At 62.9% G+C, this 57671-nt stretch carries 51 protein-coding genes and 1 tRNA gene (2 of these 52 running past the window's edge); 25 read left to right on the plus strand and 27 right to left on the minus strand.

The window, feature by feature from the left end; all coding sequences use genetic code 11:
- From infB to H7F36_RS17980, 8 genes are all read right to left on the minus strand, one after another.
- Window positions 1-2622, minus strand: partial view of a translation initiation factor IF-2 gene (gene infB, locus H7F36_RS17945; RefSeq protein WP_187052081.1) — the 5' portion only. The gene continues 276 nt to the left of window position 1, outside the view; the window shows 2622 of its 2898 coding nt (coding positions 1-2622); the start codon lies at window positions 2620-2622; the stop codon falls past the left edge of the window.
- Window positions 2623-2646: 24 nt separating this feature from the next.
- On the minus strand, window positions 2647-4131 hold the full coding sequence (gene nusA / locus H7F36_RS17950; protein ID WP_187052082.1) for a transcription termination factor NusA: 1485 nt from the start codon (window positions 4129-4131) through the stop codon (window positions 2647-2649).
- Between the two features lie 15 nt (window positions 4132-4146).
- Window positions 4147-4800, minus strand: coding sequence for a ribosome maturation factor RimP (gene rimP / locus H7F36_RS17955; protein WP_187052083.1), 654 nt, complete (start codon window positions 4798-4800; stop codon window positions 4147-4149).
- Between the two features lie 141 nt (window positions 4801-4941).
- Window positions 4942-6147, minus strand: a complete 1206-nt coding sequence (locus H7F36_RS17960; protein WP_187052084.1) for a YbfB/YjiJ family MFS transporter — start codon at window positions 6145-6147, stop codon at window positions 4942-4944.
- 8 nt (window positions 6148-6155) lie between these two features.
- Window positions 6156-7778 (minus strand): ABC transporter ATP-binding protein, encoded by a 1623-nt coding sequence (locus tag H7F36_RS17965; protein ID WP_187052085.1) that lies wholly within the window; start codon window positions 7776-7778, stop codon window positions 6156-6158.
- On the minus strand, window positions 7775-8821 hold the full coding sequence (locus H7F36_RS17970) for an ABC transporter permease (protein ID WP_261802677.1): 1047 nt from the start codon (window positions 8819-8821) through the stop codon (window positions 7775-7777). Before H7F36_RS17970 ends, H7F36_RS17965 begins: the two co-directional genes overlap by 4 nt.
- Window positions 8822-8837: 16 nt before the next feature.
- Window positions 8838-9872 carry a microcin C ABC transporter permease YejB gene (locus H7F36_RS17975; RefSeq protein ID WP_187052087.1) on the minus strand — a complete coding sequence of 345 codons (1035 nt, stop codon included), beginning with the start codon at window positions 9870-9872 and terminating at the stop codon, window positions 8838-8840.
- 10 nt (window positions 9873-9882) lie between these two features.
- Window positions 9883-11679 (minus strand): extracellular solute-binding protein, encoded by a 1797-nt coding sequence (locus tag H7F36_RS17980; RefSeq protein ID WP_187052088.1) that lies wholly within the window; start codon window positions 11677-11679, stop codon window positions 9883-9885.
- A gap of 37 nt (window positions 11680-11716) precedes the next feature.
- Between H7F36_RS17980 and fabI the strand changes: the two genes are divergently transcribed.
- On the plus strand, window positions 11717-12508 hold the full coding sequence (gene fabI / locus H7F36_RS17985) for an enoyl-ACP reductase FabI (RefSeq protein ID WP_187052089.1): 792 nt from the start codon (window positions 11717-11719) through the stop codon (window positions 12506-12508).
- Between the two features lie 37 nt (window positions 12509-12545).
- On the plus strand, window positions 12546-13421 hold the full coding sequence (locus H7F36_RS17990) for a DNA ligase (RefSeq protein WP_187052090.1): 876 nt from the start codon (window positions 12546-12548) through the stop codon (window positions 13419-13421).
- Window positions 13422-13437: 16 nt separating this feature from the next.
- On the opposite strand, the gene phnX is transcribed toward H7F36_RS17990, so the two are convergent.
- From phnX to H7F36_RS18020, 6 genes are read right to left on the minus strand one after another with little or no spacing between them, the layout of a single operon-like run.
- Window positions 13438-14265 (minus strand): phosphonoacetaldehyde hydrolase, encoded by an 828-nt coding sequence (phnX, locus tag H7F36_RS17995; RefSeq protein ID WP_187052091.1) that lies wholly within the window; start codon window positions 14263-14265, stop codon window positions 13438-13440.
- Window positions 14266-14286: 21 nt separating this feature from the next.
- On the minus strand, window positions 14287-15414 hold the full coding sequence (locus H7F36_RS18000) for a TIGR03364 family FAD-dependent oxidoreductase (RefSeq protein WP_187052092.1): 1128 nt from the start codon (window positions 15412-15414) through the stop codon (window positions 14287-14289).
- Window positions 15411-16112, minus strand: coding sequence for an HAD family hydrolase (locus H7F36_RS18005; protein ID WP_187052093.1), 702 nt, complete (start codon window positions 16110-16112; stop codon window positions 15411-15413). The genes H7F36_RS18000 and H7F36_RS18005 overlap by 4 nt, the downstream gene beginning before the upstream one ends.
- A gap of 26 nt (window positions 16113-16138) precedes the next feature.
- Window positions 16139-17875, minus strand: coding sequence for a putative 2-aminoethylphosphonate ABC transporter permease subunit (locus H7F36_RS18010; RefSeq protein ID WP_187052094.1), 1737 nt, complete (start codon window positions 17873-17875; stop codon window positions 16139-16141).
- A 26-nt stretch (window positions 17876-17901) separates the two neighbouring features.
- Window positions 17902-19035: a putative 2-aminoethylphosphonate ABC transporter ATP-binding protein gene (locus H7F36_RS18015; protein ID WP_187052095.1), complete on the minus strand. Its 1134-nt coding sequence runs from the start codon at window positions 19033-19035 to the stop codon at window positions 17902-17904.
- A gap of 28 nt (window positions 19036-19063) precedes the next feature.
- Window positions 19064-20101, minus strand: a complete 1038-nt coding sequence (locus tag H7F36_RS18020; RefSeq protein WP_187052096.1) for a putative 2-aminoethylphosphonate ABC transporter substrate-binding protein — start codon at window positions 20099-20101, stop codon at window positions 19064-19066.
- 164 nt (window positions 20102-20265) lie between these two features.
- Here H7F36_RS18020 and H7F36_RS18025 point away from each other — a divergent pair, with 164 nt between their 5' ends.
- The 3 genes from H7F36_RS18025 to H7F36_RS18035 are packed head-to-tail and all read left to right on the plus strand — an operon-like array spanning window position 20266 to window position 22469.
- The gene (locus H7F36_RS18025) at window positions 20266-21018 is read left to right on the plus strand and encodes a phosphonate utilization associated transcriptional regulator (RefSeq protein WP_187052097.1); all 753 of its coding nucleotides are present in this window, start codon (window positions 20266-20268) and stop codon (window positions 21016-21018) included.
- A gap of 3 nt (window positions 21019-21021) precedes the next feature.
- A complete protein-coding gene (locus H7F36_RS18030; protein ID WP_187052098.1) occupies window positions 21022-21570 on the plus strand; it encodes a phosphonate degradation HD-domain oxygenase in 549 nt (182 codons plus the stop codon).
- Window positions 21567-22469 (plus strand): DMT family transporter, encoded by a 903-nt coding sequence (locus tag H7F36_RS18035; RefSeq protein WP_187052099.1) that lies wholly within the window; start codon window positions 21567-21569, stop codon window positions 22467-22469. The genes H7F36_RS18030 and H7F36_RS18035 overlap by 4 nt, the downstream gene beginning before the upstream one ends.
- Before the next feature lie 27 nt (window positions 22470-22496).
- On the opposite strand, the gene H7F36_RS18040 is transcribed toward H7F36_RS18035, so the two are convergent.
- Entirely contained in the window at window positions 22497-24815 is a 2319-nt protein-coding gene (locus tag H7F36_RS18040; RefSeq protein WP_187052100.1) for an arginine/lysine/ornithine decarboxylase, read from the minus strand.
- A gap of 106 nt (window positions 24816-24921) precedes the next feature.
- Here H7F36_RS18040 and H7F36_RS18045 point away from each other — a divergent pair, with 106 nt between their 5' ends.
- The 3 genes from H7F36_RS18045 (at window position 24922) to H7F36_RS18055 (ending at window position 26410) form a co-directional block, all read left to right on the plus strand.
- Window positions 24922-25347 carry an NfeD family protein gene (locus tag H7F36_RS18045; RefSeq protein ID WP_187052101.1) on the plus strand — a complete coding sequence of 142 codons (426 nt, stop codon included), beginning with the start codon at window positions 24922-24924 and terminating at the stop codon, window positions 25345-25347.
- 26 nt (window positions 25348-25373) lie between these two features.
- Window positions 25374-26306 carry an SPFH domain-containing protein gene (locus H7F36_RS18050; RefSeq protein ID WP_187052102.1) on the plus strand — a complete coding sequence of 311 codons (933 nt, stop codon included), beginning with the start codon at window positions 25374-25376 and terminating at the stop codon, window positions 26304-26306.
- Between the two features lie 14 nt (window positions 26307-26320).
- Window positions 26321-26410 (plus strand) — tRNA-Ser (locus H7F36_RS18055).
- 89 nt (window positions 26411-26499) lie between these two features.
- Here the strand turns inward: H7F36_RS18055 and H7F36_RS18060 are convergent.
- From H7F36_RS18060 to H7F36_RS18085, 6 genes are all read right to left on the minus strand, one after another.
- A complete protein-coding gene (locus H7F36_RS18060) occupies window positions 26500-27105 on the minus strand; it encodes a c-type cytochrome (protein WP_222620395.1) in 606 nt (201 codons plus the stop codon).
- 32 nt (window positions 27106-27137) lie between these two features.
- Complete coding sequence (locus tag H7F36_RS18065) at window positions 27138-28421, minus strand: PQQ-dependent sugar dehydrogenase (protein ID WP_222620396.1); 1284 nt, start codon at window positions 28419-28421, stop codon at window positions 27138-27140.
- A gap of 173 nt (window positions 28422-28594) precedes the next feature.
- The gene (locus H7F36_RS18070) at window positions 28595-29809 is read right to left on the minus strand and encodes a branched-chain amino acid ABC transporter substrate-binding protein (protein ID WP_187052103.1); all 1215 of its coding nucleotides are present in this window, start codon (window positions 29807-29809) and stop codon (window positions 28595-28597) included.
- Window positions 29810-29948: 139 nt separating this feature from the next.
- Complete coding sequence (locus H7F36_RS18075) at window positions 29949-30515, minus strand: hypothetical protein (protein WP_187055158.1); 567 nt, start codon at window positions 30513-30515, stop codon at window positions 29949-29951.
- Window positions 30515-30952, minus strand: a complete 438-nt coding sequence (locus H7F36_RS18080; protein ID WP_187052104.1) for a DNA polymerase III subunit chi — start codon at window positions 30950-30952, stop codon at window positions 30515-30517. Before H7F36_RS18080 ends, H7F36_RS18075 begins: the two co-directional genes overlap by 1 nt.
- A gap of 28 nt (window positions 30953-30980) precedes the next feature.
- The gene (locus H7F36_RS18085; protein ID WP_187052105.1) at window positions 30981-32486 is read right to left on the minus strand and encodes a leucyl aminopeptidase; all 1506 of its coding nucleotides are present in this window, start codon (window positions 32484-32486) and stop codon (window positions 30981-30983) included.
- 21 nt (window positions 32487-32507) lie between these two features.
- On the opposite strand from H7F36_RS18085, the gene lptF reads away from it, so the two are divergent.
- The 6 genes from lptF (at window position 32508) to H7F36_RS18115 (ending at window position 37547) form a co-directional block, all read left to right on the plus strand.
- Window positions 32508-33635: an LPS export ABC transporter permease LptF gene (gene lptF / locus H7F36_RS18090; protein WP_187052106.1), complete on the plus strand. Its 1128-nt coding sequence runs from the start codon at window positions 32508-32510 to the stop codon at window positions 33633-33635.
- On the plus strand, window positions 33632-34738 hold the full coding sequence (gene lptG / locus H7F36_RS18095; RefSeq protein ID WP_187052107.1) for an LPS export ABC transporter permease LptG: 1107 nt from the start codon (window positions 33632-33634) through the stop codon (window positions 34736-34738). Before lptF ends, lptG begins: the two co-directional genes overlap by 4 nt.
- Window positions 34739-34740: 2 nt before the next feature.
- Entirely contained in the window at window positions 34741-35115 is a 375-nt protein-coding gene (locus H7F36_RS18100) for a sirohydrochlorin chelatase (protein WP_187052108.1), read from the plus strand.
- A gap of 64 nt (window positions 35116-35179) precedes the next feature.
- The gene (locus tag H7F36_RS18105) at window positions 35180-36121 is read left to right on the plus strand and encodes a CysB family HTH-type transcriptional regulator (protein ID WP_187052109.1); all 942 of its coding nucleotides are present in this window, start codon (window positions 35180-35182) and stop codon (window positions 36119-36121) included.
- The gene (locus tag H7F36_RS18110; protein ID WP_187052110.1) at window positions 36118-37281 is read left to right on the plus strand and encodes a pyridoxal phosphate-dependent aminotransferase; all 1164 of its coding nucleotides are present in this window, start codon (window positions 36118-36120) and stop codon (window positions 37279-37281) included. The genes H7F36_RS18105 and H7F36_RS18110 overlap by 4 nt, the downstream gene beginning before the upstream one ends.
- Window positions 37282-37388: 107 nt before the next feature.
- A complete protein-coding gene (locus H7F36_RS18115) occupies window positions 37389-37547 on the plus strand; it encodes a DUF3309 family protein (protein WP_187052111.1) in 159 nt (52 codons plus the stop codon).
- 79 nt (window positions 37548-37626) lie between these two features.
- On the opposite strand, the gene hrpA is transcribed toward H7F36_RS18115, so the two are convergent.
- Window positions 37627-41682 carry an ATP-dependent RNA helicase HrpA gene (gene hrpA, locus H7F36_RS18120; protein WP_187052112.1) on the minus strand — a complete coding sequence of 1352 codons (4056 nt, stop codon included), beginning with the start codon at window positions 41680-41682 and terminating at the stop codon, window positions 37627-37629.
- 83 nt (window positions 41683-41765) lie between these two features.
- On the opposite strand from hrpA, the gene H7F36_RS18125 reads away from it, so the two are divergent.
- From H7F36_RS18125 to argA, 3 genes are read left to right on the plus strand one after another with little or no spacing between them, the layout of a single operon-like run.
- Entirely contained in the window at window positions 41766-42059 is a 294-nt protein-coding gene (locus H7F36_RS18125) for a hypothetical protein (protein ID WP_187052113.1), read from the plus strand.
- Entirely contained in the window at window positions 42059-42478 is a 420-nt protein-coding gene (locus H7F36_RS18130) for a PIN domain-containing protein (RefSeq protein ID WP_187052114.1), read from the plus strand. Before H7F36_RS18125 ends, H7F36_RS18130 begins: the two co-directional genes overlap by 1 nt.
- An 18-nt stretch (window positions 42479-42496) precedes the next feature.
- Window positions 42497-43843, plus strand: coding sequence for an amino-acid N-acetyltransferase (gene argA / locus H7F36_RS18135; RefSeq protein ID WP_187052115.1), 1347 nt, complete (start codon window positions 42497-42499; stop codon window positions 43841-43843).
- Here the strand turns inward: argA and H7F36_RS18140 are convergent.
- From H7F36_RS18140 to H7F36_RS18160, 5 genes are all read right to left on the minus strand, one after another.
- Window positions 43761-44909: a hypothetical protein gene (locus H7F36_RS18140; RefSeq protein ID WP_187052116.1), complete on the minus strand. Its 1149-nt coding sequence runs from the start codon at window positions 44907-44909 to the stop codon at window positions 43761-43763. The genes argA and H7F36_RS18140 overlap by 83 nt on opposite strands.
- 41 nt (window positions 44910-44950) lie before the next feature.
- Window positions 44951-45562: a hypothetical protein gene (locus tag H7F36_RS18145; protein WP_187052117.1), complete on the minus strand. Its 612-nt coding sequence runs from the start codon at window positions 45560-45562 to the stop codon at window positions 44951-44953.
- 6 nt (window positions 45563-45568) lie between these two features.
- On the minus strand, window positions 45569-47056 hold the full coding sequence (locus tag H7F36_RS22060; protein WP_222620397.1) for a hypothetical protein: 1488 nt from the start codon (window positions 47054-47056) through the stop codon (window positions 45569-45571).
- Window positions 47057-47119: 63 nt separating this feature from the next.
- Window positions 47120-48922, minus strand: coding sequence for an IS1634 family transposase (locus tag H7F36_RS18155; RefSeq protein ID WP_187051250.1), 1803 nt, complete (start codon window positions 48920-48922; stop codon window positions 47120-47122).
- A 63-nt stretch (window positions 48923-48985) separates the two neighbouring features.
- The gene (locus H7F36_RS18160) at window positions 48986-49957 is read right to left on the minus strand and encodes a LysM peptidoglycan-binding domain-containing protein (RefSeq protein ID WP_187052118.1); all 972 of its coding nucleotides are present in this window, start codon (window positions 49955-49957) and stop codon (window positions 48986-48988) included.
- Window positions 49958-49987: 30 nt separating this feature from the next.
- Here H7F36_RS18160 and H7F36_RS18165 point away from each other — a divergent pair, with 30 nt between their 5' ends.
- The 8 genes from H7F36_RS18165 to H7F36_RS18200 all read left to right on the plus strand — a co-directional run.
- Entirely contained in the window at window positions 49988-50197 is a 210-nt protein-coding gene (locus H7F36_RS18165; RefSeq protein WP_187052119.1) for a hypothetical protein, read from the plus strand.
- Window positions 50198-50236: 39 nt separating this feature from the next.
- Window positions 50237-51454, plus strand: a complete 1218-nt coding sequence (gene dapC, locus H7F36_RS18170) for a succinyldiaminopimelate transaminase (RefSeq protein ID WP_187052120.1) — start codon at window positions 50237-50239, stop codon at window positions 51452-51454.
- A gap of 31 nt (window positions 51455-51485) precedes the next feature.
- Window positions 51486-52310, plus strand: coding sequence for a 2,3,4,5-tetrahydropyridine-2,6-dicarboxylate N-succinyltransferase (gene dapD / locus H7F36_RS18175; protein ID WP_187052121.1), 825 nt, complete (start codon window positions 51486-51488; stop codon window positions 52308-52310).
- A 52-nt stretch (window positions 52311-52362) separates the two neighbouring features.
- Window positions 52363-53511: a PilT/PilU family type 4a pilus ATPase gene (locus H7F36_RS18180; protein ID WP_187055060.1), complete on the plus strand. Its 1149-nt coding sequence runs from the start codon at window positions 52363-52365 to the stop codon at window positions 53509-53511.
- A gap of 24 nt (window positions 53512-53535) precedes the next feature.
- Window positions 53536-54717: a succinyl-diaminopimelate desuccinylase gene (gene dapE, locus H7F36_RS18185; RefSeq protein ID WP_187052122.1), complete on the plus strand. Its 1182-nt coding sequence runs from the start codon at window positions 53536-53538 to the stop codon at window positions 54715-54717.
- Window positions 54717-55610: a 50S ribosomal protein L3 N(5)-glutamine methyltransferase gene (gene prmB / locus H7F36_RS18190; protein WP_261802369.1), complete on the plus strand. Its 894-nt coding sequence runs from the start codon at window positions 54717-54719 to the stop codon at window positions 55608-55610. Before dapE ends, prmB begins: the two co-directional genes overlap by 1 nt.
- A 63-nt stretch (window positions 55611-55673) precedes the next feature.
- Window positions 55674-57497: a M14 family zinc carboxypeptidase gene (locus H7F36_RS18195; protein WP_187052123.1), complete on the plus strand. Its 1824-nt coding sequence runs from the start codon at window positions 55674-55676 to the stop codon at window positions 57495-57497.
- Window positions 57494-57671 carry the beginning of an ABC-F family ATP-binding cassette domain-containing protein gene (locus H7F36_RS18200; RefSeq protein ID WP_187052124.1) on the plus strand. It continues 1757 nt past the right edge of the window, so 178 of the gene's 1935 nt are visible here — the first part of the coding sequence; its start codon is at window positions 57494-57496; its stop codon lies beyond the right edge, outside the window. Before H7F36_RS18195 ends, H7F36_RS18200 begins: the two co-directional genes overlap by 4 nt.

Genomic DNA, 57671 nt, shown 5'->3' on the forward strand with positions numbered 1-57671 from the left:
GGCCGAGCCGATGATCTCTTCGCGGCGTTCGGGCGCCAGCATGCCGGACATCGCAACCTTGATCTCGTCCACAGCGTCGTAAATGATGCTGTAGTAGTTCAGCTGCACGCCGTTGTTCTCGGCCAGCTTGCGCGCACCGGAGTCGGCCCGCACATTGAAGCCGATGACGACCGCCTTCGACGCGATGGCCAAGTTGATGTCGTTCTCGCTGATACCGCCGACACCGGCGTAAACGATCTGCACCTTGACTTCTTCGGTAGCCAGCTTGAGCAGCGATTGCGCCAAAGCTTCTTGCGAACCCTGAACGTCGGCCTTGATGATCAGGCGCAGCGTCTGCACCTCGCCTGCAGACAGGTCCGTGAACATGCTCTGCAGGTTCGATGCCTGCAAACGCGCCAGCTTGGTGTTGCGGAACTTGCCGGCACGGTAGGTGGCGATTTCGCGCGCACGGCGCTCGTCGGCCATCACCATGAACTCGTCGCCGGCTTGCGGCACCTCGGTCAGGCCTTGGATCTCGACCGGGATCGATGGACCCGCGGTCTTGATCGTCTTGCCGTCTTCGTCCAGCATGGCGCGCACGCGGCCAAAAGTAGAGCCAGCCAGCACCACATCGCCAGTCTTCAGCGTACCGGACTGGACCAGCACCGTAGCGACAGGGCCACGACCCTTGTCGAGGCGCGCTTCGATAACCAGACCCTTGGCAGCGGCATCGACCGGCGCGCGGAGTTCCAGCACTTCAGCCTGAAGCAGCACCTGCTCGAGCAGTTCGTCCACACCCTGGCCGGTCTTGGCCGAGACGGAGATGAAAGGCACTTCGCCGCCGTACTCTTCAGGCACGACTTCTTCAGCCACCAGTTCCTGCTTGACGCGGTCCAAGTTGGCATCGGACTTGTCGATCTTGTTGATCGCGACCACGATCGGCACACCGGCAGCTTTCGCGTGCTTGATGGCTTCCTTGGTCTGCGGCATCACACCGTCGTCGGCCGCCACCACGAGGATGACGATGTCGGTCGCCTGTGCTCCACGAGCCCGCATGGCGGTGAACGCCTCGTGACCCGGGGTGTCGAGGAACGACACCATGCCACGATCGGTTTGCACGTGGTAGGCACCGATGTGCTGCGTGATGCCGCCGGCTTCGCCCGCTGCGACCTTGGCACGGCGGATGTAATCGAGCAACGAAGTCTTGCCGTGGTCGACGTGACCCATGACCGTAACCACGGGGGCACGTGGCAATGACTCTGCGGTCTGTGCGGCCGCGTCGTCGTCAGTGAAGGCTTCCGGATCGTCCAGTGCCGCCACCATTGCGTTGTGACCCATGTCTTCCACGATCACCATCGCGGTGTCCTGGTCGAGTGACTGGTTCATGGTCGCCATGATCCCGGCCTTCATCAACTGCTTGATGACTTCCTGGGCCTTGACGGCCATCTTGTGCGCGAGCTCGGCCACCGTGATGGTTTCCGGCACGTGCACGTCGAGCACACGCGCTTCGACCGGAGCGGCTTGTTGCTGCTCTTCGTGGCCGCCACGATCGTTACTGCCACGACGGCCGCGCGGGCCTCCGCGCCAATTGCCGCGACCGACGCCACCACTGGCATCGCCGCGGGTCTTGATTTCCTTCTTCTTGGCCGGATCGCCAGCCCAGCTCGATGAGAGCTTGGCGGACTTGACATCCTTGCTGGCGCCGGGCGCGGTCGTACCAGGCGCTGCAGGTGCGCCGGGACGTGCCGCGGGCGTGGCAGGCTTGTGCAAAGTGCCCTTGACGGCCGGCTTGACTTCTGGTGCGGGCTTTTCGGGCACCTTGTGCGGCACAAGCACGCGAGCGGGCGCGTTCATCATCGCGCGGATGGCTTCCGCTTCGGCGAGTGCCTTGCGGCGGCGTTCGTCCAGATCCTTGGCACGCGCGGATTCTTCGTCGGCACGCGCCTTCGAATCGGCAGCGGCCTTGGCTTTGGCGTCTTCCTTGGCTTGCGCCACGGTGGCGTCGGCTGCCGCCTTGGTGGCAGCAGCGCTGGTCGCTTCTTCGGTTACTGCGGACTTGCTGGAAGCGCCTTCGGTCGCTACGGCCGGCACAGCAGCCGCCTTCTTTTCGGCGGCGCGTGCTTCCTGTTCGGCTTTTTCAGCACGCTCGGCGTGCTCGCGCTCTCGCGCTTCGCTTTCTTCGCGAATGCGGCGCTTTTCGACCAGTTCTTCTTCCTGGCGGCGAATCAGTTCGGCCTGACGGCGAGCTTCTTCTTCGCGCCGCGCCAATTCAGCTTCGTCTATACCACGGGCAGCAGGCGCCTCAGCTTCATGCACCGGCTCGGGCGCCACGGTCGGCCCTTCATCGCGCTGGATGAATGTGCGCTTCTTGCGCACTTCGACCTGGATCGTGCGGGCGCGCCCCATCGCGTCGGCCTGCTTGATCTCGCTGGTCGACTTCTTTGTGAGCGTGATTTTCTTGCGCTCGGGCTCGGCGGTGCCGTGGCTGGCCTTCAGGAAACCGAGCAAGCGCTGCTTGTCGGCCTCCGTGAGCGCATCGGTAGGCGCGGCTTTGGGCACGCCTGCGCTCTTGAGCTGGTCAAGCAAGGTTTCGGGAGTCTTCTTGAGCTCGTTCGCGAACTCGGCGACAGTGGTACTGGACATATTGGTTTCGTGCCTTCATGACCGTCACTCTTGGCCAGCGAACCAATGTTCGCGGGCTTTCAAGATGAGGGTTGTGGCGTCAGCGGCGCTGTGGCCGGTGATCTCGGTAAGTTCATCGACCGCAAGGTCGGCCAGGTCGTCACGGGTGTGTACACCCGCCTCGGCCAGTTTCGGAATCAACTCAGGGTCCAGGCCTTCGAGGTCGCGCAGATTTTGCGAGACGGTCTCGACGCCCTCTTCCTTGGCGATTTCCATTGTGAGCAGCGCATCTTTTGCACGCGTGCGCAGCTCGTTGATCGTGTCTTCGTCGAAGCTCTCGATTTCAAGCAATTCTGAGATTGGCACGTAAGCCACTTCTTCGAGGCTGTTGAAGCCCTCGGAAATCAGGATGTCGGCCATTTCCTCGTCGACATCGAGCTTTTCCATAAAGAGCTTGCGGCTGGCATCGGTTTCGACGGCCTGCTTTTGCGCAGACTCGTTGGCGTCCATGATGTTGATTTTCCAGCCGGTCAGGTCGGACGCAAGGCGCACGTTCTGCCCACCACGGCCGATGGCGATGGCGAGGTTTTCCTCGTCGACCACCACGTCCATGGCGTGCTTTTCTTCATCGACGACGATCGACGACACATTGGCGGGAGCCAAAGCACCGATTACGAACTGCGCTGGATCTTCGGACCACAGCACGATGTCGACGCGCTCACCGGCCAGCTCGTTGGTAACGGCATTGACACGCGTACCGCGCACGCCGACGCAGGTGCCGATTGGGTCGACACGTTTGTCGTGCGACAGCACGGCGATCTTGGCGCGCGAGCCCGGATCGCGGGCGCAGCTCTTGATTTCAAGCAGGCCTTGTTCGATCTCTGGCACTTCCTGGCGAAACAGCTCGATCATGAATTCCGGCGCCGAGCGCGACAGGATGATCGGCGCGCCGCGCAGCGTCAGGTCGACTTCCATGATCATGGCGCGGACGCGGTCGCCATTGCGCAGGTTTTCCTTGGCGATCATTTCGCTGCGGCGCAGGCGCCCTTCGACGCGACCGGCCTCGACGATGATGTCGCCCTTGTCCAGGCGCTTGACGGTGCCAACGAAAATCTTGTCGCCGCGCGACATGAAATCGTTGAGCAGCATCTCCCGTTCGGCGTCGCGGATCTTTTGCAGGATGACCTGTTTGGCCGCCATCGCGCCGATGCGGCCGATGGGTACCGAGTCCACCGTTTCTTCGATGTACTCGTCGACCTCGATGTCGGGCATCTCTTCCTTGGCTTCGAACAGGAGGATTTCCTGGTCGGGCAGCTGCAGGCCGGCTTCATCCGGAACGACATGCCAACGGCGAAAAGTCTCGTAGTCACCGCTATCGCGGTCCACGACCACGCGGATGTCCACGTCGCCCTGGTGGAGCTTCTTGGTGGCCTGGGCCAGCGCAGACTCGACCGCGCCGAAGACAACGTCACGTTCGACGTTCTTCTCGCGCGAGATCGCATCCACCAACATCAACATTTCGCGATTCATGCCACTGCTCCTCGATCAATCCGGTCCATTGCCTGTGGCGGCTTTGGCGGTTTTCGTCTTGCGACCCTTGAAATCCACAATCGGCGCGAGCCGCGCGTCACGCAGCTCGTCCAACCTGAAGCCGAGCGCCTGCAACGGGGCCGGCTCACGCTTCTTGCTCACTTTTTGTCCAGGCTTGGTCTTCGGCTCTTCGCTCCAGACGATCTGCCAGCCTCTGACGGAATCGCTTCCGTCGGCGCCAGCCGCACCTTCAACACGCTCCAGCGTGCCGCGAAACTTCTTGCGGGTGGGCGACACCTGGCCCGCCGCGGCCGCTCCCATGGGGGCCTTCAGCGTGAGGTCGATCACCTCGCCTGCGAAACGCTCGAAATCCTGCTCATTGCGCAGCGGCCGGTCGATACCCGGCGAGGAAACCTCGAGCCGCTTGTATTCAGCACCGTCCACTTCCAACGCGAACTGCAATTGCCGCGTGACCTTCTCACAATCTTCCACCGTGACGGCAGGATCGGGCAACCCGGCAGCCACTGCTTCCGAATTGGGGGCCATCCATGGCAAATCAATCGTCACGCGCAGCAGTCCCCCGGCCGATCTTTCGATCTCGACGAGGTCGTAGCCCAACCCTTTTACGGTCGCGACGACGGTTTGTTCCACTGTCTGCTGCAATGCCACGTGTTCGAAGGTGCCCTATCTGGAAAGCCGGAATGCCGGAAATGCACAGACCAAAAAAAACGGGCGGTTGGTACCCGCCCGTTTGGTCGTGAGCCTCGAATTATATGCCATCCAGGTGACAAATAAAGGCTTTCCCAGGCCTTAGACGGCTGCCATGCGGCCTGAGGCACGAGATTTCGACCATACCCACGCAAACATGACACTGCCGAGCCCCAAGGCAGCCGCCGCGACCAGCAAGGGCACGCCGAACGAACCGGTGCGCTGCGCCAGCGGCGCCGCAAAAAGCGGCCCCAGAATCTGGCCGACGCCATAAGACGCCGTCGCATAGCCGATCAGCCCTGCCGCTGAATTGCCGCGGAGCCGCCGCGCCTCGCGCACGGCAAACAGCGTGATGACCGTAAACGGCAAGCCGAGCAGCAAGCTGCCAAGCGCGAAGCCGACGATCGTGGGCCAAACCACCGACAGCACGACACCTGCCGCCTGCAGCGCATAAGCAATGGCCATAAGCAGCCGGTTGTCCCAATGCGTTGGCGCTCGGGCGCCGATCAGCGCGCCGACGATCACCGCCAGCCCGAACAAGGGCCAGAAAAGGTCTGGCCAGGGAGACCCAGGCAACGCCTGCCGCGCGATGACCGGCAAAAACGTCGCTGTGATGATGTACCCGAAGCCGGCGATACCGTACAGAGCGATCAACCAGCCAGCGTCGCCGCGCGCCGCCTGAGTCGCTGCAGCAGAACGAGGCGCCGCCGACATGCCCACCGACGCTGGCACTGCCTTTGCGCCATCGTCGAACACCCGCCAGATCACCGCGATCAGCGCCAGCGCCACGATGCCGAAACCGATCCACGCCGCATCGGAGCCCCAGCGCCCCACCACGCCGCCAAGCAGGCCGGTCGTCGCGATGCCAACGCCTGGCCCGGTAAAGATCACGCCGCCCAGCATCGGCGAATTGGTTTCTGCGAGCCGACGTGCGCCCCAGCCGGACGCAAAGACAAACACCCATGCGCTCATCACGCCAGCCGCCGTCCGCAGCACGCCCCAGATGCTGAAGCCGTGCAGCAATCCCATTCCGATCAGCAACGCCGCGGTCGCAATCAGGCCGCTGCGCACCATCGTTGTGGCCTTGACCCGGAGCGACGCGCAGGTCACCGCACCGACGAAGTAACCCAGGTAGTTGAGCGACGCCAGCAGACCACCCGCCTGCAGGTCGAGCTTGCCCTCATGCAACATGATCGGCAGCATCGGTGTGAAAGCGAAGCGCCCCAGCCCCATGGCGACCGCGAGCGTGACCATGCAAGCCAGCGCCGCACGCCAGGCTCCGCGGCGATCCGATTCAAAACTTGTCATGCTTCATTTCAGGTGGCCAATGCGGCCCGGACCAGTGTTTGCGTGTAGGGATGGTGTGGTGAGTCGAGCACTTCATCGACAGTGCCGCGCTCCAGGATGGCACCGTCCTTCATGACGATCACCTGATGCGCCATGGCCCGAATCACTTCGACGTCGTGCGTGATGAGCAGGTAACTCAGCCCCCGCTCGCGCTGCAGCTTTTGCAGGAGACCGAGCACCTGTTTTTGCACCGTGACGTCGAGCGCACTTGTAGGTTCGTCGAGCACCAGCAACTGCGGGTCGACGATCAGGGCACGCGCGATGGCCAGTCGCTGCCGCTGGCCGCCCGAAAATTCATGCGGATAACGGTCGAGCAGCGCCGGGAATTGAACCTCCGTCAAGCCGACATCGGCCAGCGCCGTCAGCACGCGATCCCGCCGCGCGGACGAGCCGAGCGCCGGCTCGTGCACAAGCAGCCCCTCGCCGACGATCTGCTCGACTGTCATCCGCGGTGAGAGCGACGAGAACGGATCCTGAAAAACGACCTGCATGACGCGGCGCAATGCCCGATCAGCGCCCTTGCCGGCGGCCCAGCGTTGCCCCGTCACTGCAAGCGTGCCACCGTGCGGCAGCAAGCCCAGCGCGGCCAGCGCCAACGTCGACTTGCCCGAGCCCGACTCGCCGACCACACCCAGCGTTTCGCCCGGCACGATGCGGAAATCCGCGCCTTCGACCGCTACGAACGATCCCTTGCTGAACCATCCGGCGATGCCGGGGCGCGGCACCGGGTAGACCACTCGCAGCGCTTCGGCCCGAAGCACAGGCGCCGCAACGTTCGTGCTCGGCACCGGGCTCACATTGCGCACCGGATGACTGTCGATCAGCTTGCGCGTGTAGGCATGGCACGGTGCGTCGAACACCGCCGAAACATCGCCCTGCTCCACGATGTCGCCGTTTTCCATCACGGCCACGCGATCTGCGAACCTGCGGACCAGATTCAGGTCGTGCGTGATCAACAGCACGGCCATGCCGTAGCGGCGCTGCAGGTCGGCCAGCAGTTCGAGAATCTGCGCCCGCACTGTGACATCGAGCGCAGTAGTCGGCTCGTCGGCCAGCAGCACCCGCGGCTTGCAGGCCAGGGCCATGGCGATCATGGCGCGCTGGCGCTGCCCGCCCGACAACTGGTGTGGTAACGCCTGCGCCCGCCGTGCCGGCTCGGCGATGCCGGTGTCGGCCAGTAGCTGGACCGCTGCAGCCTGGGCAGCACGCGCCGACAGGCCTTCGTGCAGTTCGAGCACCTCCGCGATCTGGTCGCCGACGCTGTAGAGCGCGTTGAGTGCTGTCATCGGCTCCTGGAAAATCATCGCGATCTCCTTGCCGCGGATGCCGCGCAGTCGCTGCTCAGGGAGCGACAGCAGATCGCGAAAACCCGAAACTTTGTCGCCACCCTGAAGCCTGGCGACGCCACTCACCGTGGCGTTCTGCACGAGGCGCAACAGCGACAACGCAGTCACCGTTTTGCCCGAACCCGACTCCCCGACGAGCGCAAGCTTTTCGCCTGCACCGATGCTGAAGTCGACACCGTGCACGACTTCCTTGTCGCCGAATGCGACCCGCAGATTCTTCACCTCGAGCAGCGGTTCGAACTTCATTTTTCGGCCTTGCGCGGGTCGAGCGCGTCGCGCAACGCATCGCCCATGAAAGTGAGCAGCATGAGCGTGACGACCAGCACGGCAAAGGTCGACAGCGAGATCCACCAGGCGTCGATGTTGGCCTTGCCCTGGCTCAGCAATTCGCCCAGCGATGGCGTGCCTGGCGGTACACCGAGCCCCAGAAAATCCAGCGAGGTCAGCGCCAGGATCGCGGCACTCATGCGAAACGGCAAGAACGTGACCACCGGCGTCATGCTGTTGGGCAGGATGTGGCGCCACATGATCTGCATGTTGCCGACCCCCAGTGCGCGTGCGGCGCGCACGTAGTCCATCTGGCGATTTCGCAGGAACTCGGCACGGACGTAATCGGACAAGCCCATCCAGCCGAACAGGCTCAGCAGAATCAAAAGCAATGCGATGCTGGGCGCGAAGATCGCACTGAAGATGATGAGCAGATAGAGCTCCGGCATCGAGCCCCAGATTTCGATGAAGCGTTGAAACGCAAGGTCGGTCTTGCCGCCGAAGAAGCCCTGAATGGCGCCGGTGATCACCCCCAGCAAAGTGCCGATGAACGTGAGCGCCAACGCGAACAACACGCTCACCCTGAAGCCGTAGATCAGTTGCGCCAGCAAGTCGCGCCCACGGTCGTCGGTGCCGAAAAGGTTGTCGCGCGACGGCTCCGCTGGGTTGGGAAATTTCGCGAAGTAGTTGAGCGTCTTCGGCCCGTAGGGGTTGGGCGCGTAAAGCGCCCAGTTCGGCCCTTGCGTAATGCGCTCGCGGATGAATGGGTCGAGGTAGTCGGCTGGTGTCTCGAAGTCGCCGCCGAAGGTCTTTTCGGCGTAGTCGCGCATCACCGGAAAGTACGTTTGGCCTTCGTATCGAACCACCAGCGGCTTGTCGGTCGACAGCAATTCGGCGAACAGGCTCAGTACGACGAGGATGCTGAAAAGCACGAGACTCCAAAACCCGAGCGGGTTGCGTCGAAAGCGCCGCCACGCGCGCCGCCTCGGTGACAGCGACGGGGCTGAGCGCACAGGCGCCACGATCGTGTTCACGGGCTCAGTCAAACTTCACTCTCGGATCGACCCACACGTAGCAAAGATCGCTGATGAGCTTGGTCACCAGGCCAATCAGGGTGAAGAGGTAAAGCGTGCCGAGGACCACCGGGTAATCACGACGGATCACGCTCTCATAGCTCAGCAAGCCCAGCCCGTCGAGAGAGAACAGCGTTTCGATAAGCAACGATCCGGTGAAGAACGCACCGATGAAAGCCGCCGGAAAGCCCGTGATGATCGGGATCAGCGCATTGCGAAACACATGCTTCCACAGCACCTGCCGCTCCGACAGACCTTTGGCGCGCGCGGTCAGCACGTATTGCTTACGGATCTCTTCGAGGAACGAGTTCTTGGTGAGCATGGCGGTCACCGCAAAACTGCCGAGCACCATCGCGGTGATGGGCAAGGTGATGTGCCACAGATAGTCGACGATGCGTGCGCCCCAGGTCATGCTGTCCCAGTTAGACGAGGTGAGCCCGCGCAGCGGAAACCACTGCAACTGCCCGCCGAAGATCACCAGCAGCGCCACCCCGAGCACGAAGCCGGGAATCGCATAACCGACAAGCACGACCAGCGTGGTCACGAAGTCGAAGCGAGAACCGGCGCGTACCGCTTTGGCAACGCCCAGCGGCACCGCGATAAGGTAGCTGATGAAGAAGGTCCACAACCCGAGGCTGATCGACACCGGCAGCTTTTCTTTCACCAGTTGCCAGACGTCCTTGCGCTGATAGAAGCTCTGCCCGAGATCGAAACGCGCGAAAGATTTCAGCATGCCCCAGAAGCGCTCAATCGGCGGCTTGTCGAAGCCATAAAGCTGCTTGATTTCTTCGATGCGCTTGGCATCGAGTCCCTGCCGCCCGCGATAACCTGCACCGCTCGAAGCGGCACGCTCACCGCCCGAGTCACGGCCTTGCAGCTGCGAGACCATTTGCTCTACCGGCCCGCCGGGCACGAACTGGGTCACCACGAACGTCAGGATGAGTACGCCGAGCAGCGTCGGCACCATCAGCAACAAGCGTTTGAGGATATAGCTGGCCATTGGCGTTGATCTACTTGTTGGAAGGCGACGCCCACCAGGTCGCCATCGCCCACGAATCGGGCTGATAGAACGGCGGCAGGGTCGGCGGCAGCACAAAGCCGGCCGGCCGATAGCCGACCAGGAACGCATCGCTGTACCACTGCGGGATGGAGTAGTAACCATGCGACAACACGCGGTCGAGCGAGCGCATCGCGGCGGTTAGCTCGGGGCGCGTCGTGGCCTGCACCACCTTCTGCAGCAGCGCATCGACCGCCGGATCGGCGATGCCCCAGATGTTCGATGAGCCGGTCGTGGCCGCCGCTTTGGAACCGAACAGCTCGAACATCTCGCCGCCCGGCGCATTGCTGCCAGGCAGTCGCACCGTGGTCATCTCGAACTCGAAGTTGTCCATGCGCTGCTGGTACAGCGAGCCATCGACGGTGCGCACCCGCAGGTCGATGCCCAGCTTGCTCAGCGACGTTTGCAGCGGGGTGATGAGCCGAATCAACGATGCCTGGTTGTTGAGCAGCTCGATGTCGAAGACCTCGTTCTTCGCATTGCGCAGCGCGCCGTCGCGATATGTCCAGCCGGCTTGTGCCAGCAGCAGTTGCGCTTGCCGCAAGTTGTCGCGCAAGCTCGCCGGCGGCAGGGTCGTCGGCGACACGACAGCGGGCCCGAACACATCGGGCCGCAACTCCTTGCGCAAGGGTTCGAGCAATCCCAGCTCGTCCGAGGTCGGCGACCCCGACGCATGAAATTCGCTGTTTGGGAAATAGCCGTCCACGCGTTTGTAGAGGCCGTAGAAAAGCTGCCGGTTGAGCCATTCGAAGTCCATCGCCAAGCCAATCGCTTGTCGCACCCGCACGTCCTGAAACTTCGGGTTGCGCAGGTTGAACACGTACCCCTGAAAGTCGCCAGGGTTGCGGTTCTCGAAGACCTGCTTTTTGACCTCGCCCGAATCGAACTGCTTGCCTCTGTATTGCCGCGCCCAATTGCGCGAAATGAACTCGCGCATGAAGTCGAACTCGCCGGCTTTGAGGCCTTCGAAGCGCGCCGTCTCGTCGAGGTAGAGCTTGAACGTCAGTCGGTCGAAGTTGAACTGCCCCTTGCGCACCGGCAACTGCGCGCCCCAGTAGCTCGGGTCACGTAAATAGGTGATATCGCGCCCTAGCCTCGCGCTGGCTGGCTTGTACGGTCCGGACGCAATCGGCACATCGCCGGTGATCTGATCGAACGGCTTGCCGCCGCCCCACGCACGGCTGAACACCGCCATGCCGCCTACCACCAGCGGCAACTCGCGATTGGGGTTGGCAAACTCGAACCGCACGGTGCGCTCGTCGACAGCCACCGCTCGCTTCACCTCCGCGTAGATCGTTCGAAACTGGGGAGCGGCCAGCTTGCCGGTCAGCGTCTCGAACGAATGCACCACGTCGGCGGCCAGCACTGGCGAACCATCGTTGAAGCGCGCCCTCGGCCGCAGTCTGAAAGTAGCGGACAGCATGTCGGGCGCCACAGTGACGTCTTCGGCGAGCAAGCCGTATGCGGTCGTGGCTTCTTCTGAATTGCCAGTGAGCAAGCTCTCGAACACCAACAGCCCCAGTCCTGCCGGCGCGGTGCCCTTGAGCGTGAACGGGTTGAACTTGTCGAAGTTGGTGACCGCGATCGGCGGCACCATGCGCAACTCCCCGCCTTTGGGTGCGTCGGGGTTGACGTAACCGAAATGCGTGAAGCCTTCGGGGTATTTGATATCGCCGAATTGTGCGTAGGCATGGGCTGCCCACGAGGGGGCTGCCACGAGCATCCACAGACAAAGCAGCCAACATCGCATGCGAGAATTCTGCACAAGATTTATGTGAGGCAAATTTATGGGCTTTCTTTCGGGCAAGAAACTGTTGATCACAGGCGTGCTGAGCAACCGCTCCATCGCCTACGGCATCGCCAGAGCGTGCCACCAGCAAGGCGCAGAACTGGCATTCAGCTACGTCGGCGATCGCTTCAAGGACCGTACCGCCGACTTCGCGAAAGAGTTCGGCTCCACGCTGATCTTCGATTGCGACGTGAGCGACGACGCGCAAATCGACAAGCTGTTCGCCGACCTGTCGCAAAGCTGGCCCAAGTTCGACGGCTTCGTGCACAGCATAGGCTTCGCGCCGCGCGAAGCGATCTCGGGCGACTTCCTGGAAGGCATCACGCGCGAAGGCTTTCGCATCGCACACGACATCAGCGCCTACAGTTTTCCGGGCATGGCCAAGGCGGCACTGCCCTATCTCAACGACAAGTCGGCGTTGCTGACACTGACCTACCTCGGCGCGATTCGCGCGCTGCCCAACTACAACACGATGGGTCTTGCCAAGGCGTCGCTCGAAGCCTCGGTGCGCTATCTCGCCGGCTCGCTCGGGCCCAAAGGCATGCGCGTCAACGGCATCAGTGCCGGACCAATCAAGACGCTGGCGGCCAGCGGTATCAAGGGCTTCGGCAAGATCCTGTCGGCCGTCGCCGAAGTGTCGCCGTTGCGGCGCAACGTGACCATCGAAGACGTCGGCAACGTCGCTGCGTTCTTGTTGAGCGATCTGGCAAGCGGCGTGACGGCCGAAATCACCTATGTCGACGGTGGCTTCAGCCAGGTCGTCGGCGGAATCGACGAACCGGCATCCTGACCGGTCCCGTCGCGGAGAGAGTGCCTGGGAGGGCCATATGAAACGGCGCATTTTTCTATCCGCGGCTTTCGCTGCTGCGGTCACTACAGCCACGAGTGTCACATCGCTGGCTCCTGCCGCCTACGCGCGCGAGCCGGCACCACCGCTGATGCTGGCCGAGGTGTACCGCCGCGGCATGTCGCTCGACGGCTTCTGGGTCAGCGAGAAGTACGACGGCGTTCGAGGCTACTGGGATGGCAAGCAGTTGTGGACGCGCGGCGGAGAGCGCGTGACAGCGCCCATCTGGTTCACTGCGCCACTGCCTCGCACGCCGCTCGACGGTGAGTTGTGGGCCGGACGTGGCCAGTTCGAGCGTGCGCTCTCGACCGTGCGCAGCCAAACGCCCAACGACGCTGCCTGGCGCGAGATGCGCTTCATGGTGTTCGACTTGCCAGCCCAACCCGGCACTTTCGACCTCCGGCTGGCCGCGCTGAAAAAGCTGCTGCCAATCACCAGCGCGCCCTGGGTGATGCCGGTGGCTCAAGAGCACACGACCACGCATGCCGACTTGCAGGCCCTGCTCGACAAGACCGTCAAGCTGGGCGGCGAGGGGCTGATGCTGCATCGCGGCGCGTCGCTCTATCGCGGCGAGCGCAATGGCGACTTGCTCAAGTTCAAACCCTATGACGATGCCGAGGCGCGCGTGGTCGAGCAACTGCCGGGAAAGGGCCGACACACCGGTCGACTCGGCGCCTTGCTGGTCGAGACACCCGGAGGGCGACGCTTCAAGCTCGGCGGCGGCTTCACCGATGCGCAGCGCGATAACCCGCCGGCAGTGGGCGCCTGGGTGACCTACCGCTTCAACGGTGCAAACGCCAGCAGACTGCCGCGCTTCGCACGATTTTTGCGGGTGCGGGAAGAAGGCCCGACCTGAAATCGGCGCCGCTCGATCAGGGCGCGATGCCTTGCCTGAGCTTCGCTTCGATATCGTCGATCACCGGCAGCAAATCGGCCACGCTGTCTATCACGTAGTGGGCGCCTGATGCCTTCAGCTTGGCGGTGGCGATCTGCCTGAGCGCATCCTGGCTGGCAGCGTCGAGTGCCTGCCATTCAGCCAGCGACAGGCCGACCGCGTTGCCGCTCACAGCCAGCCCCACTGTCCAGGTGCCGGCATGGATGCCCTCTTCGATCCCGACGCCCGTGTCGTCGACCTTGACCACGCTCGACGGTGGCCACACGCCGATGTCGGCAAAGGTGCGGTACATCATCAACGGCGAGGGCCGCCCGGCTGCCAGATCCCCGGCGCAAACCAGGTTGTCCGGCACGTAGCCGCCAGCGGCAGCGATGGGCGTCACGACTTCCATGATCGGCCGGTTGTATCCGGTGGTCGAACCGATCTTGAGCCCGCGCGCGCGCAGCGTGTTCACCATCTCGACCGCGCCCGGAATGAAGTCTGCGAAGTCGGCCACGACGGCAGCATTCATCGGCGTGAAGACTTCATACAGGTGGTCGACGTCGGCATCGGTGAGCGGCCGGCTGAAACGCTTTTGCCACTGCGCGGCGATGCGCGGCAATGTACCGAGCGCCTTGATGTGGTCCCACTTGGCCACGCCCATCGGCCCGCGCGCTTCGTCGACGGTGATCACGATGCCGAACTTTTCGAACAGACGCACGAAGGCGCCCATTGGCGCGCAGGAACCGAAGTCGAGGATGGTGCCGGCCCAGTCGAAAACGACGGCGCTGAGGTGGTGGGGCAATGCGGCGGAAGAAGTGGTCATGGAAGTTTGTCTCGGGAAAATCTACCAACCGGCGAAGACATCCTCGGCAATGCCAAAAGCGGTGCTGGCACCGGTGCCGCTGGTGACCAGCACCAGCCGCGTAGCGTCGTCAGGCTTGTCGATCAGGCAGTCGGTTCTGGCGGATGAAGGATAGGTTCCGACCCAGCGCTCGGTCACTTTGGCCTGCTGCAACTTCAGGGTCTTGTGCAGGTGACCGAGGATGAGATCGTCCACGCGCTGATCGGCAAAGGGTTCCGGCGCGGCGCCGTAATGATGCGAATCGCCGACGACCAGCGAGCCGTCGGCGCTCTGCACCACGATCAGGTGAACGCCGTTGTCGAGCGACTCGCCCTCCTCGCGGCGCATCTGTTCGAGCAGCAGTGCCGCGGCCGGCAGCTTGCTGTAGCCGTGATAGCGCACCAGGCTCAGATCGGACATCACAGAGCCGGGCAAACGGAAGCCGGGCTCGGGCTGAACGCGCAGCATGTGCAACTGGCACAGCGTGAGCTTGTGCAGCGCCAGTCGTTCCGCGAAGAGGCCGTGCAAGTCGGTGTTGGTGCAGACGACCACGCGCTCCGCATGCAGGGTGGCGAGCGAGGTGCGCACTCGCGGCGTGGCGACTTCGAGTACCGCTTCGCCGAAGCGAAACACCACGCCCAACGATGCGGCCAGCCACTTGGCAAGCAGACCGATGGCGGTGCGCGATTCGACCCGCATCTCGTGAGGGCTGTAGAGCACCGCTTGGGCGCCCTCGAGTTGCATGACCGGCGCGCGCCGCATGGCCTCGCTGATGTCGAGCAGCTCGCAACCGTCTCCCATTGGTGTGGCCATGAACTCCTCGAGCACCTTCAACGCCTGGGGGCGAAAAGCGCTCAGGTACAGGCCGTGATGCAACACGGCGATGCCCGCTTGCGGGGCGACCTCGCCCCACACTTCCCGCGCGCGGCGGGCACGGCGCCAGGTGTCGCCTTCGCCCTGGCCGGTGACTGTGATGAAGCCGAAGTTGCGGATCGATGCACCGACGCACGCGGCGTCGCGTTCGAGCACACAGACTTTCAACCCGCGCTTGGCCGCCGTGTACGCGTGAGCCAGGCCGACGATGCCGGCACCCACCACGATGAGATCGAATTTCGTTTCGGAAGAGGTCATGATGAGGAAGAAGGAAGCCCACGCGCCAACCGCAGCACCGGCCAGTGCCGCTGCTGCGCTTCGACCGCGAGGCGAGCATCGGGATCGACCACGACAGGCTGGCCGACCACCAGCAACAGCGGCAGGTCGTTGATCGAATCGCTGTAGAAAAAAGCACGCGCGAGTTGCGCGTCGAGGCCATCGGTCGTGTCGTCACGCGCTGCCAGCCAGTTGCGCAAGCGCATGACCTTGCCCTCGCGCATATTGAGCACATCGCGCGTGCGGCCAGCAAAACGGCCATTGGCAAGCACTTCGAGCTCGGTCGCGATCACATGCTCGAAGCCAAGTTCGCCCGCAGTCAGTTCGACAAGAAAGCGACTCGTCGCGCTGGTCAGCACCAGCAGATCGCCACGATCGCGATGTTGCTGGACGAGTTCGCGTGCCGCGTCCGGAATGCGCGGACTAATCACTTCGTTCATGAACGCAGCGCGCGTCGGCGACCACTCGGCCGGACTGCGGCCCTCGAAGGTGGAAGCGAAAAATTCACAGAACTCGCCCGGCGCTGCTTCGCCTGCGTGATAACGCCGGTCCATGTCGGCGTTGCGCTGAGCGAAGCAGTCGCCGAGCAGGCCGCGTCTCACCAAAAAGTCGGCCCACAGTACCTCGCTGTCGCCGGTCAGCAAGGTGTTGTCGAGATCGAACAGGGCCAGAGTTTGCATGGGCGTGGACATCGCAGTGGACCGCATCAACGGTTAGGCGCCCGCCAGGCTTGCGTGCGTCGGTCGATCCACTTGCCGAGCGCCATGTACAGCAAGGTGACGACCAGCGAGGTTACGGCGATGAGCACCGCCATCGCGGCGGCCGGGCCGGTGTCGCCGGCTTCGTCGAGGTTCAATATCGCGACGGCCGCCACCTTGGTGTCGGGTGAGTACAAAAACACCACGGCCGAGATCGTCGTCATCGCGTTGATGAAAAAGTAGCGCGACACATCCAGCAAGGTCGGCAGGCAGATCGGCAGCGTGACACGCCAGAAGGTCTTGTAGAACGGCACCTTGAGCGAAGCCGAGACCGACTCGAATTCCGGGTCGATCGACTTCAACGCGGTGACCATCGTCAGATGGCCCGTCGTGTAGAAATGGACGATCGTGCAGAGCACCAGAATGCCCAGCGACTGGTACATGAAGTTCAACGGATTGGCAGGTGCGTTGAAGAAGAAGATGTAGCCCAAGCCGAGCACCAGGCCCGGTACCGCCATCGGCAGCATTGCCATCAACCGGATCACGGGCCGCGCCCAGCCGAGCCCGCGCGTCTTCTCCAGCAGGTAGGCGCCGATAAAGACGACGATGGTGCCGATCACCGCCGTGCATGCCGCCAGCTTGAGGCTGTTGAGCATCGCGTCGCCCAGTTCGGCATCGACCAAACCTGACACGTAGTGCGAGAAGCTGGGTGTCAGGTTGTACGGCCAGAGCGTCGCGAACGATGCGAACACCGCCATGAAGAACATGGCAAGCATGAGCGCGACGATCACGCTGCAGTAGATCGTCATCGCCAGGTCGAAGCGGCGCGATGGCCGCGGCACCAGCGCCACCGCGCGCGCCGACAAGACCGACACTTGCTTTCGCTGCACGAAGTAATCGATGGCGAAAGTGAGCGCAGCCGGCGTCAGCAAGAACAGCGCGACGACCGCGCCACGCTGAAAGTCCTGCTGACCGATGACAAGCTTGAAGACGTCGGTCGCCAGCACATTGAAATTGCCGCCGACTACCTTCGGGATGCCGAAGTCGGTCATCACCAGGGTGAAGCTCACCAACCCCGAGGAGATCAGCCCGTACTTGGCACCCGGCAGCGTGATGGTGAAGAACTTCCGCACCGTGCTCGTGCCCAGCGCATCGGCCGCTTCGTACAGCCGCGCATCGGCCAGCGTGAGCGCCGTGACCAGGATCATCAACACGTGCGGGAAAACGGAGAAGCACTCCGCCAGCACGATGCCCGACGGTCCGTAGATGCCGGTGAATCCGAGCGCGAGCCAGAAGTCCTTGGCAACACCTTGATTGCCGAACCAGTAGATCAGCGAGATGGCCGACAGCAGCGACGGCGCCAGCAGGGGAAGCAGCGTGATGGTGCGAAAGAGCGACTTCAACGGCATGCAGCTTCGCGTGAGCGCATAGGCGAAGGTGAATGCCAGCGGCACCACGATGATCATCACCAGCACCGACACCCAGGTGCTGTGCCAGAGGCTCTGCATCAGCGCAGGCGACGCGATGTAGCCACCGAACGCGCTCACGCCCGAAGCAGCGCCATCGGGTGTCTCCAGCGCCTTAGAAAGAATAAACAGCAGCGGCGCCACAAGTCCGATGGTGAGCAAGGCGACTGTGAACAGCAGCGCCAAATGCGACATTCGATCGACCCAATAGACGCGTTGCTTCAGCGGGGGCGCGACCCGTACGATCGACGCGGCTGACAGTGCGGGGAATGCTGACATCGAGTTCTCGCACTATCGCGGTCGCGTCAGGCAGCAGCTGCCATGGCAGACACGGGAGCCACGGAATGCATGGGGGAAAGAGGAAACACCCGCAGCCGATCGGCCCGCAGCGCGAAGCGCACGCTGGCACCTTCGCGCACGCCGAACTCGTCCATCTGGTTGAGCGAATACTGCAGAAGCAACGGCTGCCCGGGGATGCCGAGCACGTCGACTTCGGCCAGGCAATTGCCGCCCAGGAATTCAATGTGCCGCACAGTGCCCTCGCATCGCATCGGATCGTCGTCGAGCACGTTGCCGACCACCCGGTCTTCCGGACGAAGGTAGAGCGCGACGTCGCGGCCGGGCCTGAAGTCCGCGCCATGACCGGCCGCCGTCTTCAGACGCATGTCGCCACAGCGAAACCAGTGATCGCCCTCCGCCACTGCGGTCAGCCGATTCACCTTGCCGACGAAATCAGCAACGAAGGGAGATGCCGGTTCGCGGTACACCTCTAGCGGCGTGCCGATCTGCTCGATCACACCGTGGTTCATCACCACGATGCGGTCGGCCACCGACAGCGCTTCTTCCTGGTCGTGCGTGACCATCACGGTCGTCACGCCCAACTCGCGTTGAAGCGACCGGATTTCGTTGCGCAGATGCACCCGTACGATGGCGTCGAGCGCAGAGAGCGGCTCGTCGAGTAGCAGCAGGCCTGGCGACGTCGCGAGCGCACGTGCCAGCGCGATGCGCTGCTGCTGCCCTCCCGACATCTGTGCCGGGTACTTGCCGCCGCTGCCCGGCAAGCCGACCAGCTTGAGCAGCTCTTCGACCCGCTGCGCGATCTGCGACCTGCTCTGCTTGCGGTTGACCAGCCCGTAGCCGACGTTCTGAGCCACCGTCAGGTTGGGAAAGAGCGCATACGACTGGAACATGATTCCGTAGTCGCGCCCGGCTGGCGGCAGCACAGAAACGTCACGGCCGGCCTGCAGGATGGTGCCAGCCGATTGCGTCTCGAGCCCCGCGATGATGCGCAGCAACGTGGTCTTTCCGCAGCCCGACGGCCCGAGGAAACAGACGAACTCGCCCTGTCGAATCGACAGATCGATGCCGTCCAACGCATTGAACGCGCCGAAGCTTTTGCGGATGCCCTTCAGCTGAAGGTAGTCGTTGACTGCAACCATTGCGATGACCTTCGCTGGCTTGCTTGGCTTACTTGGCCTTGGGCTCGCTCTTGGCGTCGTAGCGTTTAGACCATTCGGCCAGCGTCGCAGCGCGGCCCGCAGCGGCCTTGTCGAAGTCGAGCTTGATCAAACGTGACTCGTAGTCGGCCGGGATGTTTGCCAGCTTGGGCGCCACGCCCGGCTGCGCTGTGATCGCGAAGTTCTTGCCGTAGAGGATCATCGCGTCCTTCGACGAAGCCCAGTCGGCGAGCTTCTTCGAAGCTTCAAGCTTTTTGGTGCCCTTGTAGATCGCGAAGCCTTCGAGGTCCCAACCGAGGCCTTCCTTCGGGAACACCAGGTCGATCGGTGCGCCCTTGGTCTTGTTCATGTGTGCGCGGTATTCGAACGAAATGCCCGCCACGTATTCACCGGCCGACGCCATGGTGCACGGCTTGGACCCCGAGTGCGTGTATTGGCCGATGTTCTCGTGCAGCGCGTCCATGAACTTCCAGCCACCGCCCTTGCCGCCGTCGTCGCCCCACATCTGCAACCACGACACGACGTCGAGGTAACCAGTCCCTGAAGAGGCGGGATTGGGCATCACGACCTGGCCCTTGTAGATTGGGTTGGTCAGGTCTTTCCAGGTCGTCGGGATCGGCAGGTTCTTCTTCTTGGCCTCGACGGTGTTGAAGCAGACCACTGCACCGAACACGTCCATGCCCCACCAAGCCGGTGGCGATGCCTTGTCCCGGTACTGCGACATGATCGCGTCGAGGTTCAACGGCGCATAGGGCTCGAGCATGCCGTCGCGCTTGAACAGCGCCAGGCTGGTGGCTGCCACACCCCAGATGGCGTCGGCTTGCGGGTTGGCTTTTTCGGCGAGCAGCTTGGCGGTGATGACGCCGGTCGAATCGCGCACCCACTTGATTTCAATGTTGGGCTCGACCTTGTTGAATGCTTCCTGGTAGGCCTTCAGCTGGTCGGTTTCGAGCGCGGTGTAAACGGTCAGCTGGGTTTTCTGCGCCCATGCGCCGGCGGCACACGCCAGACCGAGCAGGCCAACAATCAGGGACTTTGCGAACTTCATTTAAGGGGCTCCTGGATCTAAAGAAAATCGAAGATGGACTCTGCCGGACCGACACGACATATTCGTGACACGAAGGCAAAGCAAAATCGGGGCCCGATCGAAAACTTAGTTTATTGTCTTTTGTAAATTGTAGACAATCTCGAATGACTAACCTACGATCGATCATGGTCAAAAAGATATCCAGCAGTCCCGCCATCGCACAGCTTCAGGGCAATTCGCTCGCGAATCTGGTGCAGGTCGAGATCGAACGCATGATTCTGGATGGCGAGTTGTCGTCGGGTTCCAAGCTGACGGAAGCCACGCTGGCAGAGCAACTCGGCGTATCGCGCGGCCCGGTGCGCGAAGCTTTTCGCATGCTCGAGGAAGCTGGATTGGTTCGTACCGAAAAGAACCGCGGCGTGTTCGTGCGCGATGTGCCGATCGAAGAAGCGCTGGAGATCTTCGAATTGCGCGCCGTCTTGGATCTTCATGTGGGACGCAAACTTGCGGAAGGGATCAGCACCGCAGAAGTCCGCGAGTTGCGCCAGCTGACCGACGCCATGGACCAGGCCGTGAAGGCCGACAACGCGCACGACTACCACCGCTTCAACCTGAAGTTCCATGACCGCTTGCTCGAACTCGCCGGCAATACCAAGCTCACGTCGACGTATCGCAAGCTGGTCAACGAACTCTCGCTGTTCCGACGCCAGAACCTCACCAACGAATCGATGACGGTCTACTCGCGGGAGCATCGTTTGATCGTTAAGACCATCGCAGCGGGCGAGCCTGAGGCAGCCGGCCAGGCGATGTACCAGCATGTGATGAACAGCCGCGAACGCACCCTGCGCAACTACGAGGCCAAGCAGGCAGACGCATTGAAGGCTGCGGTCCTGAACGCTGGCAATGCAGTTAAATCGAACGCCACCGTGGAGGCCTGACCCATGGCACTGACACTGCAAGACATCGACACGCTCTTTACTCGCCACGGCGCCGCGCAATACAGCGGCGAGCCGGTCACGCAGCTCGAACATGCACTTCAAAGCGCCTACCTCGCAGAACAGGCCGGTGCCGACGACGAACTGGTGACGGCTGCCTTGCTGCACGACCTCGGCCACCTGCTCAACGACCAGGGCGAGACGCCGAGCCTGCGCGGCGTCGACGATGTGCACCAGTACTTCGCCCTTCCCTTTCTTCGCGGCGTGTTCGGCGAGCGCGTGCTGTGCGCGATCAAGTGGCACGTCGATGCAAAGCGCTACCTGTGTGCGACGCGACGCGACTATTGGGCCAGCCTGTCGGCCGACTCCAAGCGCAGCCTCACGTTGCAAGGCGGCGTCTTTTCAGCCGAGCAGGCGGCGCAGTTCATCGCGCAAGAGAACGCGCCCGAGGCGGTGCAATTGCGACTGTGGGACGACCAGGCCAAATCAGCCGACCTGGTCACTCCACCGCTGGCGCACTACCTCGCGCGCGCCCGCCGCTGCATGGTTCATTGAACACCGTCGCACCGGTGGTGCTCGCTGCAGGACTGACCGCGCCGATCGTGCTCGCCGTGCTGTTCGGCGCGCTGCTGCACGCCAGTTGGAACGCGCTCATCAAGTCGGGCCGCGACAAGCAGCTCGACACGGCGCTGATCCACAGTCTCGGCTTTTTTCTGGCTTTGCCGCTGCTGCTCTACATCGGATTGCCGAGCGCGACGTCATGGCCTTACATCGCCACGTCGACGGCCATCCATCTCGGCTATTACATCGCGCTGGCCGGTGCTTACCGGCATGGCGATCTCGGCCTCACCTATCCCTTGATGCGTGGCACCGCGCCTCTGCTGGTCGCGCTCGGGAGCTTCACCTTCATTGGCGAGCGGCTGTCGCTGGTAGCGTGGATCGGTGTCGCCGTCGTCTGCGCCGGCGTGCTCACACTCGGGCTGTCACGGTCGGCGCTGCACGTCGGCGACGAGTCGCAGCGACGCAAGGCGCTGACCTTTGCGCTCTGCAACGCGGCCATCATCGCGCTCTACACGGTGGTTGACGGTATCGGCGTGCGCGCCTCCGGCAATGCGCTGGCCTACGTCGCAGCGCTGTTCCTGTTCGATGGCATTCCGTACCTGCTGCTGGTCACGTGGCAGCGGCCCGCCGCGCAACGCGGTGCAGCACTGCGCTACATGGCGGGCCGCTGGAAGCTCGCTTCTGTCGGCACGCTGGCGTCGCTCGGCAGCTATGCGATCGCGCTGTGGGCCATGACGCGTGCACCGGTGGCGCTGGTCGCCGCGCTGCGCGAAACCTCGGTGCTGTTCGCAGCCGTCATAGGGACGCTATTGCTGCGCGAGCCCTTCGGCTGGCAGCGCGCCATCGGCACCGTGGTCGTGGTGTGCGGAGTGATCGCGCTGCGCTTCGGCTGAAGCGAAGCGCGATCGTCGCGCGCCCGGTCAGTCCGACGCCGTGACAGCAGCAACAGGTGCTGCGACGCAATCCGCGTAGTAGCGCTTCTTGCCCGTCTCGTCGATCTTCGCCACCAGACCGTGGATATCGGTTTCGAAACCCGGGCACTCGGTGTTGAACTCGCGCGCAAAACGCAGGTAGTCGACGATCTTCTTGTTGAAGACCTCACCCGGAATGAGCAACGGGATGCCCGGTGGGTAGGGCGTGATCAGGCTCGTCGTGATGCGGCCCTCGAGGAAGTCGATCTCGACGCGCTCGGTCTTGCGGTGCGCGATATGCGCGAAGGCATCGCTCGGCTTCATGGCAGGCGTCAGGTCGCTCAGGTACATCTCGGTGGTGAGCTTGGCCACGTCGAAGCGCGCATAGAGCTTGTGTATGTGTTGGCACAACTCGCGCAGGCCGAGGCGCTCGTAGCCCGGATGACTCTGGCAGAACTCAGGGAGGATGCGCCACATCGGCTGATTGCGCGCGTAGTCGTCCTTGAACTGCTGCAGCGCCGTGAGCAGCGTGTTCCAGCGGCCCTTGGTGATGCCGATGGTGAACATGATGAAGAAGCTGTAGAGCCCGGTCTTCTCGACGATGACCCCGTGCTCGGCCAGAAACTTGGTCACCACGCTGGCCGGGATGCCGGTGTCCGCGAAGTTGCCTTCGAGGTCGAGGCCGGGCGTGACGATGGTCGACTTGATCGGGTCGAGCATGTTGAAACCATCGGCCAAATCGCCGAAGCCGTGCCAGTTGCGCGGTGACTTCTTGGTCTTGCGCTTGGCCTCTTTCTCGCCCTTCATGATCCAGTCTTCTGCGCGACCGATGCCTTCGTCGACGAGCTTCTCCGGTCCCCATACCTTGAACCACCAATCGTCCTTGCCGAATTCCTCTTCGACCTTGCGCATGGCACGGCGGAAATCGAGCGCCTCCAGGATGCTTTCTTCGACCAGCGCGGTGCCGCCGGGCGGCTCCATCATGGCGGCGGCTACGTCGCAGCTGGCGATGATCGCGTACTGCGGGCTGGTCGACGAGTGCATCAGGTAAGCCTCGTTGAAGAGGTCACGATCGAGCGCGCGGTTCTGCGAATCCTGCACCAGCACATGGCTGGCCTGGCTGATGCCCGCCAGCAGTTTGTGGGTCGATTGCGTCGCGAACACCAGCGAATCTTTGGGCCGCACGCGCCGCTTGCCCATGGCGTGGTAGGCGCCATAGAACGGATGGAACGCCGCATGCGGTAGCCAGGCCTCGTCGAAATGCAGCGTATCGACATAGCCGTCGAGCATGTTCTTGATGGTCTCGGTGTTGTAGATCACACCGTCGTAGGTCGACTGCGTGAGCGTCATCACGCGCGGCTTCACGGTCTCGGGGTCGCGGTCTTTCAACAGCGGGTTCGCCTTGATCTTGGCCTTGATCGCGCTCTTCTCGAACTCGCTCTTGGGTATCGGTCCGATGATGCCGAAGTGGTTGCGCGTGGGCTTCATGAAGACGGGGATCGCGCCCGTCATGATGATCGCGTGCAGGATGGATTTATGGCAGTTGCGGTCGACCACCACCACGTCGTCGGGCGCCACCGTGTGGTGCCACACCATCTTGTTGCTGGTGCTGGTGCCGTTGGTCACGAAGAAGCAATGGTCGGCGTTGAAGATGCGCGCCGCATTGCGCTCGCTGGCCGCCACCGGGCCGGTGTGGTCGAGCAACTGCCCCAGCTCTTCGACCGCGTTGCAGACGTCGGCACGCAACATGTTCTCGCCGAAAAACTGATGGAACATGCGTCCCACCGGGCTCTTCAAGAACGCCACGCCGCCCGAGTGGCCCGGGCAATGCCACGAGTACGAACCGTCCTCGGCGTAGTCGATCAGCGCCTTGAAGAACGGCGGCTGCACGCCCTCCAGATAGCTCTTGGCTTCGCGGATGATGTGGCGCGCCACGAACTCCGGCGTGTCCTCGAACATGTGGATGAACCCGTGCAACTCGCGCAGGATGTCGTTGGGAATGTGACGCGCCGTCTTGGTTTCGCCGTAGATGTAGATCGGCACGTCGGCGTTCTTGCGCCGCACCTCTCCGATGAAGGTGCGCAGATTGAGTACCGCAGGATCGAGGTCGGGGCCAACGGTGAACTCCTCGTCGTCGATCGACAGGATGAACGCGCTGGCGCGGCTTTGCTGCTGCGCGAACTGGCTCAGGTCGCCGTAGCTCGTCACGCCCAGCACCTCGAAGCCCTCGCCGACGATCGCTTCCGCCAATGCGCGAATGCCAAGGCCCGAGGTGTTCTCGGCGCGGTAGTCCTCGTCGATGATGACAATCGGAAAACGAAATTTCATGTGCGGGGTCCGGCAGGCAAAAGAGCCGCGAAGTGTAAGGAATTCGCGTGACGGCTGCCGGACCATCTATCAGACAATAGGGGCCAACAACAACGAAGAGGCTTCAATGGCGAACTCATCGGTCTGGTGGCTCATTGCGGGCGCAGCCATCGTGCTCGAGTTGCTGTCGGGCACCGTCTACCTTTTGCTGCTGAGCGCGGGCTTCGCTTCGGCTGCCATCGCGGCGCATCTGGGCTTCGGTCTGACCACCCAAATCATCGTCGCGGCAATCGTCGGCGTAGGCGCCGTGCTTACCTGGCATCTGATTCGACGTGGCCGCCCTGCCCCGCTCGACAGTGCATCGAACCCCGACGTGAACATGGACATCGGCGAAAAGGTGCAGGTCGATGCGTGGAACTCCGACGGCACGGCGACGGTCCGCTACCGCGGCGCGCAATGGACCGTGGTGCCGCGCCCCGGACACACGCCAGCGCCAGGAGAGCATCGCGTGACCGAAGTCATCGGCAGCCGGCTGGTCGTTGACAAGATCTGAAAAACATAAACCCAAGGAGATAGCAGATGGATTACGCAGTCCCCCTCGTCATATTGATCATCGCGGTGATCTTCATCAGCCAGTCCGTGAAGTTCGTGCCGCAGCAAAACGCCTGGGTGCGCGAGCGCCTCGGCAAGTACCACAGCACGATGACGCCTGGCGCCAACTTCCTTATTCCGTTCATCGACAAGGTCGCCTACAAGCACAGCCTGAAAGAAATCCCGCTCGACGTACCGAGCCAGATCTGCATCACGCGCGACAACACGCAGCTGCAGGTCGACGGCATCCTGTACTTCCAAGTGACCGACCCGATGCGCGCGAGCTACGGTTCTTCGAACTACATCATGGCGGTGACGCAGCTGGCGCAAACATCGTTGCGTAGCGTGATCGGCAAACTGGAGCTCGACAAGACATTCGAGGAGCGCGACATCATCAACGCGCAAGTGGTGCAAGCCATCGACGAGGCCGCGCTCAACTGGGGCGTGAAGGTGCTGCGCTACGAGATCAAGGACCTGACGCCTCCAAAGGAAATTTTGCTGGCCATGCAGGCGCAGATCACCGCCGAGCGCGGCAAGCGCGCGCTCATCGCTGCCTCCGAAGGTCGTCGACAAGAGCAGATCAACATCGCCACCGGCGAGCGCGAGGCTTTCATCGCGCGCTCCGAAGGCGAGAAGCAGGCGCAGATCAATAACGCCCAGGGCGAGGCGGCTGCCATCACCGCAGTCGCTGATGCAACGGCTTTTGCCATCGAGCGTGTTGCCGCTGCAATCCGCCAGCCGGGCGGTGAACAAGCTGTGCAGCTGAAGGTGGCCGAGCGCGCAATCGATGCCTACAGCAAGGTAGCAGCCGATTCGAAGACCACGCTGATCGTGCCCAGCAACATGACCGAGACCTCGGCGCTCATCGCATCGGCTATGCGAATGGTGCAAGCCGCAAAAACCAGTCCCGGAGCCGGTTAGAATCACGGCCTGCTGGAGCGGTGGATGAGCGGTTTAAGTCGCACGCCTGGAAAGCGTGTGAGGGTTAATACCCTCCGCGGGTTCGAATCCCGCCTGCTCCGCCAGCGATGCGATTCACGTCGCATCAGGTCATTCCAAAAACCTGCTGAAAGCCCCGTTCGCGGGGCTTTTTTGCGTCTGGGCTCCGAGGAGCCTAGTGGTACTGCGCCATGAAATTTGCCAACGCGCGCAGCTGGTCGTCCGCCAGCGGATACACCACATCGGCCATCGCGGCCACGCCGCCGCCGGTTCGCTTGCCGGCCTTGAAGTCGCGCAACGCCTTGAGCAAATAGTCTTCGCGCTGGTTAGCCGTTCGCGGCGTTGCCTGGGTGCCCGAATAGTCGTCCTTGTGGCACGAGGCACAGCGGTTTTGTTGCGCCAGTTTGAGGCCGACCGCGTACATCGACTGATCGCCCGAAGCTGTGGCGCGCGGCGGTGGCGCCATCGCGGCAAAGTGCTTGGACAGCACCCGGATGTCATCGTCGCTCAGACTCGCCGCCAGTGGCTGCATCACCGCGGACTTGCGCGTGCCCGTCCTGAAGTAAACGAGTTGCCACTGAAGAAAACTTTCCGGTTGACCTGCCAGCGACGGCGTCTCCGGCATCTGCGAAATGCCGACGGTGCCATGGCACGCGATGCATGTTTCTGCCTTGGCCGACGCAGCGGGCAGGTCGGCAGCGTGAGCCGCGCCGCTCAACGCAGCTGACGTTGCAAACGCGGCCAACGCGGCCCACAGCCGCACCGGTGCCATCACACCCATCGCTTTACTCCAGCCATTGAGCGCGCCTCTCGTTATTTGCCGTAGCTGATGCGATACACCGCACCCGCCCAGTCGTCAGCGACGAGCAGCGATCCATCGGCCGCCACCACCACGTCCGCCGGCCGACCGCTGTAAGCCTGATCACCCGTGATCCAGCCGGTTGCGAACGTCTGCTGCTTGATCTTTTTCCCCTGCGCATCGGTCGTGACGCGGACGATCTCGCCGCCCCTGTACTTGTGACGGTTCCATGAGCCGTGGTTCGCAATGAAGATGTTGTTGGCGTACTCGGCCGGGAATTGCTTGCCGGTGTAGAACTTCATCCCCAGCGGTGCCACGTGCGCGCCGAGCTTCAAGGCCGGCGGCGTGAACTCGGAGCACTTGTGGCCCATCGCATATTTCGGGTCGGGCATGTCGCCCTGGTGGCAATACGGATAGCCGTAGTGCGCGCCGATTTTTGCCACATGGTTGAGCTTGTCACTCGGCATGTCGTCGCTAACCCAGTCGCGCGCATTCTCGGTAAACCAGTAGTCGCCGGTGCGCGGATCGATGTCGCCGCCCACGCTGTTGCGCACGCCGATGGCGACCATCTCCGCCTCGCCGGTTGCCGGATTGATGCGCCGCACTTGCGACAGGCTCGTTGGTGGCAAGCACACGTTGCACGGCGGGCCGAAGGGCACGTAGAGCCAGCCCTGCTTGTCGAAGGTCAGGTACTTCCAGCCGTGGGCCGCATAAGCCGGCATGTCGTTGTAGACGACCTTGCCTTCGGGCATCTTGTCGAGGTTGGCCTCGGCATTTTCGTACTTCAGGATCTTGTCGATGTCGACCACGTACAGCGCACCATCGCGATACGCGACGCCGGTCGGCATCTTCAGACCAGTGATGATCGGCTTCACGGTTTTTCCGTTGTCCGTGATGGCATAGACGGTGCCCACGCCGAAAGAGCCGACGAAAAGCGTGCCCTTGTCACCCCACGCCATCTGGCGCGCGCTGTTCACGCCGGCTGCATACACGTTGATCTTGAAACCCTTCGGCAACTTGATTGCCTTCAGGTTCTTTTCGAGGTCGGCCATCGATGCCGGCAAGGCCGGACCGGATGGCGGCGCAAGACCCTTTTGAGATTGGGTTTCGTCACCGAGAAACCAGTCCGCGGGCGGATGTTCCCAGAAGTCTTTTTTGGTGGAGTCGTAGCTCTTGACTGCCTGAGCCTGGGCTTGGGTAGCCGGCAGCACGAAGAGCGCGGCGCACACGCTCGCCACACTGGCCATGGCCCCCAGACCGAGCGGCCGAGCGATGGCACCTGTCACTGATTTGCGCATTTTTGTCTCCTGCTTGTTGTTTGAATGGCAGGTTGATAAAAACACGTCGCTCCTCCGAGCACATCTGTCGTTTTCCCTTACTGACAATGAGGTCGAAAGACCGCTTTTCTCTGGACAAAAAAAGAGGCCCGAAGGCCCCTTTTTGGATTGCCGCGAAGGCTGATCAGCCTCTATCAGCGAACCACAGCGATCTGTTCGCGCTTGCCGGCCTTGTACGTGTACAGGGTCAGCGCGCCGTTCTTGATGTCGCCCTTTTCGTCGAAGGCGATCGGGCCGGTCACGCCCTTGTAGTTGGTCTTGCCAACTTCAGGCAGGTACTTTTCCGGGTCCGACGAACCGGCGCGGACCATGGCGTCGGCCAGGATCTCGACGGCGTCGTACACGTACGGTGCATAGATCTGCACATCGACGCCGTTCTTGGCCTTGAAGTCGGCCTTGAACTTTTCCAGAGGCGCCTTGAAGTCGCCGTCGACACCGCCGGCTTCGGCGCAAACCACCATGTCTTCACCGATCGCATCGCCGGCCAGCTTGGCCAGTTCGCCAGTGCACAGGCCGTCGCCGCCCATGAACTTGACGGTCATGCCGAGTTGCTTGACCTGCTTGAGCATCGGGCCGGCAACCGCGTCCATGCCGCCGAAGAACAGCACGTCGGGCTTGGTGCCCTTGAGCTTGGTCAGGATGGCGTTGAAGTCGGTCGACTTGTCGGTCGTGAACTCATGTCCGACGATGGTGCCGCCCGCCGCCTTGACTGACTTTTCGAACTCTTCAGCCACACCCTGGCCATAAGCAGTGCGGTCGTCGATCACGGCAATATTCTTGCCCTTGAGCGTTTCGACTGCGTACTTGCCCAGCGTGCCGCCGAGTTGCGTGTCGTCGGCCACCACGCGGAACGTGGTCTTGAAGCCTTGACGCGTGTACTTGGGGTTGGTGGCCGATGGCGAGATCTGTGGAATGCCAGCGTCGCTGTACAGCTTGGAAGCCGGGATGGTGGTGCCCGAATTCAGGTGACCGACGATGCCGTTGACCTTGGCGTCGACCAGCTTTTGCGCCACAGCGGTGCCTTGCTTCGGATCGCCAGCATCGTCTTCTGCGAGGAGTTCGAACTTGGCAACCTTGTCGCCGATCTTCAGGTTACGCGAGTTCAGGTCTTCGATGGCCATCTTGGCGCCGAACTCGTTGTCCTTGCCAAGGTGGGCGATCGGGCCGCTGGTCGGGCCGACGTGACCGATCTTGACGATCAGTGCGTCGGCAGGAGGCGCTGCAGCAGGTGCGGCAGCGGTAGTGGCCGCCGGCGCAGCGGCAGGAGCGGCAGCTTCTTCTTTTTTGCCGCAAGCCGCTAGCGTCAGCGCAGCCATTGCGACCGCAGTCACAGTCCATTTCAATTGCATGGGAAACCTCCAGAACATTGATGAAGAATTACGTAAAAACCGGTCTTTCGATCCGGGCGTGAAATTCCGAACAATTTGTTCAGCAAGTTTCGCGCCGCGGACCGGGGACGCCCCTGCGCCAGCCGACCCGGCGCGCAGTTTAGCCGACGGATTGTGGGCCGAAGGCTGGCACAGACCCTGTGTTGTCGGAAAGCTCTTTCGACAGCGCCTCGACCACCAGCGACCGCAAGACGCCTTCAATTTCGCTGCGCAAGCGCGGCACCATCGCATCGAGCTGTTGCTGAACTGCAGCTGACACCGCGTCGCTCAAACGCTCCTCCAATGACAGGTCGATACGCTGCAGCACGCGGTGCATCAATTGCTCTTCGAGGCCAAACGCATCGGCGTCCGACAAGGCATGTACATCGATGGCGATCCGGTTTTCCGGCGGCGGGCTGGAGGCTGCGTCCGAAGCGAAGGGCGCAGGCGGCCCGGCTACGTACGCCTCATCCGCTGTCTGCGCCATGTCAGCGGCGATACCGACCATCGCCGTCGCAATCGCGGCCTGGCGTGCCTCCGCCGACGGCGTGTGCTGTGCCTCTTCTTCGGACATCAGTGGCAGTGGCAGCGGAAGGGGCGATGGCAGCGCGTGCGGCTCGGCCAGCATGTCGAGCACCGTGGTCAACGTCGGCACGAAGCGCGGCGGCGTGCGCTGGTTGCTGGCCATCAGGCAGTTGCCTCCCCGAAGTCGTGCCGCTTGATTGAATATCCGCGGTCGGCATAGTGCCGCCATCGCGCACGTGCCAGTTGCCGGTCTTGTGCATCGCTGCTGACGATGTCGATCAGTCGATCGAAACGCTCGAATCCAATCGGCAATGCGTTGCCCAGATTGACCAGCACCTGCCGATGGGGCGGCGTCCCCATGTCGGCGCCCATAAGCACCACGGGCGAGCGCGCCACCACGTGCGGTGCACTGTCTGCCCGGCAATGCGGCACGAAGTCGACTGCCGAAAAGTCCCACAGCGCAGCATCGATCGCATCGAGCGTTGCCGCATCCGCCACCACCACAAGCCGCGCATCGTGCTTGCCGACAGCCTTGCGCAACAGCCGGCAGGCGTGGTGCACCTTGTTCGGCGCGTTGAAATGAAAGTCGATTTCGGTCACGCGGCGATCGTTTGACAGATCGGAAGAATCAAGCGCCAGGACGCGCTTTGCGGCCGGCCTTGCGCGGCGCCACAGCCGGCGTGGCTGCGATCGCCATGCCGACACGACTAACCAGATAAGACACCAGCAAGCCGACCGGCCGGCCGGTCGATCCTTTGGCGGCGCCGCTCTTCCATGCACTGCCGGCAATGTCCAGATGGGCCCACGGAAACCCGTCGACGAAGCGCTGCAAAAACTTGGCCGCCGTCACCGCACCGCCGGCGCGGCCCGCGATGTTGGCGACGTCTGCAAAGTGGGTCTTCAGGCCCTCGGCGTATTCGTCATCGAGCGGCATGCGCCAGCAGCGGTCGAGCGATTGCTCGCCGGCGGTTTCAAGCGCCTTCGCCAACACGTCGTCCGGAGAAAACAAGCCGCTGCGCACGCCACCCAATGCGACAACGCAAGCGCCGGTGAGCGTCGCGATGTCGATGACCGCCGCCGGCTTGAAGCGCTTCGCATAGGTCAGCGCGTCGCACAGGATGAGGCGCCCTTCTGCATCGGTGTTCAACACTTCGATGGTCTGGCCGCTCATGCTCGTGACGACATCGCCCGGCTTCAGCGCCTTGCCGTCGTTCATGTTTTCGCAGGAAGGAATCAGCCCGACCACGTTGATGGCCGGCTTGAGTTCGCCCAGTGTGCGAAACACGCCGAGCACGCTCGCCGCACCACACATGTCGAACTTCATCTCGTCCATTTCGGCAGCCGGCTTGAGCGAAACGCCGCCGGTGTCGAAGGTGATGCCTTTGCCGATGAGCACGACGGGCGCTTCGTCTTTGGCGCCGCCGCTGTACTGCAGCACGATGAAGCGCAGCGGCTCCGACGAGCCTTGCGCCACCGCTGCAAAAGAGCCCATGCCGAGTTTGGCGACCTCTTTCGGGCCGAGCACCTCGCACTTGATGCGCGGCAGATCGGCCAGCTCTTTGGCGGCGTCTGCCAGCATCGTCGGGGTGCAATAGTTGGCCGGGCGGTTGCCCCATTCCTTGGCCAGTTCGATGCCCGAGATTGTCGCGTTCGCTTCAGCAAACGCGCCGGCCAGCGACGCGGAGTCCGGCACGCCGAGCGTTACATGCCGCAGTGTGCGCGGCTCGGGCTTCGACTTGGTGGTCGTGTAGACGTAGCTGGCATCGGCGGCGGCAAGCATCGCGCTGTGCAGCGCACCGGCCTCGGGCGCTTTCGCGAAGACCATGGCCAGGCGTTTGGTGCCGACGCCTTTCGCAGCGTTGATTGCAGCGATCACCGCGCTGCGCACCTGCGCCGGCTGACCGTTGCCGATCGACACAAGGACGACGCGCGGCGCTGCAATGCCGACCGGGTGATACAGGCTCAGTAGCTTGCCGGCCTTGTCGGGGAAGTCCCCCGCGAGTCGCGCGGCGGATGCGATGACCGACAAAGCATCGTTGTCCGCGATTGCACCTTCGGGCACGAGGAAGACAAGCGCGTCGGCTTTTTCGGATGCAGCCAGGCTGCTGGTGAGGGTCTTGAGTTGGAAGTCCATAATCCTTTTTTTCCCTCGACGATGTTATTCCATTCCTCCCTACGTAGAGAGTTGTCTCGCAGCTTCGGCGCGACACTCGTCGTGCTGGTCACCATCGTGATGACCATGATGCTGATCCGTACGCTCGGGTTGGCCGCCAAAGGCAGTGTCAACCCATCCGAGGTGTTCCTCGTGATGAGTTACACGGTGCTCGGCTACCTGCCGACCATCCTGAGCCTGAGCCTTTTCGTCTCGATCGTCGGCACCTTGTCGCGCATGTACCGTGACAGCGAAATGGTGATCTGGTTTTCGAGCGGCCGGGGTCTGGCGGACTTCGTGAAGCCGATCTTCAGCTTCGCCTGGCCGGTGTTGTTGCTCATCCTGGCGCTTGCGCTCATCGGCTGGCCCTGGGCCAATTCGCAGACACAGGGGATGCGCGCCCAGTACGAGCGCCGCAGCGACATAGAGCGGGTATCGCCCGGCGAGTTCGTCGAATCGGCGGGCCGCATGCGGGTGTTCTTCATCGACAAGGACACACCCAATGCCAACACCGCATCGAACGTGTTCATTTCATCGATCGAGCGCAGCCGGCAGATCGTCACGTCGGCGCGAAGCGGCCACATGGAAGACATCGACAAGGCGCGCTATTTGATGCTGGAAAATGGCCAGCGCGTCGAACGCCCGCTCGACAAGTCGGGCCTGAAGATCAGCGAGTTCAAGACCTATGGCGCCCGAACCGGAGTCAACACCTCCGACTCGGCCGATGACGCTCCCGCGCGTTCGCGTCCCACCCTCATGTTGTTGGCGCGACCCACGCCGGAAAACATGGGTGAACTCGGCTGGCGCATCGGCATGCTACTGGCTGGCATCAACTTCGTGCTGCTGGCCTTGACGCTTTCGAGTGTGAATCCGCGAGTCGGCCGCAGCGGCAACCTGCTCTTCGCGCTGTTCGCTTTCGTCGTCTATTACAACCTCATCAATCTTGGCCAGGGCTGGGTGACGTCGGGGCGTTACAGCTTCGTCGGCTTCATGGTGGCGCTGCACGGCGGCGTGCTGGCGATCAGCCTGACTTGGCTGTCAGCGCGCCATCAGAGCTGGAGCCTGCGACGGCTGTTCCAACGTGCACCTGCGCCCTCGCATTCGTCTGCGTCATCGTCATCGTCCACGTGAAAACAATTCGTCGCCTGATCTACGCCGAAGTGCTGAAGGCGGTTGCTTTCGTCACCCTCGGCTTCTTGAGCCTGTTCTTTTTCTTCGACTTCGTCGACGAGCTTTCCGGCATCGGTAAAACGGGCCTGGGATACGGCCTGCCGCAGGCGCTTCTTTTCGTGACTTTGCAAATCCCGGGACATCTGTACGAGCTGCTGCCCATCGCGGTATTGATCGGCACGATTTTCGTCATGGCGCGGCTCGCGCAAAGCTCCGAATACACGATCCTCCGAACCAGCGGACTGGGCCCCTGGCGCGCCTTGCGCACGTTGCTTGTGCTGGGCTTGGGATTCGTCGTGCTTACCTTTGCCATCGGGGATTACGTCGCTCCGTTCACGGGCAGCACGGCACAACTCCTGAAGGCACGCTATCAGGGTTACATAGCGACCGCCGGCATCACGGGTGCATGGCTGAAAGAACGGCGCGACGACAAGTCGTATGCCGTCAATGTCGCGTCGATTCGGCGCGATGGCACCTTGACCAACCCTCGCATTTTTGAATTCGATGCCGATGGCTTCATTGCCAAGCAGATATCGGCCACCTCTGCGCGCGTCGTTGGCAAAGAGTGGGTTCTCACCAACGTCGAGCAGCAAGACTACAACACGCGAAACACCGTCGACAAGGGTCGAATCGGCATCGTGCAGATGCCCGAAATGCACTGGCCGACGACTCTCACCAACGAGATGGTGTCGGTCGCATTGCTCAAGCCAGAGCGCATGGCGACCATCGACCTCTTCGAGTACATCAGGCATCTCGATGCCAACGGACAGACCGCGCAACGCTACGAAATCGAGTTCTGGCGCAAGGTGTTCTATCCACTCTCGTGTCTTGTAATGGTGGTGCTGGCGCTGCCCTTCGCTTATCTGCACTTTCGGCAAGCCGGCATCACGAGCTACGTGTTCGGCGGCGTGATGATCGGGATCAGTTTCTTCATGTTGAACAACGTTTTCGGCTATCTGGGGAACCTGAGCAACTGGTGGCCGTGGATGACGGCAGCAGCGCCGGGACTTATCTATTCCGTGATGTCGCTGGCAGCGTTCACATGGCTGGTATTGAGGCGTTAAGAATGAACGATGTGGTCATAGTTGGCATTGTGTTGTTCGCGCACGGCTCGAGAGACGCGCGGTGGCGCGCACCGGTCGAGGCCGTCGCGCGGCGCATGACCGAACTCTCGCCGGGTGCGCCGGTGGTTTGCGCCTACCTTGAGCTGATGGCGCCCGACTTGCCGACAGCTGCCGCAGGGCTGCTCGCACAAGGCGCACAGGCCGTGCGCATCGTTCCGCTCTTCTTGGGCATCGGCAAGCACGTTCGCGAGGACTTGCCGGGGCTGATCGATGGACTGCGCGCCGCGCATCCCGGCGTGACGTTTTCGTTGCAAACAGCGGTCGGCGAAGACATTCGAGTCGTCGAACTGCTGGCGCAAATCGCCCTGCACGGCTGACCCTGCGCAACGCTCCATAGATTGCAGAAGGCATAATAAATCCGACAATAAGACGGAATTTGTTATGAATCTCCACCAGTTCAAGTTCGTGCAGGAAGCCGTGCGGCGTAACCTGAACCTGACCGAGGCCGCGAAGGCGCTTCACACCTCGCAACCCGGCGTCTCCAAAGCCATCATCGAGCTCGAAGAAGAGCTTGGCGTCGAGATCTTTGCGCGACACGGCAAGCGGCTCAAGCGTGTGACCGAGCCGGGCCAGCATGTGCTGGCCAGCATCGAATTGATCATGCGCGAGGTCGGCAACCTGAAGCGCATCGGCGAGCAGTTCAGCGCCGAAGACAGCGGCACGCTGTCGATCGCTACCACCCACACCCAGGCGCGCTATGTGCTGCCGGTACCGGTCGCCAAGCTGCGCGAGGCCTATCCGAAGGTGAACGTGAGCCTGCACCAGGGTTCGCCCGATCAGGTGGCGCGCATGGTCATCGACGAGATCGCCGAGATCGGCATCGCCACCGAATCGCTGTCTGACTACAGCGAACTCGTCACCCTGCCCTGCTACGAGTGGCAGCACGTGCTGGTGCTGCCAAAGGACCATCCGCTGGCAGCCAAGGAGCGCGTGTCGCTCGAAGATTTGGCGACCGAGCCGCTCATCACATACCACCCGTCGTTCACCGGCCGCACGCGCATCGACGCGGCCTTCGCGCAGAAGAAGCTGTCCCCGCGCATCGCGCTCGAAGCCATCGACTCCGACGTCATCAAGACCTATGTGCGCCTGGGCCTGGGCGTCGGCATCGTCGCGGAGATGGCGGTGCGCGACGACACCAATGCCGATTTGGTGGTGAAGCCGATGGGCCACATCTTCGGCACCAACATCGCTCGGGTCGCATTCAAGCGCAGCGCCTACATGCGCAATTTCGTCTTCAAATTTGCCGAGTTGCTGAGCGACCGGCTCGACCGCAACCTTATCGCCAAGGCCCTGTCGGGCCATCATCAAGACTACGAACTATGAGCGCTGTTCTTCGCACACCTGAGGTCGGTACCAAGCTACCTCAGGTCGGCACAACGATCTTCACCGTGATGTCGGCATTGGCCGCTGAAAAGGGTGCGGTCAATCTGGGCCAGGGCTTTCCGGATTTCAATTGCGACCCAAAGCTGATCGCAGACGTGACAGCAGCCATGGCGGCCGGCCACAACCAGTACCCGCCCATGCCGGGCATCGCCACACTGCGCGAGGCGATCGCTGCCAAGGTCACGGCGCTCTACGGCCACAGCTACAACGCGGCGAGCGAGATCACCGTCACTGCCGGTGCCACGCAGGCCATCATCACCGCCGTGCTGGCCGTCGTTAGGCCGGGCGATGAAGTCATCGTGCTGGAGCCTTGCTACGACAGCTACGTGCCCAACATCGAGCTGGCCGGCGGTACGGTGGTGCGTGTGCCCCTCACGCCAGGCACGTTCCGGCCCGACTTCGAAAAGATTTCCGCCGCGATGACGCCGCGTACACGCGCCATCATCGTCAACTCGCCGCACAACCCGAGCGCGACCGTGTGGACCGAATCCGAGATGCGCCAGCTCGACGCGTTGCTGGCGCCGACCGAGGTGCTGCTCATCAGCGACGAGGTCTACGAGCACATGGTCTACGACGGTGCGCTGCATCAGAGTGCTGCCCGTTTTCCAAGCCTCGCGGCGCGCGCCTTCATCGTGAGCAGCTTTGGCAAGACCTATCACGTGACCGGCTGGAAGGTCGGCTACGTCGCGGCACCGGCCGTGCTCACGACCGAATTCCGCAAGGTGCATCAGTTCAACGTGTTCACGGTCAACACGCCGATGCAGCACGCACTGGCCAACTTCATGGGCGATGCGGCGCCCTACCTCGAGCTGCCGGCGTTCTATCAGCACAAACGCGACCTGTTTGCCGCCGGCCTCGCGAAGACGCGCTTCAAGTTGCTGCCGAGCGCCGGCACTTACTTCCAGTGCGTCGAAATCGGCGAGGTCAGCGACCTGGGCGAAGCGGAGTTCTGCCAATGGCTCACCAGCGAGATCGGGGTCGCGGCGATTCCGCTGTCTGCCTTCTATGGCGATGGATTCGACCAACGCGTGGTGCGCTTTTGCTTTGCCAAGAAAGACGAGACGCTCCAAACCGCGCTCGATCGGCTCGCCAGGCTCTGACACGTTTCGTAGGCGTCCCCTGACTGCCAAAGGCGATGCATTCCCTAGGCCAAAGGGGATATCAGACAGAACATAGGGACTCTTTTTAATGCCCTTCGGAGAACCCCATGTCTGTCTCGCTCATCGTGCTTGTCCTCGTCATCCTGCTGCTGGTCGGCGCCCTTCCTACTTGGGGCCACAGCCGCAATTGGGGCTACGGCCCGAGCGGCGGCCTGGGCCTGGTGCTGATCGTCGTCATCGTGCTGCTGCTGATGGGCCGCATATGAAGGCGGCTCGCTAAGACACTGAAGCGCGCTCCGGCGGGCTTTTTTGCGCGCGCTCGATCCTGCATTGAACGACTTGGCGTCACGTATGCAGTTGCGTCCAGGCCTTGTCGAGTCTCTTGATGCTCACCGGCTGCGGCGTTCGGAGTTCCTGCGCGAAGAAGCTGACGCGCAACTCCTCGAGCAGCCATCGAAATTCGCTCATACGCTCGTCGGTGACCCCCTTGCGCTCGGCAAACAGGCGCCAGTAGCGCTGTTCCTGCGGCCTGAGTTCAGCCAGCTTGGCGGCGTCGCGGGCCGGGTCGGCACGCAACTTGTCGAGCCGCAAGGTGATGGCCTTCAGGTAGCGCGCGAAGTGCTGCAATTGCGGCCAGGGCGTGTCGGCCAGGAAGCGCTTGCCCATCAGCCGTTGTAATTGCTGCGCGGCGTCCGCCGTTGCGTCGGGCTGCACCTTGGTGTCCTTGATTTTGCGTACCGCCACCGCATAGTCGACGAGGATGATGCCCGTCAGCCGTGCCACTTCGTTGGCAATCAAGGTAAGGCGGCCGCGGCCCTCTTCGATGCGCCGCTTGAAGGCGAACTCGTCGGTCGGCAGCGGCTCCTGCAGGAACGCCCGATCGAGCGCGACTTCGATGATTTGCAACCGCAATTCGTCGGCAGTGCCAAGCGACATGTAGGCGACCGCCATCTTCGGCAAATCAGGGATGTTCTTTTCGAGGTACTTGAGCGCATCTTTCAGCTGCAGCGCCACAAGCCGACGCAAGCCGGCACGGTGCTTGGACGCTGCCACTGCTGGTTCGTCGAAGACCTCGATGGTGACTGCGTCGCCGGCATCCAGCAACGCCGGAAAACCGATCAGTGATTGCGAGCCGCGCCGAACTTCCATCAACTCCGGCAGCTCGCCGAAAGTCCATGCCGTGTAGCGCTGTCCTGCAGGCAGCGATGGTGCGGGCGTCGCATTGCTGCGTGTGCCCGGCTCGGCCTTTCCCGTTGGCTTCTTGTCGGCACCGGCTTGCGCATCTGCAGCATCCGGCGCCGTCGTGACCTTCACGTTGAGCCCGGCCAACGCCTGGAACGCGCCACGCGCCTGCGCGCCCAACTCTGCCTTCAGTGCGCCGAGGTTGCGCCCCATGCCGAGTTGGCGTCCATGCTCATCGACCACCCGCAGATTCATGAACAGGTGCGGCGGCAGCATGTCGAGCTTGAAGTCGGCGCGCATCACATCGATGCTGGTCATGTCGCGCACGCGCTTCAGCAGCACATCCGTCAGCGAGCCGGCACCGAACACCTCAGGCACCGACAACGCTTCGAGCAGCTTTTCAGCCGTGGCGGGCAGCGGCACCAAGCGCGAACGCGGACGCTGCGGCAGGCTTTTCAGCAGTGCCTGGATCTTGTCCTTCAGCATGCCGGTAACGAGCCATTCGCAGCGTTCTTCGCTCACCTGGTTGAGCACGAAGAGCGGCACGCTGACGGTGAGCCCGTCTTTCGCATCGCCCGGCTCGTGAAGATACGTCGCCGCGCAATCGACACCGCCCAGCCGCACCGTTGGCGGAAACGATTGCGTCGTGATGCCGGCGGCCGTGTGCCGCATCAGTTCGTCGCGCGTAAGGTACAAGAGGCGCGGCTGATCGTGCGAAGCGTGCCGGTACCAGTTTTCGAAAGTGATGCCGCTCGCCACGTCGGCCGGCAACTGCGCGTCGTAGTACGCGTAGATGAGTTCGTCATCGACCAGCACGTCCTGCCGGCGCGCCTTGTGCTCCAGACCTTCGACCTCGCGCACCAGCTTGCGGTTGGCGACCAGAAACGGAAACCGGCTCTCCCACTGCCCGCCGACCAGCGCTTCGCGAATGAAGATTTCGCGGGCCGCCACCGGGTCGACCTTGGTGAAGTCGACGCGCCGACCGCTGTACACCACCAGGCCGTACAAAGTCGCCCGCTCCAAGGCGGACACCTGCGCGCCCTTTTTTTCCCAATGCGGATCCAGCAGCTGCTTTTTCAGCAGATGACCACCGACTTCTTCCAGCCATTGCGGTTCGATGTTGGCAATGCCTCGACCGAAAAGTCGCGTGGTTTCAACCAGCTCCGCGGCGACGATCCAGCGGCCCGGCTTCTTGCGCAGGTGCGCGCCCGGATGCGGATAGAACTTGATGCCCCGCGCGCCCAGGTAGTCGCCGGACTGTCCTGAACCCGCTGACGGATCTTCCATTTTCCAGCCAATATTGCCGAGCAGTCCGGCCAGCATCGACAGGTGCAATGCGTCATAGCTGGCCGGCTGCGGATTGAGTGGCCATTTGTGCTCGGTAACGACCGTCAGCAGTTGCGAATGCGTGTCGCGCCATTCGCGAACGCGCCGTATGTTGACGAAGTTCTGCCGCAGCAACTGCTCGTATTGGCGGTTGCTGAGCTTGTGGGTCGGAGCGACCTCCGCGGCGCTCGCCGCTGCCGGCGCGGCCATGCGCTGGGCGATCGACAGCACGGCGGCGCTGGGCCGCTTCGCCTCACTGCCGTGCATCTGCCGGCGCGTCATCGGTGCATTGCCGCCACGCGCATCGCCGAGCCACTTCCACAGCGTGAGGTAGCCGCTGAACTCGCTCTTCTCGTCGTCGAACTTGGCGTGTGCCTGGTCGGCCTGCTGCTGCGCCTCCATCGGCCGGTCGCGCACGTCCTGCACGCTGAGGGCCGACGCAATGACCAGCACCTCTTCGAGCGCGCCGCGTGACCGTGCCTCCAGGATCATTCGGCCGACACGCGGGTCGAGCGGCAGGCGCGCCAACTCGGCACCGGTCGCGGTCAATTCGTTGTTGTCGTCGACCGCGCCCAGCTCGTTGAGCAGCTGATAGCCATCGGAAATCGCGCGCGGCGATGGCGCTTCGAGAAACGGAAACTCCGAGACGTCGCGCAGCCGCAGCGACTTCATCCGCAAGATGACGCCCGCCAGCGATGAGCGCAGGATTTCCGGGTCTGTGAAACGCGGCCGACCTTCGAAGTCTTTTTCGTCGTAGAGCCGGATGCAAATGCCGTCGGCGACACGGCCACAACGGCCGGCACGCTGGTTGGCCGCCGCCTGGCTGATCGGCTCGACCAGCAGCTGCTCGACCTTGCTGCGAAAGCTGTAGCGCTTGACGCGCGCCGTGCCGGTATCGATGACATAGCGCGTGCCTGGCACGGTGAGCGAGGTTTCGGCCACGTTGGTGGCCAGCACGATGCGCCGCCCGGTGTGGCCGTCGAAGATGCGGTCCTGCTCGGCCGGCGAGAGACGCGCAAAGAGCGGCAGCACCTCGGCATTGCGCATCAGCGGGCTGTGGCTCAGATGCCCGCGCAGATAGTCCGCCGCCTCTCGGATCTCGCGTTCACCCGGCAAGAAGACCAGGATGTCGCCGACGTGGTGCGGATCGCGCCAGAGTTCGTCGACCCCATCGGCGATCGCGTTGTTGAGGTCGTACTCGCGCGACTCTTCGTAAGGCCGGTAGCGCTGCTCGACCGGGAAGGTGCGACCCGAGACATAGATGATCGGCGCCGGCCCGTTGCGTGACGCAAAGTGCGTCGCAAAGCGATCGGCGTCGATGGTGGCCGACGTCACGATGATTTTCAGGTCGGGCCGTCGCGGCAGGATTTCGCGCAGGTAGCCGAGCAAAAAGTCGATGTTCAACGACCGTTCGTGCGCCTCGTCGATGATGATCGTGTCGTAGGCCTTCAGCAATGGATCGGTCTGCGTCTCGGCCAGCAGGATGCCGTCGGTCATCAGCTTGACCGAGGCGTCGCGGCTCAACCGGTCCTGGAACCGCACCTTGAAGCCGACCACGTCGCCGAGCGGCGTCTTCAGTTCTTCGGCAATGCGCTTGGCCACCGAGCTGGCTGCAATCCGTCGTGGCTGCGTGTGGCCAATGAGCTTGCCCTGCCCCGGCGGCTTGTTCAGCTTGCCGCGGCCGAGCAGCAAGGCGATCTTGGGCAACTGCGTGGTCTTGCCCGAGCCGGTCTCTCCGCACACGATCACGACCTGGTTCGCCTCGATGGCAGCGGCAATTTCGTCGCGCCGGGCAGACACCGGCAGCGATTCGGGGAACTCGATCTTCAGTGGCGACCGAATGGCAGAGGCGACGGGATTGGCTTTGGCGGGAGCGACGGGAGGAGAACTCATGAGATCGCCAATTATCTCACTTCAGTCGCATTTCACATTGTCACGTGTTACACTTGTTTTCGTGTGACTCAAAGGAGTTTCCTATGTCGAATCTCACCATTGCCGTTGACGAAAAAATTGTGCGCCAGGCGCGCGTCCGCGCTATCAACGAGGGCACTTCCGTCAGCGCCCGCATCCGGGAATTCCTGGCTGACTACGCGCAAGGCAAGGACCGCCAGCAAATCGCGGGACAGGCCTTCATCGCGGCCGCGAGGCGCAGCAAGGCCAACAGCGAAAACGCGCAGTGGTCGCGTGACGACGCGCATGACCGGCCCTATCCGACCATTGCGCCGGCCATTACGCCGGCTGGGACGTCTTCGCCATCGTCCAGCGCTTGATGAGCACGTTCTTCGATACCAACATCCTTGTGTATGCCGTCGATGCCGGTGACCGGGCGCGACAAAACATCGCGATCGATCGGCTGGCGCGAGCCATCAAAGACGATTCGGTCGTGATCAGCACACAGGTGCTGCAGGAGTTCTACAACGTCACCACGCGCAAGTTGAGGCCGCCGCTCAGCGCGGCCGAGGCCACCAGCCAGATCACCCAGCTCTGCGCGTTTGAGGTCATTGGCGCGACCGCCGACAGCGTGCTTGCCGCAGCTAACCTGGCGCGACAGCACCAGCTGTCGTGGTGGGATGCGCTCATCCTCGAAGCCGCCCTGCGCGCCAATGCCGATGTGCTGGTGTCGCAAGACGGCCAGCATGGTCAGCGCTTTGGCAGACTGCTGATCGAGAATCCTTTTCTTGCCGCCTGATACGCACAAATCCCGCCCATGTCCACTGTCTTCAATTTCACCTTCGTGCCCTGGTTCCGTTCGGTGGCGCCCTACATCCACACGCACCGGGGCAAGACCTTCGTGGTGGCGCTGGCAGGCGAGGCGATCGCTGCGGGCAAGCTGCAAAACATCGCGCAAGACCTGGCGCTGATCCAGTCGATGGGCGTCAAGGTCGTGCTCGTGCACGGCTTTCGACCGCAGGTCAACGAGCAGCTTCGCGCCAAGGGGCACGAAGCCAGGTATTCGCACGGCATGCGCATCACCGATGAGGTTGCGCTCGATTCAGCGCAGGAGGCCGCCGGCCAGCTGCGCTACGAGATCGAAGCCGCCTTCAGCCAGGGCCTGCCCAACACGCCGATGGCCGGGTCCACGGTGCGTGTGATCTCCGGCAACTTCATCACCGCCCGCCCCGTGGGCGTGGTCGACGGCGTCGACTTCAAGCATTCGGGGCTGGTCCGCAAGGTCGATGCGGTCGGTATCCGCCGCACGCTGGATTTCGGCGCGATGGTGCTGATGTCGCCCTTTGGTTTTTCGCCAACGGGCGAAGCTTTCAACCTCACGATGGAAGAGGTCGCGACCAGCGTGGCGATCTCGATCCAGGCCGACAAGCTCATCTTCTTGACCGAGGTTCCGGGCATTCGCATGGACAGCGAACTGCCCGAGAGCGAAGACAACCCGATCGATACCGAACTGCCGCTCGCTGCCGCCGAAAAGCTGCTGGCCTCGCTGCCGCCAGCACAGCGGCCAACCGACACTGCCTTCTATCTCCAGCACTGCGTGAAAGCCTGCAAGGCCGGCGTCGAGCGCAACCACATCCTGCCCTTCGCGCTCGACGGCGCGCTGCTGCTCGAGGTGTATGTGCACGACGGCGTCGGCACGATGGTGATCGACGAAAAGCTGGAGTCGCTGCGCGAAGCCACAGCAGACGATATCGGCGGCATCCTGCAACTGATCGAGCCCTTCGAGCGAGACGGCACGCTGGTCAAGCGCGACCGCACAGAGATCGAGCGCGACGTCGGCCAGTACACCGTCATCGAGCACGACGGCGTGATCTTCGGCTGCGCGGCGTTGTATCCGTACCCGGAGGCACGCACTGCCGAGATGGCTGCGCTGACGGTGTCACCCAGCGTTCAATCGCAAGGCGACGGCGAACGCATCCTGAAGCGTGTCGAACAGCGCGCCAAGGCGATGGGGCTGGAAAGCATTTTCGTGTTGACCACGCGCACGATGCACTGGTTCATCAAGCGCGGCTTCGAGCAGGTCAATCCGGAGTGGCTGCCTGATGCGCGCAAGCGCAAGTACAACTGGGATCGCAAGAGCCAGGTGTTGGTAAAGAAGCTCTGACTCGAGCGTCTCGCTCCGAACGCGGCGGTTTCGTTGGCCCTTCGTTGTCGGCCGCTCGGTGAATGGGGGGTGGTGCATCCGTTCCACGCAATGGCCGCTCAGCGCAAAGGAGCGAACCATGCGACCCTGGATGTGGATCGACCGCACTCCGAACCATCGTGTTCCCCCGTGATCCTGCCACCGCATAGGTACCCGGACTGCCCGCCGGGTAGTTCCCATCGATCGGCTGGTACCCGAAACTGAACTCGCTGTCTGACTTGAAAAATGTCCCCATCTGGGCGAACACCGTGCCGTCGTAGCTGTGGTCCGCCGTGGCCCCGTAGCGCCCCAGCACCTCCCCGTTGACGATCAGCTGGCGCTGCACGAAAGCCTGCTCGCCGGGGGTGTTCTCGTTGGCGTAGTAGGCGTACAGCGCATTGCCGTTGGCATCGTTGACGAAGCGGTGCGTGCGCAAGGTCGGCTGGCTGATCTGCCCGGCGTCCCCCACGAAGTTCAGCGCCCCGTTGGCGTCGTAGCCATAGGCCACGCCCCCGATCTGCCCGGCACCGCCGGCACCCGGTCCGGCCACCACGTGCGAGGCTGTCATGCTGGTCTTCTGGCGGTAGCCCTCGGCGCGCTCCAGCGTGTTGAGGGTGCTGGCCATGGTCAACGAGCCCACGTCCGCACTCAGGTAACCCAGCAGGTTGCCCGCAGCGTCGTACTGGTTGTAGTCGACGGCCGTCTTCCAGACCCCGCCGGCGAAGATGTTCTGGTGCACCAGGCGCCCGTTGGCGTCGTACTGGCTGGTGCGCCCGTACACCGCGGGATTGGTGCTGTCGACGGTCAGGCCGCTGACCGCACCGCTGGCGATGACGCGACTGGCCCCGTCATAGAGACGCCGGTCCACGGCCGCACCGTTGTGCGTGCTGCCGGACAGGCGCTCCATGGCGTCGTAGCTGTAGGTGTCGCTGCCTGCGGCGCTGACATCGCTCACGCGGTTGCCCGCCAGGTCGTAGGCGAGGGCGTGGCCGTTGGTACCCAGGGTGCCGGCTGCATCCTGTGCATCCACCAGCGTCTGGCGGTTCATCGCGTCGTAGGCGTAGACCTGCAGAGATTAGGCGATTCAACTCAATTGAACTGAGTCCAGTGATCAATTTGCTCAGTCCAGAAGCGATCGTCGCAATCCGCTCCCACCGCAGCTTTTATGTCGGAAACCGTTAGATATTCCAGTGCTGAGTCTGCTTTGTGCAATTGCACCGTTGACAGCATTCGAAGACATGTCGAAAAATCGCCGGCAATCTTCACCGCTGTATTTGCACCATCTGCAGCTTGGTAGGCGAGTACATCACCGGATTGAACGTCGAGCAAAATCACATAGGGGTCGCCTTGCGCAATGAATAACCAGGTCTTTGGACGTTCTGTGAAAGCGTCATCCCACCAACTATTGGCATTACCCCACTGGTTGTTGCTCAACAGTCGCCCTGCGAAGGAGCCTTTGAAGCCGAAGCTAAAACCTGCCACATTGAGGTTCGTTAGATCCCATCGCGAGAGCACTTCTTCGAATGCCGGCGGACAGCCATTTCCAGCAAGCTGTTGCACTGCAGCCTGCACGTCGGAAAGTTGAGTAGCGGACGATGGCGAAGGTAATAAATCGGAGTAGTAGTCTGGAAATGAATTCGCCTTTTCCCCGTACTTGCGTCGAAGTGCTGCATCGATCTGATCAAATGTTAGTGGAGTCATAACGGATTAGTTCCCAATGCTCTGCAGATGCCATATTCCCGACGAGCTGGTGTGAGTCGCTGCAGGTACTGGCGACGCATAGGCGCCGAAATCGACGTGATGATGAATCAAAGCATCCCCCATAAATGACATATGTTCCGGAAAAGTGCTGACCCAAGTGCTATCAATCTTTGGAGCAAGTCCGTCTGCCGCTCGCATGGCATTGCCGGGTGATAAAGATTGCGGTATCTGGTCGGTCCAAGCTTTCCAGAATTGAGACGAGTTTCGCAATCCCCCGCCAGCGCCCGATGTTGACGTCCCGCTGGTGAACCGGCTGGTGTCTATCGTATAAGCAGGGTCAGCCCTTCCTGGAAAGCTAGGATCGTATCGAGTGACATAAGGTGAAGTTTCCGGGATCGCGTCAGCCCAACCAATCGCTCGCTGCATTGGAGGGACGACGTAGTTCGCGGCCCCCAACTGATAATTGAATTGAGTCAACTGCTGATACCCGAGTTGCCCGGTCCGCGACGCAGCCAAGTCCTCGACCGCGATCCGCGTTGCAGCGCCGCCAACTTCCCCCATCGCCCCCAAAGTCCTGGCAACCGGCGCGACCATCGGCGCTGCCAACGCAATCACATTCGTTGCGTCATTGGCCGCACGCTCGAAGGCGCCGTACACATTGCCCGAGCGGTACGCATCACCGATGCGCCCCGCCTCGCCACTCACCGCGTCCCAAGCCCGTGAAGCTTGTCCCGCTGGATCCACGACGGTCAAACCCGCATTGATCGACAGCGACTTCAACCCGCCCAGCAATGCGTCGGTGCGTTGGCTCTGCCGGTAATTGGCCTGCTCGACCTTTGAAGTCGTCCGACTCAAGAGGCCGCCCGTGGCGAAATTCCCAAGTTGCAGAGCCGAATCGTTGGTCAAGGTAGCCGCGCTCAGCACAATGCCCTTGACCGCATTGAACTCACCGGCCATCGCGCCAGAGTAGGCTTGCCACGCGGTGCTGACGCCGCTACTTGCCTGAGACCAGTCGTCCAAAAGATCGTTGCCCAGCGCTTCGTCGTCAGCACTTCGCACGATCGTCGCGGGCAAGATCCCGCTAGGCGCGACATGGCCTGGGTCGACGCTGTCGCCCAAAGCCAATGGGCTCGAAGGGTCGCCAATGCTGTTTTCTGCGTACATTGCGCCTCGGTTGAGGTCGATGTGACGCATGTTTTCTGCATTGCTGATCAAGGAGCCGTCGTGCAGCGTGCTCATCGAGGTTGGCGACCCTGCATCGAACCCGCTAAAGATGCGTGCCCGCTCATCGGCCCCCACCTGTTTCGGCACGCCGATCGACGCATTGGCCGCAGCAACCGAGTCCCCCAACACATTCCCAAAGACGTCCGAAGCCAGCGTGGCCGCATTCATCTTGCCCCCACGCACGGCCTGCCCGATGGCGCTGGAAGCCAGCGCGGACACCAGACTCTTGCCGAACTCGAAGTTGCCCGAAGTGCCCGGGCTGTAGCCCACCCGAGTTCGACAGTTAAACGCGTAACGTATTGATCCATATAGGGCCGCGCATCAAACGCTCCACTACAACAGGGTCAGTTGGGTATCGAGATTGGGTTTTGGGATGTCCAGTGCCGCCAGGATGGCGGCATGTTGTGTGGTGACCGACGACAGTCCGGCCACCGGCTGGCTGTCGTTCAGAGTGATGCGGTGATGCTGAATGCGGCGCAGTTGTGCCAATGCCCGCTCGGGTGATAGCGCCGTGTCACTTGCGTGCAGGCGGGTGCGCATCACCCGGTACAGGATCAGCGCCATGAAGCAGATTGCCGCGTGCGCCCGGATGCGTCCGGGCAGCCGGTGATAAATGGGTCCGATCTCAATCTCCGATTTCAGGACTCGAAACCCTCGTTCGATGTCGGCCAGTGACTTGTATCGCCGCACCACATCCTCAGGCGCGAGATCGGCGACATTGGTCACCAGCAGCAGCTTGCCGTCCATCAGACGCGCGTGCGCCAGGGCGCGCTCATCGATGCCGTAGCTGAACAGCTCACTCTTGAGATCGACCTTGACGATGCGTGCCAGATGGGCCTCGCACACCTCGTGATAGAAGCGCGCCCGTGCACCGCCGTCAGACAGCTTGCGGCCGCGAACCTTTTTGACGAGGGCCTGATCGCTGTTGTTTTTGCTGTCTTTCCGGCTGTCCTTTGCGCTGTCCTGCGCATCGAGCTTGCCCGTCCATTGCGCGGCCTGCTGCTCCAGTGCCTCGATGCGCCGGTCGCGCTTGGCACCGGCCTCCAACGCAACCTGCGGATCGTGTGCAACCACCAGGCGCAAGTCGTTCCAGCGCGTCTCGGTGACCACCTCGGACGGCGCATCGGCGCACTGCGCCGCATGCAGTGGACCCAGCAGATCGATGAAGTCCGCATAACGTCGTCCTGGCACGGCCAGGATGAATTCCAGCTGACCCCCACCTGGCAAAGTGATGGCCTGCAAATCTGCCAGGTTGTCGCTCGAGAGCAGCCCGCGATCGGCCACGGCAATGACGCGCTTGACGGGCAAGCGCTGCACGATCTTCTCGATGATGGGCTTGAGCGTGGTCACCTCGGCCGTGTTGCCATCGAACACCTCGTGGTACAGCGGCAGGCCCTGGGCGGTCTGCACCACGCCGAGCATGACCTGGCGGGCGATGAGCCCTTCCTTGGCTATGCCGAAGTGGCGCAAGTCGCCTTCCTGCTGCGACAGGCCGCTGGCACGGATGGTGGTCATGTCGTAGAACACGATGGCCAGATCCTGATCGACCAGCGGGCGCAGCAAGCCGGCGAGCACCGCCTCGACTTCCTCGTGGCTGTCGACCAGCGCGTCCATGGCACGCAGCAGGTGCTGGTGGGTGATCGACTCGCACATGATGCCGGGCAGGCTGACGGTCTCGACCCAGCGCAGCACGCCGAGTTTGGAGTCCGGATCGCACAGGCGGTTGAGCACCATCACGCGGATCAGGGCCTCGACGTCGATGGTGTGGCGGGTGCGCCGGAACAGCGTTCGCAGACGATCGAAGCCGAGCGAATTCCACAGCTGCGTGAGAGCCCAGACGTCGCCGAAGTCGCGTGCCGATTCGAAGTGCACGACTGGTTGCGCTGCAGCACCAGACGCGCCGCTCAGCCTGCGTGAGACAGCGGGTGATGTAGCGGGTGAAGTAGCAGGCGAGCCAACGGGCTGACCGGTGACACGCAGCAGGCCGGAGATGACGGACTCGAGGCCGCTGTCCATCTGGTCGAGTCGACCCAGGGTGGCCACGGTGCGCTGCTTGGGGCGTCCGGAATCGTCGCGATAGGCTTCGACGAGTTGGACGTATTGGCGCGGGCCGGAGCGGGTGACTTTGATGAACACGCCACTACTCTAATCGATCACACTATAAATGTAGAAATGGATAGAAAATAGAAAAACGTGCCATTACCAGAATATCGAAAATGGAGCGCTAAGTCGTTGTTTATATTGGAGTCGAAGCACCCAGCCAGCGATTAACTGTCGAACTCGGGAGCCCATGGCCTCATTGATCCCCTGACCCACGCCAGCGCTCACTGCAGAGGCCGCTACAGAGCGCCATGAGAAGCTCGACTGCAGGCCGGTGGCGACACCGACGCCTTGGGTCAAAGCATTGCCCGCAGCACTCTGAATAATGCGATTGCCGATCGAACTGACGGTGCCACTCCCTGTGAAGTCCACGCCGCTCAGCCCACCCGAGATGCCTCCGCTGACCGCGGCCAATGCCACGCCCTTCCAGCTGAACGAGTCCTGCGCACCGATGGCGACCCCCACCGCCTGACTGGCCACCGAGCCGAGGGCCGCCGACGCCGCACCACCCAGCACACCGCCGAGTTGGCCGATGGCCGGAATCAGCTCCGGCGCAAAGATCGCCACCACCACCGCCACGATCACCACGATGATCGTCCCGATGGCCCCACAGCCGCCCTTGTCCTGCGGCTGCGCCATCAAGGTCGGACTCGTATTCCCCGTGATCCTGCTCGGGTCGTAAGGCCTGAAGGTGTTGGCGCTGTTCGCACTGCCCACCGCAGTGGGAATCGTCAGCACCTGCCCGGCCCGCAAGTCCCCGTTGCTCGACAACCCGTTGGCGTCCGCAATCAGGTACCAGAGGTTCGCATCCCCATAGGCCCCCTTGGCGATCGTCTGCAGCGTGTCCCCCGCGGCCACCGCATAGGTGCCCGGACTGCCGGCCGGGTAGTTGCCATCGATCGGCTGGTACCCGAAACTGAACTCGCTGTCTGACTTGAAAAATGTCCCCATCTGGGCGAACACCGTGCCGTCGTAGCTGTGGTCCGCCGTGGCCCCGTAGCGCCCCAGCACCTCGCCGTTGACGATCAGCTGCCGCTGTACGAAAAGTTCGCCAACCGTTTGGCTGGTCAAACGCCGGATGGCATCGCTGGCGATTTGCGCATGCTGGCCATCTTGGTCACTCCTATCAGCGTGCCGCGCGTGGTGCCCACAGATCCTGACGATGACGAGGTGCTGGCAGCAGCTCTGGCCGGCGCGGCTGGCCTGATCGCATCGGGTGGCCGGCGCGATCTGCTGCCGCTGGACAGCAATGAGGGCATCCCCATCGTCACGGCCCGCGACGCTTGGCAGCGCATCGCCTCGAAGGCCTGATTCACGGGTTCAGCACACCGCTCGCCGATAATTCGGCACATGAATCCCCTGCTCGCCAAACTGCAGCCCTACCCGTTCGAGCGCCTGCGAAAGCTGTTCGAGGGCGTCACTCCCAACCCGGCATTCAAGCCCATCAGCCTCGGCATCGGCGAGCCGAAACATCCCACGCCGCAGTTCATCAAGGACGCGCTGACGCAGGGTCTTGGCGCACTGTCTGCCTACCCAGCGACTGCGGGCGACCTGAAGCTGCGGACCGCCTTCACCGACTGGCTGCAGCGCCGTTACGGCGTGACGCTCGATCCGGCGACGCAGGCTCTGCCCGTCAATGGCACGCGCGAGGCGCTGTTCTCGCTCACGCAAACAGTGGTCGACGGCACACGTTCTCCCGCGCCCATCGTGATCTCGCCCAATCCGTTCTATCAAATCTATGAAGGTTCGGCCTTGCTGGCGGGCGCCGAGACCTGGTACGCGCCGAGCGATCCGGCGCGCAATTTCGCGGTCGACTGGGACAGCGTTCCGGCCGACATCTGGGCGCGCACGCAACTCGTTTTCGCGTGTTCGCCGGGCAACCCTACCGGCGCAGTGATGCCGCTCGACGAATGGAAGAAGCTCTTCGCCTTGTCTGATCGCTACGGCTTCGTGATCGCGTCAGACGAGTGCTACAGCGAGATCTATTTCCGGGACGAGCCGCCGCTCGGCGGACTCGAGGCGGCTGCCAAGTTGGGTCGTGCCGACTTCAAGAACCTGATCGCTATGACATCTTTGTCAAAGCGCAGCAATGTGCCGGGCATGCGCAGTGGTTTTGTTGCCGGCGATGTCGACGTCATCAAGAGCTTTCTCCTGTACCGGACGTACCACGGCAGCGCCATGAGCGGTGCCGTGGGCGCGGCCAGCATCGCGGCCTGGGGCGACGAGACGCATGTGATCGACAACCGCGCCCTGTACCGCAGCAAGTTCGCCACGGTGACGCCGCTGCTCGAAGCCGTGCTCGACGTGCGCTTGCCCGACGCGGCCTTTTACCTGTGGGCCGGCCTGCCCGACGCCTGGAAAGGCGACCAGACCGGCGACGATGAAGGCTTCGCGCGGGCGCTGTACGCTCAATACAATGTGACGGTTTTGCCAGGGAGCTACCTGGCACGCGATTCGCAGGGCATCAACCCGGGCCGGGGTCGCATCCGCATGGCGCTGGTCGCAGACACCGCCGAGTGCGTCGAAGCCGCCGGCCGCATCGTTCAGTTCGTTCAAAAAGGCCGCTGAGGCCACCGTTTTTCTTTCGAGACTCCTTTCAATGACCCAACAACTCCAGCAGACCATCGACGCCGCGTGGGACAACCGCGCCAACCTGTCCCCTTCCGACGCGCCCGCCGAGGTGCGCGACGCCGTCGAGCACGTGATAAGCGAACTCAACAACGGCACGCTGCGCGTCGCCACGCGCGAGAGTGTCGGCCAGTGGACGGTGCACCAGTGGATCAAAAAGGCGGTGCTGCTGTCGTTTCGGCTGAAGGACAACGAGCAGATTCAGGCGGGCTCGCTCGGCTTCTACGACAAGGTGCAGACCAAGTTCTCGCACCTGTCGGCCGCTGAATTGAAAGAAGCGGGCGTGCGCATCGTGCCGCCGGCCGTGGCCCGTCGCGGCAGCTTCATCGCCAAGGGCGCGATCCTGATGCCGAGCTACGTGAACATCGGCGCCTACGTCGGCGAAGGCACGATGGTCGACACATGGGCCACCGTCGGCTCCTGCGCGCAGATCGGCGCCAACTGTCATTTGTCGGGCGGCGTCGGCATCGGCGGCGTGTTGGAACCCTTGCAGGCCGGCCCGACCATCATCGAAGACAACTGCTTCATCGGCGCCCGCTCCGAAGTGGTCGAAGGCGTGATCGTCGAAGAAAACTCTGTGCTGTCGATGGGCGTCTTCATCGGCCAGAGCACGCCGATTTATGACCGCGCGACCGACACCGTCAGCTATGGCCGCGTTCCCGCAGGCTCGGTCGTCGTGGCCGGCAACCTGCCCAAGCCGGGCGGCAAGTACAGCACTTACGCGGCCATCATCATGAAGAAGGTCGACGCCAAGACGCGCTCGACCACCAGCCTCAACGACCTGCTGCGCGACTAGACTTTTTTTTCAACGACAACTGCCACGACAACTGCCGGAGGAGATTTCGATGATCGGAACGATGGAGCGCATTCTTCGCCTGATGGCCGAGCGCAAGGCCTCGGACATCTACCTTTCGGCGCATTCACCCGCGCTCATCCGGATCAACGGAAGTTGCCTTCCGATCAACGCGCAGATCTTGCCGGCCGACGCGCCGCTCAACTTGCTGGCCGAAGTCGTGCACGAAAGCCGCATCGCCGAGCTCGAACGCATGGGCGAGCTCAACATGGCGATCGCGCTCGAAGGTGCCGGCAACTACCGCATCAGCGCAATGCGCCAGCGCGGCACCTATGCGGTGGTGGTGCGGCACATCGCCTCGACGATTCCGAGCTTTGCCGACCTCAATCTGCCGGACATCCTGAAGACGCTCATCATGGAAAAGCGTGGGCTGATCCTGATGGTCGGCGCGACCGGCGCCGGCAAGACGACCACGCTGGCGTCGATGCTCGACTACCGCAACGAGAACGCCACCGGCCACATCCTGACGGTCGAAGAGCCGATCGAGTTCACCTACACCAACAAGAAGTCGATGGTGAACCAGCGTGACGTGGGCAGCGATACGCAGTCGCTCAACATCGCATTGAAGAACGCACTGCGCCAGGCACCGGACGTGATCCAGATCGGCGAGATCCGTGACCGCGAGACGATGACCGCAGCCATCGCCTATGCGCAGTCGGGCCATCTGTGCGTCGCCACGCTCCATGCCAACAACAGCTACCGCGCGCTGAATCGCATCCTGAGTTTCTATCCGGTGGAAGTGCGCGCCACGTTGCTGGGCGACCTGGGCGGTGCCCTGCGCGCCATCGTGGCGCAACGCCTGTTGCGCCAGCCGAGTGGCTCGCGCGTGCCGGCACTCGAAGTCATGCTGAACACCGCGCTGGTGGCCGAGCTGATCGAAAAAGGCGACTTCTCGGCCGTCAAGGAAGCGATGGAGCAGTCGATGGCCGAGGGCTCGCAGACCTTCGAAGAAGACATCGCCCGCCTCATCAACGAAGGCCGCGTGTCGCGGGAAGAAGGCCTGTCGCAAGCCGATTCGCCGACCAACCTGATGTGGCGTCTGCAAAACGCCGACGCGCCCAAGGCGCCCGCCGCCGAACGCGCATTGCTAGACCAGGTCGATGAACCGACGTTCACAGACATCACGCTCGACGTCCGCTTTTAAGCCTTCAACCCCACTCCGATTTCGATGTCCCGAACCCTCCAGCTTGCCGAACACCTGATCTCACGCCCTTCGGTCACGCCCGAAGACGGCGGTTGCCAGCAAATCATCGGCGAGCGTTTGGCGCCCCTCGGCTTCACGCTGGAAACGATCGAAAGCGGGCCGACGAATTTTCGAGTCACCAATCTGTGGGCGAAGCGGATAGCCGCTACAAAGTCTTCGGGAGAGCAAGCCAAAACGCTGGTCTTCGCCGGCCACACCGACGTGGTGCCGACCGGCCCGGTCGACCAGTGGACCAGCCACCCCTTCACGCCAACCCATCGAGACGGCAAGCTGTACGGCCGCGGTGCCTGCGACATGAAGACATCCATCGCCGCCTTCGTGGTGGCGATCGAAGAGTTTCTGAAAGCAGTGCCCGAACCGGGTGTCTCTTTGGCGTTGCTCATCACCAGCGACGAGGAAGGTCCGGGTGTCGATGGCACGGTGGCGGTGTGCAACGCGCTGGCCGCGCGCGGTGAAGTCATCGACTACTGCATCGTCGGCGAGCCGACGGCCGTGGAGCGCTGCGGCGACATGATCAAGAACGGCCGTCGCGGCACGATGAGCGGCAAGCTGACGGTCAAGGGCGTGCAGGGCCACATCGCCTACCCGCATCTTGCAAAGAATCCGGTGCATGCGTTCGCGCCAGCGCTCGCCGAGTTGGTCGCCATCAACAGCGCAGGCGGCTGGGACGCCGGCAACGCGTCGTTCCAGCCGACGAGCTGGCAGGTCAGTAACTTTCACTCGGGCACCGGTGCCGGTAACGTGATCCCGGGCGCGGCCGTCATCGACTTCAACCTCCGCTTTTCGACCGAGTCCACAGTCGAATCGCTGCAGCAGCGCGTGCACGCCGTGCTCGATGCACATGCGCTCGACTACACGCTGGCGTGGACGATCGGCGGCCTGCCCTTCTTGACGCAACCGGGTGATTTGGTCGAAGCGGTTCGCGCCGCCATCGCCGACGAGACAGGCATCGCCACCGAGCTGTCGACCAGCGGCGGCACCAGTGACGCACGCTTCATTGCCAAGATCTGCAAGCAGGTGATCGAGGTGGGGCCGGTCAACGCCAGCATCCACAAGATCGACGAGCACATCGACGTCGCATCGATCGAGACGCTGAAGAACATCTACCGCCGTACGCTCGAACGGCTCGACAAGTCGCTGGCCTGATGCAACCGATGCAGTCCGTACGCAGCGTGATCGAGCTGGTGGAAGCCGGCGCAACGCAATTGACTGAGGCCGGCGTCGCCTTCGGACACGGCACCATCAACGCTTTCGACGAAGCCGCGTGGCTGGTGCTGTGGCAGCTGCAGCTGCCGATCGACGACCTCGACGCCGTGGCCGATCGGTCTGTGTCGCCAGCCGATCAAGCCAAGGTCGCGGCACTGCTGCAGCGGCGCATCGACACGCGCCAGCCCGCGGCCTATCTCACCAAGGAGGCGTGGCTGCAAGGCGTGCCGTTCTACGTGGACGAGCGTGCCATCGTGCCGCGCAGCTTCATCGCTGAGCTGATCGTCGATGGCAGCATCGACTACTGGCTCGGCGAGCACACGCAGCGGGTGCTCGATCTGTGCACCGGCAACGGCAGCCTGGCCGTGCTGGCCGCAATGACGTATCCGGACGTCTCGGTCACCGCCGCGGACATTTCCACCGAAGCGCTCGAAGTCGCCGCCATCAACGTGGCGCGGCACGCACTCGACGCGCGCATCACGCTGGTCGCCTCCGATGCACTGACCCGCGTGACCGGGCCGTTCGACCTGATCCTCTGCAACCCGCCCTACGTCAACACCTCCAGCATGAAAGCGCTGCCGGCGGAATACCGTGCCGAGCCAGAACTCGCACTGGCCGGAGGCGCCGACGGCATGGATTTCATTCGCACGCTGTTCGAGACCGCGCCCGCGAAGATGAGCGAGAGCGCTGTGCTGGTGCTTGAAATCGGCAACGAGCGCACGCATTTCGAAGCAGCGTTTCCGAGGCTGCAGGCCGTGTGGCTGGAAACCTCGGCCGGTGAAGACCAGGTGTTGCTGCTGACGCGCGAGACGCTGGTCCGCGACTTGCACTGATCTTTTGTCCGGCGCCCCGCTCTGCGGCGCCGGCTTGGATTTGCGAACGAGGCGACTCTGAACATGACCGTACTTCTGGAAATCGAACTGCCTCGCACACTCGACGTGTGGGTGGGCGAGTTGCTTGCCGGAGCGAAAGGCGCGAAGCCGGGCTATTCAGTGGGGCCGGCAGAGTCCGTAGAGGGCTGGCTCTTTGAAGGCACTGCCGCCCGGCGCGCGGCCGAGCAGCAGCTCGCGGCGGCTGGCATCCACTCACGCTTCATGAGCCCCTACAAGCCGCTGGTCCATCACTTTCTGGAACACGTCGATTGCAACGACCTGGCGCACGTGGTGGTTCACTACCCGGTGCATCCAAACGCGCCGCCGCGCCGCTTCGCGCTGGAGGCTTACCCACTGGTCGACATGGTTGCCGGCGCTGAACTTCACCTGGAGCCGCAGGCGGTTGCCGCCGGCATGCCGCAATACCGGGTCGAGCTGCGCTGGCACAACGGCGCCCGCCGCAGTGACACCGTGTTCGCGCCGAATCGGGTGCATGTCGACGCTCTAGGCGAAACGCTGCTCTCGCCGACCGCGTGGCTGAGCGTGAAACATCGCGACGGCAGCATCACCGAAGGTCGCCGCGAATCCGACTACGAAGCGCTTTTTCGGCGCGCCATCGAGTGCGTTCAAGGTCACGCGTGGCCCGGCACCGAACCGTACTTCGAACGGCTCGACATCCGCGTCGACCTGCCCGGCATCCACTACGCGCCGCTGCAGGAAACCGGCTTCCTCGACACGCAAGAGGCGCTGCACGAAGACCTGTATTTTTCATTGATGGAAATCTTTCAGCGTCGCAGCGGGCGGCCCGAAGGCGACCGGCGCATGCAGCCCGGACAGATCGTCCCGGACGTGCGTTCGAGCAGCGGCGCGATTCGACTGCGCATCGCGGTTCAAAGCTATCCAACAATCGCCGCGGTTACCGAGACAGCCGCAGATGTCACCACCTCGGTGATCGGCTCCAAAACCGGCTCTGGCGATGTGCCGCTTGCTAAATCGGTTGCGCCGCTGGCGCCCGCCCGCATCGCGTCAGAGCTGAGCCTCATCGCCGGTCGACGGTTCGAAGCCACGACGCGGCAAGGCCGCACCGTTGCTGGCGTCTATCGCGCGGGCACCGGGCCTGCGGTCATCATCAGCGGCGCGCAGCACGCCAACGAGACCTCAGGTGTGGTCGGCGCACTGCGCGCAGCCAAGGTACTCGCGCAGCAACCCGATGCGCACTTCGCGCTCATTCCGCTGGAAAACCCCGACGGTTACGCGCTCCACCGCGAGTTGTGCGCCCACGCACCGCGCCACATGCACCATGCCGCGCGCTATACCGCGCTGGGCGACGACCTCGAATATCGCGACGCGGCGCCCTGGTACGAGCGCGAGGCGAGGCACCAGGCGGTCACGCTGTCGGGTGCCGATCTGCACATCAACCTACACGGCTATCCGGCGCACGAATGGACTCGGCCCCTGAGCGGCTACATCCCGCGCGGCTTCGGGGCGTGGACGATTCCGAAGGGCTTCTTCCTGATCGTGCGCCACCACGCCGGCTGGGCCGAGCGCGCACGGCAGCTTGCGACACACGTCTGCAAGCAACTGGCAACACGGCCAGCGTTGGTCGCATTCAACGAAAAACAGCTCGCCAGTTACAATGCCCACGCCGGCGATCTTCCTTTCGAAGTCATCCATGGCACGGCCTGCACGATCAGCGAGGTCAACCGTCCGGGCCCCGCCCTGACGTTGATCACCGAGTTTCCTGACGAAACGATCTACGGCGATCCTTTCATTCTTGCCCACGACACCCAGACCGCCACGGTGCTGGCCGCGGTCGAAGCCCTGGGCCTAATTTCGCCGAGTCAATGATTACTCTTAAAAACGTCGTTCTGCGTCGCAGCGCCAAGAAGCTGCTCGACGGTGCCACCGTCAACCTCAACCCAGGCGAAAAAGTCGGGTTGGTCGGCCGCAACGGCGCCGGCAAGTCGACCCTGTTCGCGCTCTTCAATGGCACGCTGCACGAAGACGGCGGCGACTTCTATG

It is taken from the genome of Variovorax sp. PAMC28562, from assembly GCF_014303735.1.
Taxonomy (GTDB): domain Bacteria; phylum Pseudomonadota; class Gammaproteobacteria; order Burkholderiales; family Burkholderiaceae_C; genus Variovorax.

What these genes read in the sequence shown, in the direction of transcription:
- H7F36_RS18000 (WP_187052092.1), bottom strand. Translation starts at nt 15,414, where the DNA reads ATGACCTCTTCCGAAACGAAATTCGATCTCATCGTGGTGGGTGCCGGC.
- H7F36_RS18085 (WP_187052105.1), bottom strand. Translation starts at nt 32,486, where the DNA reads ATGGACTTCCAACTCAAGACCCTCACCAGCAGCCTGGCTGCATCCGAA.
- H7F36_RS18100 (WP_187052108.1), top strand. Translation starts at nt 34,741, where the DNA reads ATGAACGATGTGGTCATAGTTGGCATTGTGTTGTTCGCGCACGGCTCG.
- H7F36_RS18045 (WP_187052101.1), top strand. Translation starts at nt 24,922, where the DNA reads ATGGCGAACTCATCGGTCTGGTGGCTCATTGCGGGCGCAGCCATCGTG.
- nusA (WP_187052082.1), bottom strand. Translation starts at nt 4,131, where the DNA reads ATGAATCGCGAAATGTTGATGTTGGTGGATGCGATCTCGCGCGAGAAG.
- fabI (WP_187052089.1), top strand. Translation starts at nt 11,717, where the DNA reads ATGGGCTTTCTTTCGGGCAAGAAACTGTTGATCACAGGCGTGCTGAGC.
- lptF (WP_187052106.1), top strand. Translation starts at nt 32,508, where the DNA reads ATGTTATTCCATTCCTCCCTACGTAGAGAGTTGTCTCGCAGCTTCGGC.
- H7F36_RS18065 (WP_222620396.1), bottom strand. Translation starts at nt 28,421, where the DNA reads ATGCGCAAATCAGTGACAGGTGCCATCGCTCGGCCGCTCGGTCTGGGG.
- prmB (WP_261802369.1), top strand. Translation starts at nt 54,717, where the DNA reads ATGCAACCGATGCAGTCCGTACGCAGCGTGATCGAGCTGGTGGAAGCC.
- H7F36_RS18010 (WP_187052094.1), bottom strand. Translation starts at nt 17,875, where the DNA reads ATGTCAGCATTCCCCGCACTGTCAGCCGCGTCGATCGTACGGGTCGCG.
- H7F36_RS18075 (WP_187055158.1), bottom strand. Translation starts at nt 30,515, where the DNA reads ATGGCCAGCAACCAGCGCACGCCGCCGCGCTTCGTGCCGACGTTGACC.
- H7F36_RS17960 (WP_187052084.1), bottom strand. Translation starts at nt 6,147, where the DNA reads ATGACAAGTTTTGAATCGGATCGCCGCGGAGCCTGGCGTGCGGCGCTG.
- H7F36_RS18195 (WP_187052123.1), top strand. Translation starts at nt 55,674, where the DNA reads ATGACCGTACTTCTGGAAATCGAACTGCCTCGCACACTCGACGTGTGG.
- H7F36_RS18165 (WP_187052119.1), top strand. Translation starts at nt 49,988, where the DNA reads ATGCTGGCCATCTTGGTCACTCCTATCAGCGTGCCGCGCGTGGTGCCC.
- H7F36_RS18105 (WP_187052109.1), top strand. Translation starts at nt 35,180, where the DNA reads ATGAATCTCCACCAGTTCAAGTTCGTGCAGGAAGCCGTGCGGCGTAAC.
- H7F36_RS18115 (WP_187052111.1), top strand. Translation starts at nt 37,389, where the DNA reads ATGTCTGTCTCGCTCATCGTGCTTGTCCTCGTCATCCTGCTGCTGGTC.
- H7F36_RS17990 (WP_187052090.1), top strand. Translation starts at nt 12,546, where the DNA reads ATGAAACGGCGCATTTTTCTATCCGCGGCTTTCGCTGCTGCGGTCACT.
- H7F36_RS18040 (WP_187052100.1), bottom strand. Translation starts at nt 24,815, where the DNA reads ATGAAATTTCGTTTTCCGATTGTCATCATCGACGAGGACTACCGCGCC.
- H7F36_RS18020 (WP_187052096.1), bottom strand. Translation starts at nt 20,101, where the DNA reads ATGAAGTTCGCAAAGTCCCTGATTGTTGGCCTGCTCGGTCTGGCGTGT.
- dapC (WP_187052120.1), top strand. Translation starts at nt 50,237, where the DNA reads ATGAATCCCCTGCTCGCCAAACTGCAGCCCTACCCGTTCGAGCGCCTG.
- H7F36_RS17965 (WP_187052085.1), bottom strand. Translation starts at nt 7,778, where the DNA reads ATGAAGTTCGAACCGCTGCTCGAGGTGAAGAATCTGCGGGTCGCATTC.
- H7F36_RS18050 (WP_187052102.1), top strand. Translation starts at nt 25,374, where the DNA reads ATGGATTACGCAGTCCCCCTCGTCATATTGATCATCGCGGTGATCTTC.
- H7F36_RS18030 (WP_187052098.1), top strand. Translation starts at nt 21,022, where the DNA reads ATGGCACTGACACTGCAAGACATCGACACGCTCTTTACTCGCCACGGC.
- H7F36_RS18130 (WP_187052114.1), top strand. Translation starts at nt 42,059, where the DNA reads ATGAGCACGTTCTTCGATACCAACATCCTTGTGTATGCCGTCGATGCC.
- H7F36_RS18110 (WP_187052110.1), top strand. Translation starts at nt 36,118, where the DNA reads ATGAGCGCTGTTCTTCGCACACCTGAGGTCGGTACCAAGCTACCTCAG.
- phnX (WP_187052091.1), bottom strand. Translation starts at nt 14,265, where the DNA reads ATGACCACTTCTTCCGCCGCATTGCCCCACCACCTCAGCGCCGTCGTT.
- H7F36_RS18060 (WP_222620395.1), bottom strand. Translation starts at nt 27,105, where the DNA reads ATGGGTGTGATGGCACCGGTGCGGCTGTGGGCCGCGTTGGCCGCGTTT.
- H7F36_RS18140 (WP_187052116.1), bottom strand. Translation starts at nt 44,909, where the DNA reads ATGAACCGCCAGACGCTGGTGGATGCACAGGATGCAGCCGGCACCCTG.
- argA (WP_187052115.1), top strand. Translation starts at nt 42,497, where the DNA reads ATGTCCACTGTCTTCAATTTCACCTTCGTGCCCTGGTTCCGTTCGGTG.
- H7F36_RS18125 (WP_187052113.1), top strand. Translation starts at nt 41,766, where the DNA reads ATGTCGAATCTCACCATTGCCGTTGACGAAAAAATTGTGCGCCAGGCG.
- H7F36_RS18025 (WP_187052097.1), top strand. Translation starts at nt 20,266, where the DNA reads ATGGTCAAAAAGATATCCAGCAGTCCCGCCATCGCACAGCTTCAGGGC.
- H7F36_RS18005 (WP_187052093.1), bottom strand. Translation starts at nt 16,112, where the DNA reads ATGCAAACTCTGGCCCTGTTCGATCTCGACAACACCTTGCTGACCGGC.
- H7F36_RS18070 (WP_187052103.1), bottom strand. Translation starts at nt 29,809, where the DNA reads ATGCAATTGAAATGGACTGTGACTGCGGTCGCAATGGCTGCGCTGACG.
- H7F36_RS17980 (WP_187052088.1), bottom strand. Translation starts at nt 11,679, where the DNA reads ATGCGATGTTGGCTGCTTTGTCTGTGGATGCTCGTGGCAGCCCCCTCG.
- H7F36_RS18145 (WP_187052117.1), bottom strand. Translation starts at nt 45,562, where the DNA reads ATGACTCCACTAACATTTGATCAGATCGATGCAGCACTTCGACGCAAG.
- hrpA (WP_187052112.1), bottom strand. Translation starts at nt 41,682, where the DNA reads ATGAGTTCTCCTCCCGTCGCTCCCGCCAAAGCCAATCCCGTCGCCTCT.
- dapD (WP_187052121.1), top strand. Translation starts at nt 51,486, where the DNA reads ATGACCCAACAACTCCAGCAGACCATCGACGCCGCGTGGGACAACCGC.
- H7F36_RS18015 (WP_187052095.1), bottom strand. Translation starts at nt 19,035, where the DNA reads ATGGTTGCAGTCAACGACTACCTTCAGCTGAAGGGCATCCGCAAAAGC.
- dapE (WP_187052122.1), top strand. Translation starts at nt 53,536, where the DNA reads ATGTCCCGAACCCTCCAGCTTGCCGAACACCTGATCTCACGCCCTTCG.
- H7F36_RS17975 (WP_187052087.1), bottom strand. Translation starts at nt 9,872, where the DNA reads ATGGCCAGCTATATCCTCAAACGCTTGTTGCTGATGGTGCCGACGCTG.